The 55,822-nt window shown below is 66.9% G+C and carries 50 protein-coding genes, 1 tRNA gene and 2 pseudogenes (2 of these 53 cut by a window edge); 15 read left to right on the top strand and 38 right to left on the bottom strand.

Annotated elements, in window-relative coordinates; all coding sequences use genetic code 11:
- The 10 genes from AC3A6M_RS05215 to AC3A6M_RS05170 all read right to left on the bottom strand — a co-directional run.
- Positions 1-296 carry the beginning of a response regulator gene (locus tag AC3A6M_RS05215; RefSeq protein WP_141837548.1) on the bottom strand. It extends 337 nt beyond the left edge of the window, so the window shows 296 of its 633 coding nt (coding positions 1-296); it begins with the start codon at positions 294-296; its stop codon lies off the left edge, out of view.
- A gap of 170 nt (positions 297-466) precedes the next feature.
- Positions 467-880: a MerR family transcriptional regulator gene (locus AC3A6M_RS05210; protein ID WP_487851657.1), complete on the bottom strand. Its 414-nt coding sequence runs from the start codon at positions 878-880 to the stop codon at positions 467-469.
- A gap of 6 nt (positions 881-886) precedes the next feature.
- Positions 887-1,255 carry an integration host factor subunit alpha gene (locus tag AC3A6M_RS05205; RefSeq protein ID WP_487851739.1) on the bottom strand — a complete coding sequence of 123 codons (369 nt, stop codon included), beginning with the start codon at positions 1,253-1,255 and terminating at the stop codon, positions 887-889.
- Positions 1,256-1,371: 116 nt separating this feature from the next.
- Positions 1,372-3,798, bottom strand: a complete 2,427-nt coding sequence (gene pheT / locus AC3A6M_RS05200; RefSeq protein ID WP_487851656.1) for a phenylalanine--tRNA ligase subunit beta — start codon at positions 3,796-3,798, stop codon at positions 1,372-1,374.
- Positions 3,799-3,831: 33 nt separating this feature from the next.
- Positions 3,832-4,848, bottom strand: a complete 1,017-nt coding sequence (gene pheS, locus AC3A6M_RS05195; protein WP_487851655.1) for a phenylalanine--tRNA ligase subunit alpha — start codon at positions 4,846-4,848, stop codon at positions 3,832-3,834.
- 135 nt (positions 4,849-4,983) lie between these two features.
- Positions 4,984-5,343, bottom strand: a complete 360-nt coding sequence (gene rplT / locus AC3A6M_RS05190) for a 50S ribosomal protein L20 (RefSeq protein ID WP_047826396.1) — start codon at positions 5,341-5,343, stop codon at positions 4,984-4,986.
- Positions 5,344-5,368: 25 nt separating this feature from the next.
- Positions 5,369-5,569, bottom strand: coding sequence for a 50S ribosomal protein L35 (gene rpmI, locus AC3A6M_RS05185; RefSeq protein ID WP_036228503.1), 201 nt, complete (start codon positions 5,567-5,569; stop codon positions 5,369-5,371).
- A gap of 350 nt (positions 5,570-5,919) precedes the next feature.
- Positions 5,920-6,444, bottom strand: a complete 525-nt coding sequence (gene infC, locus AC3A6M_RS05180) for a translation initiation factor IF-3 (RefSeq protein WP_487851738.1) — start codon at positions 6,442-6,444, stop codon at positions 5,920-5,922.
- Positions 6,445-6,497: 53 nt separating this feature from the next.
- The gene (thrS, locus tag AC3A6M_RS05175) at positions 6,498-8,408 is read right to left on the bottom strand and encodes a threonine--tRNA ligase (RefSeq protein ID WP_487851654.1); all 1,911 of its coding nucleotides are present in this window, start codon (positions 8,406-8,408) and stop codon (positions 6,498-6,500) included.
- Between the two features lie 246 nt (positions 8,409-8,654).
- Positions 8,655-8,731: transfer RNA gene (locus tag AC3A6M_RS05170), tRNA-Val, on the bottom strand.
- A 102-nt stretch (positions 8,732-8,833) separates the two neighbouring features.
- Here AC3A6M_RS05170 and AC3A6M_RS05165 point away from each other — a divergent pair.
- The 3 genes from AC3A6M_RS05165 to AC3A6M_RS05155 all read left to right on the top strand — a co-directional run bounded on the left by AC3A6M_RS05165 (position 8,834) and on the right by AC3A6M_RS05155 (position 11,310).
- Positions 8,834-9,751 carry a cation diffusion facilitator family transporter gene (locus tag AC3A6M_RS05165; protein WP_487851653.1) on the top strand — a complete coding sequence of 306 codons (918 nt, stop codon included), beginning with the start codon at positions 8,834-8,836 and terminating at the stop codon, positions 9,749-9,751.
- An 81-nt stretch (positions 9,752-9,832) separates the two neighbouring features.
- A complete protein-coding gene (locus AC3A6M_RS05160) occupies positions 9,833-10,819 on the top strand; it encodes an NAD(P)/FAD-dependent oxidoreductase (RefSeq protein WP_487851652.1) in 987 nt (328 codons plus the stop codon).
- Between the two features lie 101 nt (positions 10,820-10,920).
- A complete protein-coding gene (locus AC3A6M_RS05155; RefSeq protein ID WP_487851651.1) occupies positions 10,921-11,310 on the top strand; it encodes a hypothetical protein in 390 nt (129 codons plus the stop codon).
- A 15-nt stretch (positions 11,311-11,325) separates the two neighbouring features.
- On the opposite strand, the gene AC3A6M_RS05150 is transcribed toward AC3A6M_RS05155, so the two are convergent.
- From AC3A6M_RS05150 to AC3A6M_RS05125, 6 genes are read right to left on the bottom strand one after another with little or no spacing between them, the layout of a single operon-like run.
- On the bottom strand, positions 11,326-11,970 hold the full coding sequence (locus tag AC3A6M_RS05150) for a hypothetical protein (protein ID WP_487851650.1): 645 nt from the start codon (positions 11,968-11,970) through the stop codon (positions 11,326-11,328).
- On the bottom strand, positions 11,967-12,911 hold the full coding sequence (locus tag AC3A6M_RS05145; RefSeq protein WP_487851649.1) for an MlaD family protein: 945 nt from the start codon (positions 12,909-12,911) through the stop codon (positions 11,967-11,969). The genes AC3A6M_RS05150 and AC3A6M_RS05145 overlap by 4 nt, the downstream gene beginning before the upstream one ends.
- A gap of 14 nt (positions 12,912-12,925) precedes the next feature.
- Entirely contained in the window at positions 12,926-13,732 is an 807-nt protein-coding gene (locus tag AC3A6M_RS05140; RefSeq protein WP_487851648.1) for an MlaE family ABC transporter permease, read from the bottom strand.
- Between the two features lie 56 nt (positions 13,733-13,788).
- Positions 13,789-16,035 carry a RelA/SpoT family protein gene (locus tag AC3A6M_RS05135; protein ID WP_487851647.1) on the bottom strand — a complete coding sequence of 749 codons (2,247 nt, stop codon included), beginning with the start codon at positions 16,033-16,035 and terminating at the stop codon, positions 13,789-13,791.
- Between the two features lie 9 nt (positions 16,036-16,044).
- Positions 16,045-16,395, bottom strand: coding sequence for a RidA family protein (locus AC3A6M_RS05130; RefSeq protein ID WP_487851646.1), 351 nt, complete (start codon positions 16,393-16,395; stop codon positions 16,045-16,047).
- Between the two features lie 12 nt (positions 16,396-16,407).
- Entirely contained in the window at positions 16,408-17,295 is an 888-nt protein-coding gene (locus AC3A6M_RS05125; RefSeq protein ID WP_487851645.1) for an alpha/beta fold hydrolase, read from the bottom strand.
- Between the two features lie 134 nt (positions 17,296-17,429).
- Between AC3A6M_RS05125 and AC3A6M_RS05120 the strand changes: the two genes are divergently transcribed.
- The 5 genes from AC3A6M_RS05120 (at position 17,430) to AC3A6M_RS05100 (ending at position 22,539) form a co-directional block, all read left to right on the top strand.
- A complete protein-coding gene (locus AC3A6M_RS05120) occupies positions 17,430-18,224 on the top strand; it encodes a 3-hydroxybutyrate dehydrogenase (protein ID WP_487851644.1) in 795 nt (264 codons plus the stop codon).
- A gap of 25 nt (positions 18,225-18,249) precedes the next feature.
- Positions 18,250-18,630: a hypothetical protein gene (locus AC3A6M_RS05115; RefSeq protein ID WP_487851643.1), complete on the top strand. Its 381-nt coding sequence runs from the start codon at positions 18,250-18,252 to the stop codon at positions 18,628-18,630.
- A 57-nt stretch (positions 18,631-18,687) separates the two neighbouring features.
- Positions 18,688-20,001, top strand: coding sequence for a metal-dependent hydrolase family protein (locus AC3A6M_RS05110; protein ID WP_487851642.1), 1,314 nt, complete (start codon positions 18,688-18,690; stop codon positions 19,999-20,001).
- A 136-nt stretch (positions 20,002-20,137) separates the two neighbouring features.
- Positions 20,138-21,442: a dicarboxylate/amino acid:cation symporter gene (locus AC3A6M_RS05105; RefSeq protein WP_487851737.1), complete on the top strand. Its 1,305-nt coding sequence runs from the start codon at positions 20,138-20,140 to the stop codon at positions 21,440-21,442.
- A 131-nt stretch (positions 21,443-21,573) separates the two neighbouring features.
- Entirely contained in the window at positions 21,574-22,539 is a 966-nt protein-coding gene (locus tag AC3A6M_RS05100; protein ID WP_487851641.1) for an HDOD domain-containing protein, read from the top strand.
- 40 nt (positions 22,540-22,579) lie between these two features.
- On the opposite strand, the pseudogene AC3A6M_RS05095 reads toward AC3A6M_RS05100, so the two are convergent.
- The 3 genes and pseudogenes from AC3A6M_RS05095 to AC3A6M_RS05085 form a co-directional block, all read right to left on the bottom strand.
- Positions 22,580-22,966: pseudogene (locus tag AC3A6M_RS05095) on the bottom strand (ATP-binding cassette domain-containing protein); the annotation flags it as partial.
- 99 nt (positions 22,967-23,065) lie between these two features.
- Complete coding sequence (locus AC3A6M_RS05090) at positions 23,066-23,869, bottom strand: SIMPL domain-containing protein (RefSeq protein WP_487851640.1); 804 nt, start codon at positions 23,867-23,869, stop codon at positions 23,066-23,068.
- 25 nt (positions 23,870-23,894) lie between these two features.
- Entirely contained in the window at positions 23,895-26,261 is a 2,367-nt protein-coding gene (locus tag AC3A6M_RS05085) for an ABC transporter permease (protein ID WP_487851639.1), read from the bottom strand.
- Between the two features lie 149 nt (positions 26,262-26,410).
- Here AC3A6M_RS05085 and AC3A6M_RS05080 point away from each other — a divergent pair, with 149 nt between their 5' ends.
- Together AC3A6M_RS05080 and AC3A6M_RS05075 are read left to right on the top strand one after the other, a co-directional pair.
- A complete protein-coding gene (locus AC3A6M_RS05080) occupies positions 26,411-26,797 on the top strand; it encodes a BlaI/MecI/CopY family transcriptional regulator (protein ID WP_487851638.1) in 387 nt (128 codons plus the stop codon).
- Entirely contained in the window at positions 26,794-28,068 is a 1,275-nt protein-coding gene (locus AC3A6M_RS05075) for a TonB family protein (RefSeq protein WP_487851637.1), read from the top strand. The genes AC3A6M_RS05080 and AC3A6M_RS05075 overlap by 4 nt, the downstream gene beginning before the upstream one ends.
- Positions 28,069-28,138: 70 nt before the next feature.
- Here the strand turns inward: AC3A6M_RS05075 and AC3A6M_RS05070 are convergent, their stop codons facing one another.
- Positions 28,139-28,789, bottom strand: coding sequence for a CoA transferase subunit B (locus tag AC3A6M_RS05070; protein ID WP_487851636.1), 651 nt, complete (start codon positions 28,787-28,789; stop codon positions 28,139-28,141).
- Positions 28,790-28,806: 17 nt separating this feature from the next.
- The gene (locus tag AC3A6M_RS05065; RefSeq protein ID WP_487851635.1) at positions 28,807-29,505 is read right to left on the bottom strand and encodes a CoA transferase subunit A; all 699 of its coding nucleotides are present in this window, start codon (positions 29,503-29,505) and stop codon (positions 28,807-28,809) included.
- Between the two features lie 155 nt (positions 29,506-29,660).
- Between AC3A6M_RS05065 and AC3A6M_RS05060 the strand changes: the two genes are divergently transcribed.
- Positions 29,661-30,191 carry a LuxR C-terminal-related transcriptional regulator gene (locus tag AC3A6M_RS05060; protein WP_487851634.1) on the top strand — a complete coding sequence of 177 codons (531 nt, stop codon included), beginning with the start codon at positions 29,661-29,663 and terminating at the stop codon, positions 30,189-30,191.
- Here the strand turns inward: AC3A6M_RS05060 and AC3A6M_RS05055 are convergent.
- From AC3A6M_RS05055 to AC3A6M_RS05045, 3 genes are read right to left on the bottom strand one after another with little or no spacing between them, the layout of a single operon-like run.
- Positions 30,181-30,600, bottom strand: a complete 420-nt coding sequence (locus AC3A6M_RS05055) for an acyl-CoA thioesterase (protein ID WP_487851633.1) — start codon at positions 30,598-30,600, stop codon at positions 30,181-30,183. The two genes, AC3A6M_RS05060 and AC3A6M_RS05055, sit on opposite strands and share 11 nt — an antisense overlap.
- 39 nt (positions 30,601-30,639) lie before the next feature.
- Positions 30,640-31,395, bottom strand: coding sequence for an alpha/beta fold hydrolase (locus tag AC3A6M_RS05050; protein ID WP_487851632.1), 756 nt, complete (start codon positions 31,393-31,395; stop codon positions 30,640-30,642).
- Positions 31,392-32,168, bottom strand: coding sequence for an SDR family oxidoreductase (locus AC3A6M_RS05045; RefSeq protein ID WP_487851631.1), 777 nt, complete (start codon positions 32,166-32,168; stop codon positions 31,392-31,394). The genes AC3A6M_RS05050 and AC3A6M_RS05045 overlap by 4 nt, the downstream gene beginning before the upstream one ends.
- 187 nt (positions 32,169-32,355) lie before the next feature.
- On the opposite strand from AC3A6M_RS05045, the gene AC3A6M_RS05040 reads away from it, so the two are divergent.
- Positions 32,356-34,032: an electron transfer flavoprotein-ubiquinone oxidoreductase gene (locus AC3A6M_RS05040; protein WP_487851630.1), complete on the top strand. Its 1,677-nt coding sequence runs from the start codon at positions 32,356-32,358 to the stop codon at positions 34,030-34,032.
- A 136-nt stretch (positions 34,033-34,168) separates the two neighbouring features.
- Here AC3A6M_RS05040 and AC3A6M_RS05035 read toward each other — a convergent pair.
- From AC3A6M_RS05035 to AC3A6M_RS05000, 8 genes and pseudogenes are all read right to left on the bottom strand, one after another.
- Positions 34,169-34,261: pseudogene (locus tag AC3A6M_RS05035) on the bottom strand (diguanylate cyclase); the annotation flags it as partial.
- Positions 34,262-34,306: 45 nt separating this feature from the next.
- Complete coding sequence (locus tag AC3A6M_RS05030; RefSeq protein WP_487851629.1) at positions 34,307-34,975, bottom strand: amino acid ABC transporter permease; 669 nt, start codon at positions 34,973-34,975, stop codon at positions 34,307-34,309.
- A gap of 19 nt (positions 34,976-34,994) precedes the next feature.
- A complete protein-coding gene (locus AC3A6M_RS05025) occupies positions 34,995-35,804 on the bottom strand; it encodes a transporter substrate-binding domain-containing protein (protein ID WP_487851628.1) in 810 nt (269 codons plus the stop codon).
- A gap of 78 nt (positions 35,805-35,882) precedes the next feature.
- Positions 35,883-36,296 (bottom strand): hypothetical protein, encoded by a 414-nt coding sequence (locus AC3A6M_RS05020; RefSeq protein WP_487851627.1) that lies wholly within the window; start codon positions 36,294-36,296, stop codon positions 35,883-35,885.
- 86 nt (positions 36,297-36,382) lie between these two features.
- Positions 36,383-36,871, bottom strand: coding sequence for a metallophosphoesterase family protein (locus AC3A6M_RS05015; protein ID WP_487851626.1), 489 nt, complete (start codon positions 36,869-36,871; stop codon positions 36,383-36,385).
- Complete coding sequence (locus AC3A6M_RS05010; protein ID WP_487851625.1) at positions 36,868-37,149, bottom strand: DUF378 domain-containing protein; 282 nt, start codon at positions 37,147-37,149, stop codon at positions 36,868-36,870. Before AC3A6M_RS05010 ends, AC3A6M_RS05015 begins: the two co-directional genes overlap by 4 nt.
- A 114-nt stretch (positions 37,150-37,263) precedes the next feature.
- Complete coding sequence (locus AC3A6M_RS05005; protein WP_487851624.1) at positions 37,264-37,929, bottom strand: YcbK family protein; 666 nt, start codon at positions 37,927-37,929, stop codon at positions 37,264-37,266.
- A 98-nt stretch (positions 37,930-38,027) separates the two neighbouring features.
- Positions 38,028-38,546 carry a GNAT family N-acetyltransferase gene (locus AC3A6M_RS05000; protein ID WP_487851623.1) on the bottom strand — a complete coding sequence of 173 codons (519 nt, stop codon included), beginning with the start codon at positions 38,544-38,546 and terminating at the stop codon, positions 38,028-38,030.
- A 217-nt stretch (positions 38,547-38,763) separates the two neighbouring features.
- Between AC3A6M_RS05000 and AC3A6M_RS04995 the strand changes: the two genes are divergently transcribed.
- Positions 38,764-39,783: a sulfate ABC transporter substrate-binding protein gene (locus AC3A6M_RS04995; RefSeq protein ID WP_487851622.1), complete on the top strand. Its 1,020-nt coding sequence runs from the start codon at positions 38,764-38,766 to the stop codon at positions 39,781-39,783.
- Between the two features lie 278 nt (positions 39,784-40,061).
- Positions 40,062-41,006, top strand: a complete 945-nt coding sequence (locus AC3A6M_RS04990; RefSeq protein WP_487851621.1) for a serine hydrolase — start codon at positions 40,062-40,064, stop codon at positions 41,004-41,006.
- Between the two features lie 84 nt (positions 41,007-41,090).
- On the opposite strand, the gene AC3A6M_RS04985 is transcribed toward AC3A6M_RS04990, so the two are convergent.
- Positions 41,091-42,167 (bottom strand): tartrate dehydrogenase, encoded by a 1,077-nt coding sequence (locus tag AC3A6M_RS04985; protein WP_487851620.1) that lies wholly within the window; start codon positions 42,165-42,167, stop codon positions 41,091-41,093.
- A 103-nt stretch (positions 42,168-42,270) separates the two neighbouring features.
- On the opposite strand from AC3A6M_RS04985, the gene AC3A6M_RS04980 reads away from it, so the two are divergent.
- Positions 42,271-43,170: a LysR family transcriptional regulator gene (locus AC3A6M_RS04980; protein WP_487851619.1), complete on the top strand. Its 900-nt coding sequence runs from the start codon at positions 42,271-42,273 to the stop codon at positions 43,168-43,170.
- An 18-nt stretch (positions 43,171-43,188) separates the two neighbouring features.
- Here AC3A6M_RS04980 and motA read toward each other — a convergent pair whose 3' ends face one another.
- From motA to AC3A6M_RS04955, 5 genes are all read right to left on the bottom strand, one after another.
- Positions 43,189-44,049 (bottom strand): flagellar motor stator protein MotA, encoded by an 861-nt coding sequence (gene motA / locus AC3A6M_RS04975; protein WP_487851618.1) that lies wholly within the window; start codon positions 44,047-44,049, stop codon positions 43,189-43,191.
- A 191-nt stretch (positions 44,050-44,240) separates the two neighbouring features.
- Positions 44,241-46,223 (bottom strand): exodeoxyribonuclease V subunit alpha, encoded by a 1,983-nt coding sequence (recD, locus tag AC3A6M_RS04970; protein ID WP_487851617.1) that lies wholly within the window; start codon positions 46,221-46,223, stop codon positions 44,241-44,243.
- The gene (recB, locus tag AC3A6M_RS04965; protein WP_487851616.1) at positions 46,216-49,902 is read right to left on the bottom strand and encodes an exodeoxyribonuclease V subunit beta; all 3,687 of its coding nucleotides are present in this window, start codon (positions 49,900-49,902) and stop codon (positions 46,216-46,218) included. The genes recD and recB overlap by 8 nt, the downstream gene beginning before the upstream one ends.
- Positions 49,899-53,324: an exodeoxyribonuclease V subunit gamma gene (recC, locus tag AC3A6M_RS04960; RefSeq protein ID WP_487851615.1), complete on the bottom strand. Its 3,426-nt coding sequence runs from the start codon at positions 53,322-53,324 to the stop codon at positions 49,899-49,901. The genes recB and recC overlap by 4 nt, the downstream gene beginning before the upstream one ends.
- Before the next feature lie 72 nt (positions 53,325-53,396).
- Positions 53,397-55,822 carry the 3' portion of a CHASE domain-containing protein gene (locus tag AC3A6M_RS04955; protein WP_487851614.1) on the bottom strand. 640 nt of this gene lie beyond the right edge of the window, so 2,426 of the gene's 3,066 nt are visible here — the last part of the coding sequence; its start codon lies beyond the right edge, outside the window — the gene reads right to left on this strand; its stop codon occupies positions 53,397-53,399.

Here is a 55,822-nt window from a genome sequence, read left to right as displayed (position 1 = left end):
TTCGCACCCATCTTGAACAGGTTGAGCGCGTACTGCTGGGCCGGATAACCCGACAGGATCAGCACCGGCAGGTTCGGCTGGCCCTGGCGGATGGTGCGCAGGATATCGATGCCGCTCTGGTCGGGCATCGCAATATCCAATAGCAGCACATCGCAAATCTCGCGACGTGCGATGTCGAGGGCTTCACGCCCGGTCGCGCCTTCGGCGACGACTTCGAAGTCGCCCGACGACGAAAAAATCTGCTTGAAACCTGCTCGAACTATCTGGTGATCGTCACAAATGGCAACGCGTATCATTGTCTTCCCTTAGATTTTTCCTGAGGCAGGAAAGAGCCGAGGCTGACACCCCACGCCCGGAACAAGCATGCGTTTGAGTCAGCAAAATAAGCAAGTGACATTCTAGCACCTCCTAGGTGCAGAACAACAGAGCACGAATGCTTGAGTCCGACTTACGAACGATGACCGGATCAGGCTGCCGGCGGTCCGTGCTTCAGGATGGCGAGGATGGCATGCAATTCCTCGCGCAACAGCTCCGGCGCGATGGTCGGTTCCGGCGGCGGGAGTGGCACCGGCGGGACGGCCTCGGCCTCCTCGATGTGGGCGCCGCGACCGTCGAGGCGGTTGCGGGCGCCGCTGATCGTGAAGCCCTGCTCATACAACAGCTCACGAATCCGGCGGATCAACAGCACTTCGTGGTGCTGGTAATAGCGGCGGTTTCCTCGGCGTTTGACCGGCTTTAGCTGGGTAAATTCCTGTTCCCAGTAGCGCAGCACATGCGGCTTGACTCCGCACAATTCACTGACTTCCCCGATCGTGAAATAACGCTTGGCCGGAATCGGCGGCAATACGGTCAGTTCCATCTTGTTGGGTCGGTCGTTCATGGCTTATCAGGCTGCACGCGCCAGAGACGAATTGCCGGAGCCGGCCGGATTGGCCTCCTCGACCATGCTCTTGAGCTTCTGGCTGGCGTGGAAAGTCACGACGCGGCGCGCCGTGATGGGAATCTCTTCCCCGGTTTTCGGATTGCGGCCAGGACGCTGCGGCTTGTCGCGCAACTGGAAATTGCCGAAGCCGGACAGCTTGACCGCCTCGCCGCGCTCGAGCGCGTTGCGGATCTCGTCGAAGAAGGTCTCGACCATGTCCTTGGCTTCGCGCTTGTTCAGGCCCACCTGCTCGAACAGCAGCTCGGCCAGCTCCGCCTTGGTCAGGGTCGGCAACTCCTTTTCCGCCGCTTGCCGTACCCGGTGGGCGGCCAGCGCTTCCTCGAGTACGACCGAGTCTAAGTCGTTGTTGTTAATTTTGAAGCCCTACCTTCATTGTTTTGGATGGGGACCCGGGTTTGCCGGGCCCCTGTTAGGCACGCAGGCCTGATTCAAGCGCGCAGTTTGGCGCCGTGTTTTTGTTGCGCCGCTTGAGCGAGCGCGGCCATGATAGCCTCGACCGCATCGTCCTGCAGCGTCGATTGAGTATCTTGCAAGCCAAAGCGGAAAGCAAGACTTTTTTCATCCTGCTCCAAACCTTTGCCGCGATATTCATCAAATAAAACAACGGCTTGCACGATTTTACCATGCGCGTTCGACGCCAGCTCCGCCTTGAAAGCATCGACCAGCGCCTGGGCCGGGACGTCCTGTTTCACCACCAGCGCGAGGTCGCGGGTGGCGCCCGGGAACTTCGAGATCTCGGTGTAGCGCGGCACGATCCGCTCGCGCAGGGCCTCGGCATCCACCTCGAACAGCACTGGCGCCTGCGGCAGGTCGTACTTCTGCAGCCAGCGCGGATGCAGCTCGCCGATGAAGCCGATGACCTTGCCGTCCAGTTCAACGGATGCGGAACGGCCCGGGTGCAGGGCCGGATGCTCGAACCTGGCGAAGCGCAGGCTGCGCGGCGCGAACAGCGCTTCCAGGTCGGCCTTGACGTCGAAGTAGTCGACCGCACGGGTCGGCAGGCCCCATTGTTCGTCGGAAGCCGGGCCGTAGGCCATGGCGGCGACGCGCTTGGGCTGGTCGAAGCCGGCGATCGACAGCGGGCCGTCCGTAGCCGCCGGATTGCGGTGGAACACCGCGCCGATTTCGAATACGCGCACGCGGCCCGCCTTGCGGTTGACGTTGTAGCGCACGTTCGCGACCAGGCTGCCGATCAGGTTCGAGCGCATCACGCTCATCTGGCTGGCGATCGGGTTCTGCAGGCGGATCGGATACTGGTTGCCGGCAAAGTCGGCTTCCCATTGGCTTTCCACGAAGCTCATGTTGACCACTTCCTGGTAGCCGAGGTCGGCCAGCTGGTGCCGGATCGCGAACAGCGAGCGCGTGTTTTCCGGCTCGATCAGCATGGCGGACGGCGCGCTAGGGGGGAGCGCCGGGATGTTCTCGAAGCCATACACGCGCGCCACTTCCTCGATCAGGTCTTCCTCGATCTCGATGTCGAAGCGGTAGGACGGCGACGTCACCGTGAAGCGGCCCGGCTCGCGCGTGAACGGCAGGCCCAGGCGGGTGAAGATGTCGGCCACGGTGTCGTCGCCGATCGCCACGCCGATCACCTTCTGCGCGCGTTCCGTGCGGAGCAGGACGGGCTGGCGCTGCGGCAGGTTGACGACCTGGTCGTCGACCGGACCGACCTTGGTCTCCGGGGTGCCGCAGATCTCGACGATCAGCGCGGTGATGCGCTCGATGCGCTCGACGGTGGCGGCAAAGTCGACGCCGCGCTCGAAGCGGTGCGCGGCATCGGTCGAGAAGTTGTAGCGGCGCGCGCGGCCCTGGATGGCGCCCGGCCACCAGAATGCGGCTTCCAGGTAGATATCCGCGGTGTCCAGGGTCACGGCGGTGGAATCGCCGCCCATGATGCCGGCCAGCGATTCGATTTCCTTTTCGTCGGCGATCACGCCGACCCACTCGTCGACCTCGACGGTGTTGCCGTTCAGGAGCTTCAGCGATTCGCCTTTCCTGCCCCAGCGCACGTCGATGCTGCCGTGGATCTTCGCCAGGTCGAACACGTGCGAAGGCTGGCCGGTTTCCAGCATCACGTAGTTGGAGATGTCGACCAGGGCCGACACCGAGCGCTGGCCGCTGCGTTCCAGGCGGCGCTTCATCCATTCCGGGGTCGCCGCCTTTGCGTTCAGGCCACGGATCACGCGGCCGGTGAAGCGGCCGCACAGGTCTGGCGCCGACACTTTCGCGGGCAGGATCTCGTCGGTGGTGACGGGGACGATGCGCTGGGCCGGCAGGCTGAGCATTGATCCGGTCAGGGCCGAGACTTCACGCGCCACGCCCAGCACCGACAGGCAGTCCGCCTTGTTCGGGGTCAGCTTGATGGTGAACTTCTGGTCGTTCAGGGCCAGGTAGTCGCGGATGTTCTGGCCGACCGGCGCGTCTTCCGGCAGCTCCATCAGGCCGCTGCCCTCTTCCGAGATCTTCAGTTCCTTGGCCGAGCACAGCATGCCTTGCGACTCGACGCCGCGCAGCTTGCCGACCTTGATTTCGAAGGGCTTGCCATCCGCGCCCGGCGGCAGCACGGCGCCGGCCTTGGCGCAGATCGCCTTCATGCCCGCGCGCACGTTCGGGGCGCCGCAGACGATGTTCAGCAGCGTGCCGGTGCCGACATCGACCTGGCAGACGTTCAGGCGGTCGGCGTTCGGGTGCTTGGCCACTTCCTTGACTTCGGCGACCACGACGTTCGAGAACGGCGGCGCGACCGCATCCACCTCTTCGACTTCGAGGCCGGACATGGTGAGCAGGTGGGCCAGTTCGTCCGAATTCATCTTCGGATCGACCATGGAACGGAGCCAGTTTTCGGAGAATTGCATAATCTTTTGCCTTGTTGGTTCGCGTTGTTCTTTTTAGTTGAACTGCTTCAGGAAGCGCAGGTCGCCTTCATAAAAGAGGCGCAGGTCGTTGATCCCGTAGCGCAGCATGGTCAGGCGCTCGAGGCCGGAGCCGAACGCGAAGCCGATGAATTTTTCCGGATCGAGGCCGAAATTGCGCACAACGGTCGGGTGCACCTGGCCGGCGCCCGAGACTTCCAGCCAGCGGCCTTTCAGCGGACCGGAGCCGAAGGCGATGTCGATCTCGGCCGACGGTTCGGTGAACGGGAAGTAGGACGGACGGAAGCGCACTTGCAGGTCGTCGGTCTCGAAGAAGGCCTTCACGAAGTTCAGGTACACGCCCTTGAGGTCGGCAAAGCTGATGTCCTCGCCGATCCACAGGCCTTCGACCTGGTGGAACATCGGCGAGTGGGTGGCGTCGCTGTCGACGCGATAGGTGCGGCCCGGCGCGATGACCTTGATCGGCGGCGTGTGGGTGCGGGCGTAGCGCACCTGCATCGGGCTGGTGTGGGTACGCAGCAGCAGCGGCTTGCCGGTGTTGTCCTCGCCCTCGATGTAGAAGGTATCCTGCATCGAACGCGCCGGGTGGTTTTCCGGGCTGTTCAGCGCGGTGAAGTTGGTCCAGTCGGTCTCGATTTCCGGGCCGTCGGCCACGTCGAAACCGATCGAGCGGAAAATCTGTTCGACCCGTTCCCAGGTCCGCATGACCGGGTGGATGCCGCCCACCGAGCGGCCGCGGCCCGGCAGGGTGACGTCGATGGCTTCCAGGTTCAGGCGCGCCATCAGCTGGGCGTTCGCCAGATCCTCGCGGCGGGCCGTCAACGCCTGTTCGATTTTTTCTTTGGCGGCGTTGATCAGGGCGCCCTGGGCCTTGCGCTGTTCCGGGTCGAGCTTGCCGAGGCCCTTCATCAGTTCGGTCACCTGGCCGGTCTTGCCCAGGTATTTCGCTTTTGCGTTTTCCAGCGCGGCTGCGTCTTGTGCGGCGCCAAAGTCGGACTGGGCGGAGACGACGAGTTCTTCCAGCGAGTTCATGCTTGTTCTTTTCCTGTTTTGATGGCGGGGAACGCCAGAATCAAAAACGGGGCATCGGTCCTTCAACCTTTGCCCCGTCCTTTTTGCGCCAGCGGCTTTCACCGCGGCGCTGTACAACTGTTTGCTGAACTGAGATTAGGCAGCCAGCTTGGTCTTGACGGTGTTCACGATAGCGGCAAATGCCGGCTTGTCGTTCACAGCCATGTCGGCCAGGACTTTACGGTCCAGTTCAATCGCGGCTTTCTTCAGGCCGTTCATGAATGCGCTGTAGGTCATGCCGTGCGAACGCGAAGCCGCGTTGATACGGGTGATCCACAGTGCGCGGAAAACGCGCTTCTTGTTGCGGCGGTCGCGGTATGCGTACTGGCCAGCGCGCATGACTGCTTGCTTGGCAATACGGAATACTTTGCTGCGGCGGCCACGATAGCCTTTGGCAAGTTCAAGAACCTTCTTGTGACGGGCACGTGCAGTAACCCCACGTTTTACTCGAGGCATAGTAGCTCCTTAGTGTGATGTGAGATTAAACGGCCGACGGCATCATGCGGTAGACGCTCTGGACGTCCGACGCATTGATGTTGCGGGTGCCACGCAGTTGGCGCTTGTTCTTGGTGGTCTTCTTGGTCAGGATGTGACGCTTGAACGCCATACCCGATTTAACGGTACCACCCGGGCGCACGCGAAAACGCTTTTTCGCGGAGCTTTTGGTTTTCATTTTCGGCATAGTCTTCTGCCCTTTTAAAGGCAGCCTCATATGTAACAGGATTGCAGGTGGCAGCAACGCTGCTCTTGGATGCCTGCTTTCACTTGTTTCTGCAGCAGAAGCGAGTCCACTACAGTCTTGCATTCCCGCATCAAGCGATACGAGAACCGCAGATTCTATCACAGGTTTACGTGTTGGTGGGCATGGGATGCCCACCCTACGGCATGACAATGTAGGGTGGGCACCACGTGCCCACGCAGCGCAATCGACAAACAGAATAGGCCAAGCCCGGGCCGCAGGCGAACCCGAGGCCCGGGCCTGGCCCGGCTAGACTGTCACGGCGAGAACGAAGCCGCGAAGCTGACGAAGAATTATTTCTTCTTCTTCGGCGCGACGACCATGATCATCTGGCGGCCTTCCAGCTTCGGGAACTGCTCGACCTGGCCGTAGGGCTCGAGGTCGCCGCGCAGGCGTTCCAGCATACGGGCGCCGATGTCCTGGTGGGCCATCTCACGGCCGCGGAAACGCAGCGTGATCTTGGTCTTGTCGCCCTCTTCCAGGAACTTGATCAGGTTGCGCAGCTTGATGCTGTAGTCACCCTCGTCCGTACCCGGACGGAACTTGATTTCCTTGACCTGGATGATCTTCTGCTTCAGCTTCGCTTCGTGCGCTTTCTTCTGCTCCGAATACTTGAACTTGCCGTAGTCCATCAGGCGGCAGACCGGGGGATTCGCGTTCGGCGCGATTTCCACCAGGTCCACGTTCGCTTCTTCAGCCAGACGAAACGCTTCGGCCAGGCTCACAATGCCCAGCGGCTCGTTGTCCACCCCGTTCAGACGCATTTCAGGATGGTTGATTTCGCCATTGATGCGATGTGACGACTTGTCAGTAGCTATGGTGTTTCCTTTAAAAGTTGATTAGATCGGGCCGTCTCAAGGCGCAAGATGACTCACTTCGCCTTGGTTGCTACCTCTCCTTGGAGGCGTTCCAGCAGCGCGTCGACGGACATGACGCCCAGGTCGACATTGCCGCGCGCGCGAACAGCCACAGTGTTGGCATCCCGCTCTTTATCGCCGACAACTAAGATGTACGGCAGTTTTTGGACGGAATGCTCCCGGATTTTATAGGTAATCTTCTCGTTCCGCAAATCAGCGTGAACACGCAGGCCCGCGGCTTTCAGGCGCGCCTCCACTTCTTTCACATAGGAAGCTTGCGCATCAGAAATGTTCAGAATTGCAACCTGGACCGGCGCCAGCCACAGCGGCAGCGCACCCGCATAGTTCTCGATCAGGATGCCGATGAAGCGCTCCATCGAGCCCACGATGGCACGGTGCAGCATCACCGGCACCTTGCGGGTATTGTCTTCGGCGACATATTCGGCGCCGAGACGGCCCGGCATCGAGAAGTCGACCTGCATGGTGCCGACCTGCCACGGACGGCCGAGGCTGTCCTTCAGGTGGTACTCGATCTTCGGGCCGTAGAACGCGCCCTCGCCCGGCAGCTCGGTCCACTCCACGCCGCAGCCGCGCAGGGCCGAACGCAGGGCTTCCTCGGCCTGGTCCCACACCTCGTCGGAGCCGATGCGGTTTTCCGGACGCAGGGCGATCTTGACGTCGATGTTGTCGAAGCCGAAGTCCTCGTACACCTTCATCGCCTGGGCGTGGAAGGCGACCACTTCCGGCGCGATCTGCTCTTCGGTGCAGAACACGTGGCCGTCGTCCTGGGTAAAGCCGCGTACGCGCATCAGGCCGTGCAGCGCGCCCGACGACTCGTTGCGGTGGCACTGGCCGAACTCGCCGTAGCGCAGCGGGAGGTCGCGGTAGGAGCGCAGGCCGGCGTTATAGATCTGCACGTGGCCCGGGCAGTTCATCGGCTTGAGCGCGTAGGTGCGGTTTTCCGACTCGGTCGTGAACATGTTTTCACGATAGTTATCCCAGTGGCCGGTCTTCTGCCACAGGGTGACGTCGATGATCTGCGGCGCCTTCACCTCGTTGTAGCCGGTGGACTGGTAGGTCTTGCGCATGTACTGCTCGACCTGCTGCCAGATGGTCCAGCCCTTCGGGTGCCAGAAGATCAGGCCCGGGGCTTCGTCCTGGAAGTGGAACAAGTCCAATTGCTTGCCGAGTTTACGATGATCGCGCTTCTCGGCCTCTTCCAGCATGTGCAGGTACTGTTCCTGCTCTTCCTTTTTGGCCCAGGCGGTGCCGTAGACACGCTGCAGCATCTCGTTCTTCGAATCGCCGCGCCAGTAGGCGCCGGCCAGCTTCATCAGCTTGAACACCTTCAGCTTGCCGGTCGACGGCACGTGCGGGCCGCGGCACAGGTCGGTGAAGCCGCCTTCCGAATACAGCGACACGTCCTCGTTGGCCGGGATCGAGGCGATGATCTCGGCCTTGTAGTGTTCGCCGATCGATTTGAAATAGGCCACGGCCTCGTCGCGCGGCAGCACCTTGCGGGTCACCGGCTCGTCCTTCTTGGCCAGTTCAAGCATCTTCTTCTCGATCGCGGCCAGGTCGTCCGGGGTGAACGGGCGCTTGTACGAGAAGTCGTAGTAGAAGCCGTTCTCGATGACGGGGCCGATGGTGACCTGGGCTTCCGGGAACAGCTCCTTGACCGCATACGCCAGCAGGTGCGCGGTCGAGTGGCGGATCACGTCCAGGCCTTCCGGGTCCTTGTCGGTGACGATGGCGAGGTCGGCATCGTCCTCGATCAGGAAGGAGGTATCGACCACCTTGCCGTTGACCTTGCCGGCCAGGGCGGCCTTGGCCAGGCTCGGGGCGATGCTCGAGGCCACCTGGGCCACGGTCACGGGGCCTTCGAATTGACGGCTGGAGCCGTCCGGAAGTCGCACATTCAGCATCTTGATCTCCTGTCGGCGCCAGTCGCGCCCGCTACGATTGAAATTGAAAAAAATGAAACCGGAAAAATTTGGACGAAAAAAAAACGCGCACCAGGCGCGTTTTCATTTAGTGTCGTCGAGCTTTTAACAGACAAAAGCACACCATACCGCGTCTAGCGATTCCCCCACAACATCGTTGTAGTTCGCGGTGTCATAACCGTCGGTGCCTTTCTCGCTCTTACTGAAGAGTTTTACTGCAGAGTATTCTGGTGGGCGGTGCAGAATTCGAATCTGCGACCCCTTGGATGTCGACCAAGTATTCTAACCAGCTGAACTAACCGCCCGTGTCCGACTATTATAGGGCCTCGGCCGCAGTTGTGCAAGGCAGCACAATTGGCCTCACCCGCCGTGTATACTCCCGGACTGCCCATCATTCCACATCGACCATGTCCGACCATTCCGCCTCCTCCGCCCACCTGCACGCCCACCTCGACGGCGACGCCCGCCACGGCCACGTCATCGAAGGCCGCAGCCAGGCCGCGATGGGACTGGCGCTGGGCCTGACCCTGCTGTTCGCGCTGATCGAAGCCGTGACCGGCTGGTTCTCGAATTCACTGGCCCTGATCTCCGACGCCGGCCACATGGTCACCGACGCCGCCGCCCTCGGCCTGGCGCTGATGGCCCAGCTGATCGCGCGCCGTCCGCCCTCGGCGCGCCATTCCTTCGGTTTCGTGCGCGCCGAGGCCCTCGCCGCCTTCGTGAACAGCCTGGCGATGCTGCTGCTGGTCGGCTGGATCGTCTACGAGGCGGCGCAGCGCCTGCTCAAGCCCGAGGCCGTGCAGGGCGGCACCGTGTTCGTGGTCGCCGCGATCGGCGCCTGCATCAACATCCTGGTGGCCTGGGTGCTGTCGCGCGGCGAGCAAAGCATCAATACCCGCGCCGCGCTGGTGAACGTGCTGGGCGACCTGCTCGGCTCCGTGGCCGCGATCGCCGCCGGCGCCATCATCCACTTCACGGGCTGGGTGCGGATCGACCCGATCCTGTCGATCTTCGTGTCGCTGCTGATCCTGAAGTCGACCGTCGGCGTGCTGCGCGAGTCCTACCACTTCCTGATGGAAGGCGTGCCGCACCAGATCGACTACCTGGGCGTGGGCGCCGACCTGGCCCTGGTTCCGGGCGTGCTGTCGGTGCACGACCTGCACGTGTGGGACATGTCGCCGGGCGAGCCGGCCCTGATCGGCCACCTCGAGATCGCCAACATGGACGCCTGGCCCGAGGTGCTGCGCGCCGTGAAGGAGATGCTGCTCGAGAAGCACGGCATCGACCACGTGACCCTGCAGCCGGAGCCTCACCACCACCACTGATCAGCGTGTCAGCGGCTTCCGACCCGGCCACGGGCCGCGCGCCGATAGGCTGCGCCCCATCGGTATGCCGATAATCGGCACATGCCTATTCCCATTCCCGACCAAGTCGTCGACACCCTCATCGTCGGCGCCGGCCCCGCCGGCCTGACCGCCGCCATCTACCTGCGCCGCTTCACGCGCTCGGTCGCCCTGGTCGACAAGGGCAACAGCCGGCTGCGCCTGATCCCCGTCTCGCACAACTATCCGGGCTTTCCGGAAGGGGTGCCGGGCCATGTGCTGCTGGGCAACCTGACAGTCCAGCTGGAGCGCTACGGCGGCGCGGTGATGCCGGGCGAGATCGTCGACCTGCGCCTCGAGGACGGCCTGTTCGTCGCTGACTACGCCGCGGAGGACGCGCCCGATGGAGACCTCGTGCAGATCCGCGCCCACACCGTGCTGCTGGCCACCGGCGTGGCCGATGCCGGCCTGCCGATCGAGAACTGGCGCGAGGCGATCGCCTTCGGCTCGCTGCGCCTGTGCCCCGTGTGCGACGGCTTCGACGTGATGGACAAGCGCATCGCGGTCGCCACCGCCGACACCAATCCGGTCGGCCACGCGCTGTTCATGCGCACCTTCAGCAGCGACGTGACCCTGTTCGAACGCGGCTCGCCATCGATGCTGGACGACGACGACCGGCGCCGCCTGCAGGCCGCCGGAGTGCGCCTGATCGAGTCGCCGCTGCTCGCCGTGAGCATGGATGCGTCGATGAAGCCGGTCCTGCACACCGAGGATGGCGAGGACCATTCGGCCGACGTGTTCTATCCGATGCTGGGCGAAAAGGCGCGCTCGAACCTGGCGGCCAAGCTGGGCGCCCGCACCGCCCAGTGCGACGAACTGGTGGTGGACGAGCACCAGGCCACCAGCGTGCCGGGACTGTATGCGATCGGCGACGTCACCGTCGGCCTGAACCAGATCGCGGTGGCGACCGGCGGCGCGGCGCGCGCGGCGGTGCGCATCCACAACCAGTTGCCGCCGGCGCTGCGGCAGGCGCCCGCGCGGCCGGCGCAGGCGGGATGGACGCCAGCCTGAGCGCACGGTAAGCCGCACGCCACCGCCTGCCGCGCGCAAACCGGGCCCGGCGCTGAAGTATGATGTCCTTCCGCGTGATACCGATGCTCGGGAGCGATTCCATGGTTTGGAAGCTGCGTCGTAGAAACCTTGTTTCACAGCACATTGAAGTCGCGCTGGTCTACAGGGACATGCTGGGCGTCGAGGAAGCCATCGCCTACCTCGAGCGGGCCCGGGTTCCCCGGGAAATCACCGAGCGCGTCCTGCTGACGGACCGCAGGCGCGCCGCCGCCGGCGCACCGGCCTGGCCGGCACAGGCGCCCTACCCCGGCTGCAGAAGAAGGAACCATGTGCACGACGCCATCGTCGAGGCCGCGCTGAAGATCGAGCAGAAGCTCGGCACGCACATGGCGCTTGCCCTGCTCAGGGACGAACAGGTGCCGGAATCGGTGGCGGCGCGGGTCCTTTCCCGGGAGCCGGGCCAGCTGCGCGCCAGGAAAGCCGCGCCCTGAGGCCGGCCCACCCGATCACCCCTCCGATGCCAGCGCGATCCGGCGCCGGATCTGCTGCACGGCCGCGCTGTCGCCGGCCGCCTGCGCGCGCCTTTCCTGCACGCCCAGCCAGGCCAGCAGCGGCCTGCGCCAGCCCTGGCCGGAGGCCGTATCGACCGCAACCGCGATGTCGGCCGGTGCGATCTTCCCCGCCTTCATGAGCGCGCCGGCGGCCACCAGGCGCGCCAGCGGGTCCTGCACGCCGGCCAGGGTCCCGCCCGAGACCACCGCGCGGTGCTGCTCCGGCAACAGGGCCGCATCCAGGCCTTGCCACTGTCCCTGCAGGTAGGCGGCGTAGGCCTGCTGGGCCGGGGTCGCATCGCCCGCCAGCGCGGCATAGCCGGGGCAGTCGTAGTCGAGGGCGGCGACGCGCGCAGCGCAGCGCACCAGCTCGGCCTGGGCCACGCGGTCGAAGCGTCCGGTGCTGGCGGTCTCGCGGCGCGCGCGCGCGAACTCGGCGTCGGCGGCGGCCGTGTCGCCGTGCAGCCAGGCGTCGGTGTAGCCGTCCAGCGCGCCATGCGCATTCGCCTGCCAGTCCGGCGGCTGGGGCTTGCTGGCGCAGCCGGCCAGCGCCAGCGCCAGTGCCATCGTCATCGTCAATAGCGGTGCGGTCTTTTTCATGGCAGCTTGATCTCCTCGTCGCGCTTGAACGGCCACTTGCGGTTGATCTCGTCGACCAGCCGGTTCACCTTGCGCAGGCTGGCGTCGACTTCGCCGCGCAGCCGGCCCAGGTCCTGGGTCGCCACCTTGGCGTTGGCGCCTACCGCCTGCGCTTCGACCAGCACCGCATCGACCTTCTGCAGGGTCGTGCGGGCGTCCGCCAGCATGCCGTTCAGCTCCCGCACCGCGGCCTGGGTATCGTCCATCACGCCGTTCTTGCCGAACACGCGCCGGTCGGTCTTGGCGAGGATGGCGTCCACGCGCTGCAGGGTCTGCAGCAGCTTCTTCGCCTCCTCGTCGCCGCCCAGGGCCGTGCCCAGCACGCCGTACTTCCCGGTCAGGCGGCCGCTGAAGGTCGCGGCGTTGGCCAGCGTGGTGCCGATCGCGGAATCCGGCCGCGTCATGTTTTCGAGGTTTTCGAGCAGCGTGCGGGCGGTCGACATCAGGCGCGGGATCTCGGCGGCGGCGTCGCCGCGCAGCACCGGGCGGCTGGCCTTGTCGGGCAGCGGCGGATCGGTGAGGATGCCGCTGTAGGCGCGCAGGCGGGTCTGGCCGACCACGCTGCTTTCGAGCGTGAACACGCTGGTGGTGCGCAGCCATCTGGCGTCGGTCTTCGGGATGTCGACCAGGATGTTGACCTTGCCGTCCTTGCCGAGATCGACCTGGCGCACGCGCCCGATCGGAAAGCCGGCGAAGGTCATGTCCATGCCCGGGATCACGCCCTCGGAGTCGTCGGCCACCAGCACCAGCTGCTGGGTGGGCTCGAACACGCCGCGCGCGTACATCACGTAGACGAAGAAGGCGACGATCAGGGCGGCGATCGCGATCAGCAGGATCACCGCCTTCGCTTCCACGTGTTTCGGCTCGTCGGGTGAATTTACGGGAATGTTGGGATCGGCCATGCGCGGTCCTTGTTTCAGATGTATTTGACGGCCAGCGAACTGGCCTCGATCAGCAGCAGCACGAACAGCAGGCGCAGGGCGCCCGGCTGGACGTTCGAACGGTGGCGGCGCCGGTGGCGCAGCATGTCGAGGATCGCGGCGCTCGGGATCACCGCCACGGCCAGCCCGAACAGCACGGTCTTGAACACGAAGCCCAGGGTCACGACCGGATTGAACACGCGCCCCACCGTGCGGGTGTAGTCGCCCAGTCCCCACGGCGACAGGCCGTACACGTTCAGGTAGGCCAGCACCAGCACGATCACGCTGCTGACCATGGCCAGGCTGAGCACCGAGAAGGCGTTGGCGATCACCTGCGGCACCAGGTCGCGGCGCACGCGGCGCAAGGTGGCATCGGCGGCATCGCCGGGTGCGACTCCGGTGGCCGCCAGTCCCATGGCATTGGCGTCGAAGGCCATGCCGGCGCGCAGGGCCGCGAACATCGCGGCCGACAGCGGGATCAGTTCCAGCACCAGCACCCGCACCATCATCTCCAGCGCGAAGCCGGACAGGCCGTAGCTCTGCGCCGTCACCAGCACGATGCGGATGATGACGAGGCTGATCAGGGCCGTCAGCAAGGTGAACCAGGGCAGCACCGCCCAGGTGCTGGCATAGATGTAGGTCGACGTCGCCAGCCGGTTGGCGCGGTGCCAGGTCGAGGGCGACATCGCCATCACAAGCGCGACGGCGCCCAGGTGCAGCATGGCCCACCAGCTGGCGGCATAGCGCCCGATGCGGGCGCCCCAGGCGCGCGGTTTCAGATAAAGAAGCGAGGAGATTGGCATATTGGCATGATACAGATTTTGCGGGGTCTTACCCCAGCCGTATCATTTCCGGTCCGTCAGGTCCTGCGCGCTTCCTGCACGCCCGACACCTCGCCGATCGCCGCCAGCGCCTTCTGCAGCTGCCCGGTCGCCCCGATCTCCGCCGTGAACACCATCCGCGCCAGGCCCCTGGTGGTCTGGGTGTTCACGCCGATCACGTTGATCTTCTCGCGCGCCAGCACCTCGGAGATGTCGCGCAGCAGGCCCTGGCGGTCGGCGGCGAGGATGAAGATGTCGATCGGGTAGACCGTGTCCTTGTCGGCGCGGCCCCACTCGGTCTCGATCACGCGCTCCGGCGCCTTGGACGCCATCTCGCCGAAGTTCTTGCAGCTGGCGCGGTGGATCGACACGCCCTTGCCGCGCGTGACGAAACCGACGATCGGGTCTGGCGGCGCAGGCTTGCAGCACTTGGCCAGCATGGTCAGCATGCCCTCGGTACCGACCACCAGCACGCCCGACTTGGCGCCCTGCTCCACGCTGGACGCGCGGCTCTTGTTGACCACCGCCGCGTCTTCCTGCTGCGGCGCGGCCTCGCCTTGGTCGTGCAGGGCCGCTTCGACGTGGCGCAGGCTGAACTTCTCCTTGCCGACCGCGATGAATAGGTCGTCCACTTTGGCGAAGCCGAGCTTGTGCGCGAGCAGCTCCAGGTTGACCGCGGTCTTGCCCTCGCGCTGCAGCGATTTTTCGACCAGCGCGCGGCCATGCGCCAGGGTCTCGGCCAGCTCCTGGGCGTGGAACCAGGCGCGGATCTTGGCGCGGGTCCGGCTCGACACCGTGTAGCCGGGACTGAGCCAGTCGCGCGACGGGCCGGCGCTGCCCGGCGCGCCCTTGGCGGTGATGATCTCGCAGGTCTGGCCGTTCTTCAGCGGCGTGTTCAGCGGCACCATCACGCCATCGATCTTGGCGCCGCGGCAGCGCTGCCCGACCTCGCTGTGCAGGTGGTAGGCGAAGTCGATCGGGGTCGCCCCCTGCGGCAGTTCGAGCACGCGCGCCTGCGGGGTCAGCACGAAGATACGGTCGTCGAGGGTGGTCGACTTCAGCTTCTCGACCCACTCGCGCTGCAGCTCTTCCTGGCCGGCGACGGTATCGGCGACGACGTCGCTCTTCCAGGCCAGCAGCTGGCGCAGCCAGGCGATCTTCTCGTCGTACTGCTGGCTCTTGAAGTTGGAGCCGCCCTCCTCCTTGTAGCGCCAGTGCGCGGCCACGCCGTACTCGGCGAAGTTGTGCATCTGCTGGGTGCGGATCTGCACCTCGAGCGGACGCCCGTCCTCGGCGGTGACCACCGTGTGCAGCGACTGGTAGCCGTTCGGCTTCGGGCGCGAGATGTAGTCGTCGAATTCCTTCGGGATCGGGGTCCAGATGTTGTGGACCAGGCCCAGCACCGTGTAGCAGGTCTTCACGTCCGGCACGATCACGCGGAAGGCGCGCACGTCGTACAGCTCCGAGAAGTCGAGCTCCTTGCCGCGCATCTTCTTCCAGATGCTGTAGATGTGCTTCGGGCGGCCGCTGACCTCGGCCTTGATGCCGGCCGCCGCCAGTTCCTTCTGCAGGCGCTCGATCGACGATGCGACGAAGCTCTCGCGCAGCATGCGCTTCTCTTCGAGCATCTTGGCGATGCGCTTGTACGTCTCCGGCTCGATCATGCGGAAGGCCAGGTCTTCCAGCTCCCACTTGAGCTGGAAGATGCCTAGGCGGTTCGCCAGCGGCGCATACAGGTCCAGCACTTCGCGCCCGTAGTTGTGGGTCATTTCGTCGAAGCGCTTGTGCTCCGCGAAATAGCGCAGGGTGGTGACGCAGGAAGCCAGGCGCACCAGCACCACCCGCATGTCGGTGGCCATCGCCAGCAGCATCTTGCGCAGGGTTTCCACCTGCGCCATCGCCTGCTGGGCGGCGTTCTTGCCGCGCCCCACCGGCGCCTGCGCCGCCGTAAGGTCGCGCAGGCGGATCAGCTGGTGCACGCCGTGCACCATGTCGGCGACTTCCCTGCCGAAGCGCTCTTCGAGCTTTTCGGCGATCAGCGGTTCGACCAGGCACAGTTCGAACAGCAGGCCGGCGATGCGCGTTTCGGCATCGCTGCGCAGCAGGGCGAGCGTGACCGCCGCCCCGAGCGAGAACTCGAACGCGCTCTGGCCCGACGAGGCCAGGCGCTCGCCATAGGCGTCGGCGGCGAAATCCAGCGCCGCCTGCACCCGTGCGCGGTCATCCGGCCCGAGGCCGTGGACGAGCTGGGTCGTGGCGTCGCCGAGCGCGGCAATCGATACCATGGGGCTTTCTTAAGCCTGCGCGGCGACGATCACGATCTCGACCAGGCAGGCGGGATTCGCCAGCTTCGCTTCGACGGTGGCGCGCGGCGGGGTGTGGCCCGGCACGACCCAGGCGTCCCAGACTTCGTTCATGCCCGCGAAATACTTCATGTCGGAGATGTAGATCTGGCAGCTCAGGATCTGCGCCTTGCTGCTGCCGGCTTCGTTCAGCAGGCGGTCGACGTGGCCCAGCACCTCGCGGGTCTGGCCGATGATGTCCTGGGTGGTGTCCTCGGCGATCTGGCCGGCCAGGTAGACGGTGCCGTTGTGGATGGCGATCTCGGACAGGCGCTTGCCGACGTGCAGACGTTTGACTTCCATGTTCTTTCTTCCCTAACTTTGTTGGTTTAATAAAAAATCGCGCACGATGGCGATCTGGGGTGCATGCATCAGCGTCGGCGCGTGGCCGACACCGGGAATTTCAGCCAGTCGCGGCTTCGGGCCGCGGCGCGTCATCTCTTCCGCCGTCGCGCGCGACAGCAGGTCGGACAGCTCGCCGCGGATCAGCAGCGTCGGGCAGCGGATCGCATCGAAGGCGGCCCACAGCGCGGCCTGGTCCTGCTGCGCGCGCTCGGGCGTGATCGCGGCGAAGGGCTTGGCCAGGCCGAGATCGTAATGGCGCACCCACTGGCCGCCGGGCTCCTGGACCAGCACGTCGCTGGCCAGCTTGCGCCATTCGTCGTCGCTGTGCGGGCCGAACGAGGCCGACACTTCCTTCACGAAGCGCGCGCCGGTCTCGAAATCGGGAAAGCGCACGTCCTGGCCGATGTACTCGCCGATGCGGGCCATCGCGGCCGGGTCCAGCACCGGCCCGATATCGTTCAGCACCAGGCGGCGGATCGGGCTGTTCTCGAACGACGCCAGGATCATGCCGATCAGGCCGCCCATCGAGGTGCCGACCCAGTGCACCGCCTCGTCTTCGCCATTCGCTGTCACGCGTGCGATCAGTGTCACCATGTCGGCCACGTATTGCGGGACCACGTACAGGCTCGGGTCGCGCAGCCGCTCGGAGCGGCCGCGGCCGGCCACGTCCGGACAGACCACGCGGTACTCGGCGCTCAGGGCCCGGGCCAGCGCGTCGAAATCGTCGGCCACCCGGGTCACGCCGTGCACGCAGACGAGCACGCGCGGGTTGGCGGGGTCGCCCCACTCCTTGTAGGCCATGCGGTGCAGGCCGGCAGGCGAACTGCACTGCACGCTCTTCAGCCTGAATTCGCCCATGGCTTTCCCCTCTTCCTCGTGGTGTCTTGAACGGCCGCCAACATTTTAACCGGCGATCCGATTAGAATTCTACCAAGTCCCGGCGGAATAGACCGGCACGGCATTCGATCACCCTTTTTTGAGATGAGAACCCAATGAAATCCACCATGCTAAGCGGCAAGACCGCCCTCGTCACCGGCTCGACCTCGGGCATCGGCCTCGGCATCGCCCGCGCGCTGGCCGAACAGGGCGCGAACATCGTGTTCAACGGCTTCGGCGACGCCCAGCAGATCGAGAAGCTGTACACCGACATCGGCCAGGAATTCGGCGTGCGCACCGCTTACCACAACGCCGACATGTCCAGGCCCGACCAGATCGAGGCCATGATGGCCTTCGCCACCGAAAAGTTCGGCGCGGTCGATATCCTCGTCAACAACGCCGGCATCCAGCACGTCGCCAACGTCGACGAGTTCCCGACCGAGAAGTGGGACGCGATCATCGCCATCAACCTGACCTCGGCCTTCCACACCACCCGCCTGGCCCTGCCGGCCATGAAGCAGAAGAACTGGGGCCGCATCATCAACCTGGCCTCGGTGCACGGCCTGGTCGGGTCAAGCGGCAAGTCGGCCTATGTCGCCGCCAAGCATGGCCTGGTCGGCTTCACCAAGGTCACCGCGCTGGAAAACGCCCACACCGGCGTCACCTGCAACGCGATCTGCCCGGGCTGGGTCCTGACCCCGCTGGTGCAGAAGCAGGTCGACGACCGCGCCGCCCGCGAAGGCATCCCGAACGAGCAGGCCAAGAAAGCCCTGCTGGCCGAGAAGCAGCCGTCCGGCGAATTCGTCACGCCCGAAGAGCTGGGCGCGCTGGCCGTGTTCTTCTGCTCGCCGGCCGCCGACCAGGTGCGCGGCGTGGCCTGGAACATGGACGGCGGCTGGGCCGCGCAATAAGCCCGTCGCGACAGCAAGGACCACCATGACCCAGCGCCTCGACGAACGGGAATTGCAGGACGCCTGCCTGGACCTGGCCCGGGTCGTGCTGGCCGCCGGCCAGCCCCAGGTCTCGAACGACATCCTCGAGACCCTGGCCGACCGCTTCCACCGCGAAGTCGTCGACTTCGCGCCCGGCATCGCCCGCGCCGGCCGCGACCCGAACCTGCTGAGCCGCGCGGTGTACTACCTGATCGACGCGCACGCCCTGCCCCTGATGGGCACCGACATGGAATGGTTCCGCCAGGCGCTGGTGTGCCTGGTCGAGCTGGCCGTGCCGGGCATCGCCCTGTCCGGGAAAGGCGGGGCTTTCCTGCGCGATGTGCAGCTGGGGCTCGAGCAGTCGCTGGGGGATCTGGAGGGTTGACCAGCGCTCCGCTATGATGGCGTCTTTCCGTTCAATAAAGACAAGAGGAAGACACCCATGCGGATCCGCACCAGGCAGCTCGCCCTTTCCATCGTCACCGTCCTGGCCGCGCTCACTGGAGCACGGCACCAGGCCCAGGCTGCGCCGCAACTCCCCGATCCGCGCCCGGTCCTGATCACGGCGGACAAGGTCTGGACCGGCGACGGCGCGCCGCACCCCGGCTGGAGCGTGCTGGTGGCCCAGGGCCGCATCCAGGCCGTCGGCCCAGCGGACAGGATGACGGTGCCGGCCGACGCCGAGCGCATCAGCCTGCCCGGCAAGACCCTGGTTCCCGGCCTGATCGACCTGCACTCGCACGTGCTGCTGCACCCGTATAACGAAACGACCTGGGACGACCAGGTGATCAAGGAAGCCCCGGCCTACCGCATCGCGCTGGCCGTGCGCCACGCGGCCGATACCCTGCAGGCCGGCTTCACCACCCTGCGCGACCTCGGCACCGAAGGCGTCGACTATGCCGACGTCGGCATCAAGCGCGCCATCGAGGAAGGCCAGGTGCCGGGGCCGCGCCTGCTGGTCGCCACCCGCGCCATCGTCGCCACCGCCAGCTACGGCCCGGCCGAGCGCAGCTACCGCCCGGACATGGAGATCCCCTACGGCGCCCAGCAGGCCACCGGCGTCGACGAGGCGACCAGGGCGGTGCGCGAGCAGGCTTCGCACGGCGCCGACTGGATCAAGTTCTACGCCGACTACCGCACCGGCATCGACGGCAGCACCCGTCCCACCTTCACGCTGGAAGAGATGAAGGCGATGGTGGCGGCGGCCCACGTCACCGGCCGCAAGGTGGCGGCCCACGCCAGCAGCGACGACGCGATCCGCCTGGCCGTGCTGGCCGGGGTCGACAGCATCGAGCACGGCTATGGCGCCAGCGAAGCCACCTTCAGGCTGATGCTGGAACGCCATACCGCCTATGTGCCGACCCTGACGGCGCCGGAAGCGATCGGCGAATATTTCCAGAAACATGTGCGCGGCGGCGCGCCGACTCCCGGCATGCAGGAAGCGGCGCGCGCCTTCAGGCTGGCGCACAGGATGGGCGTCCTGATCGGCAACGGCAGCGACGTCGGCGTGTTCACCCACGGCACCAACGAGCGCGAGCTGGAGTGGATGGTGCGCCTGGGCATGACGCCGACCGAAGCCCTGCGCGCGGCCACCACGGTTGCCGCCGGCATCCTCGGCAGGAAAGACCTCGGTGCGCTGCAGGCCGGCAACCTGGCCGACGTGGTCGCGGTCGAGGGCGACCCGACCGCCGACATCGCCGCGCTGCGCAAGGTGGGCTTCGTGATGAAGGGCGGCACCGTCTATCGACGCCAATGAGCGGCGCCCTCGGGTGCGCCCCTGACATTCAGAAAGCGTAGGATGGTTATGCGCGTGGGCGTTGCGGTTTTCCACAATAGCTGGCGCAGATATTTTCAGTAATGATGACGGCACTATCATTAGCGCATGAAGCCCGATCATGAAAAAACCATTCTATAAAGTACTGTACATCCAGGTGCTGTTTGCGATTATCGTCGGCGTCCTGCTGGGCATCTACGATCCCGGCCTGGCCACCGCGATGAAGCCGCTGGGAGACGGCTTCGTCAAGCTCATCAAGATGATCATCGCACCAGTGATCTTCTGCACCGTGGTCGCCGGTATCGCCGGCATGCAGGACATGAAAAAGGTCGGCCGCGTCGGCGGCAAGGCCCTGCTCTACTTCGAGGTCGTGTCGACCTTCGCACTGGCGATCGGCCTGCTGGTCGCCAACCTGATCAAACCGGGCGCCGGCTTCAACGTCAACCCGGCCACCATCGACACCCACTCGATCGCCCAGTACACCGACAAGACCAAGGCGCTGACCACGACCGACTTCCTGATGAACATCATCCCGAATACCTTCGTGGATGCGTTCGCCAAGGGCGAGATCCTGCAGGTACTGCTGATCGCGATCCTGTGCGGCTTCGCGCTGTCGATGATGGGCGAGCGCGGCCGTCCGATCACCCGCGGCATCGAAGCGCTGTCGCACATGATCTTCGGCGTCGTGAACATCATCATGAAGGCCGCCCCGATCGGCGCCTTCGGCGCGATGGCCTTCACGATCGGCAAATACGGCGTCAAGTCGCTGGTGCCGCTGGCCTCGCTGGTCGGTTCCTTCTACCTGACCTGCTTCCTGTTCGTCGCGCTGGTGCTGGGCACCATCGCCCGCCTGACCGGTTTCTCGATCTTCCGCTTCCTCTCCTACATCAAGGAAGAGCTGCTGATCGTGCTGGGCACCAGCTCGTCGGAAAGCGCGCTGCCGGCCATCATGCGCAAGCTTGAAAAGCTGGGCTGCCCGAAATCGGTGGTGGGCCTGGTGGTCCCGACCGGCTACTCGTTCAACCTGGACGGCACCAACATCTACATGACGATGGCGGCCCTGTTCGTGGCCCAGGCCACCAACACCGACCTGACCCTGACCCAGGAACTGACCATCCTGCTGGTGGCCATGCTGACCTCGAAGGGCGCGTCCGGCATCACCGGCGCCGGCTTCATCACCCTGGCGGCGACGCTGGCCGTGGTGCCGACCATCCCGGTGGCGGGCATGACCCTGATCCTGGGCATCGACAAGTTCATGAGCGAATGCCGCGCCCTGACCAACATCATCGGCAACGGCGTCGCCACGATCGTCGTGTCGAAGTGGGAAGGCGAGCTCGACAAAGAGCGCCTGGCCGCCGAGCTGAAGCATCCGAGCGTGGACCAGGGTACGCTGCGCGAGGAAGTCGCGCACGAGACCGCCTAAGCGCCAGGTATAGCCATCCTCGTTCAGACGCCGGGTTCGCCCGGCGTTTTTTTTGCCGACGTCGCTACAATGGCGTTCCGTCCGTCCGGGTATGCGTATAGAATTGCCGCACAGAAATATCGCTCATTCCTATGAAAAACTGGATTAACCGCCTGCGCGGCGGCCCGGACAGCGCGCCTCCTGCCGCCGCTCCGGCCGATGCCGCCGACGGGCAGGCCGCCGGCCTGGCCGCCGAGATCGACGCGACCTATTACCGCTGGCTGACCGCATCGCACGGCTACGCGGCGCCGGCCGAGGTCGAAGCCCGCATCCTCGACGAGGTCCGCCAGCTCGCCGCACAACCCGGCGAGGCCGCCGGCCTGGTGCCGCGCGTGCCCGAAGCGATTCCCAAACTGCTGTCCAGCCTGAACGACGAGGACGCCCCGGTATCCGACCTGGCGCGCCAGGTGGCGCAGGACGTGGTGCTGGTGGCGGAAGTGATCCGCGAAGCCAACAGCGCCTATTACCGCCCGATCTCCCCCGTCAAGAACGTCGAGGCCGCCATCATGATGCTCGGCCAGAACGGCCTGCGCATGCTGCTGGCGCGCATCGCCTTCCGTCCCCTCATCAACATGCAGGCCGACGGCTTCGCACGCCATGCCGCGCCCCAGGTCTGGACCCAGTCGGTCAGCTGCGCGCTGGCGGCCAGCCTGATGGCGCCGGGCCTGAGCACCGGCGTGTTCGAGGCTTACCTGGCAGGCCTGATGCAGAACGTGGGCCTGGTGGTGGCCTTCCGCCTGGCCGACCGCGTCTGCGAAAACGGCAGGATTCCCGGCTCGAGCGCCTTCGGCGTCCAGCTGTTCGCAGGCAGCCGCCGGCTGTCGTCGGCCATCTCGGCGCACTGGCACTTTCCCGAAGAAGTCGCCGCGGCCATCGTCCATGCCGGCCAGCCGGGAGCCGACCAGCTGGCCGAAGCCCTGGCGCTGGGCGACCGCATCGCCAAGTTGCGCCAACTGATCGACGCCAGCGTGCTGGCCGAGGACGATGCCCTGGTCACGGATGGGCTCGACAACTTCCAGCGCCGCTGCCTGGGCAAGCTGGCCAAGCTGGAGGCATAGCGACAGCATCGCCGTCTCCGCCTGGGCGGGCGCGAGGCCGCTAGGGCGCCTGCGCCATCCTTTGCTGCAGCAGCCACAGCTGGGCATACGCCCCTTCGCCGCGCAACAGTTCCGCATGGGTCCCACGCTCGACGACGCGCCCGTTTTCCATGACGATGATGGCATCGGCGTTCACGATGGTGGACAGGCGGTGCGCGATGACCAGGGTGGTGCGGTTGCGCGCCAGCCGTTCCAGTTCGCGCGTGATCGCGTGTTCCGATACCGAATCCAGGGCCGAGGTCGCCTCGTCGAAGATCAGGATGGCAGGGTTGCGCAGGATCGCGCGGGCGATGCCGATGCGCTGTCTTTCGCCGCCCGAGAACATCACGCCGCGCTCGCCGACGGGGCTGTCGTAGCCCTCGGGCAGGCCGGAAACCAGCTCGTGCAGCTGCCATGGCCCCGGTCCGTGTCGATAGTCCTTGGACCGGCAGCGGCGGATTTGGGTCGCCGCGCGCGCCTGAGCCGCCTCAAGCGCGGGCTGGCGGGATCATGGTTTCCCTGTCGCGCGGCCCCTGGACGGCGCCGCATTCTCGAGCCGGAACACGATGTCGACCGACTGGCGCAGCTTGAGCGCCTGCACCATCAGGAAGGTCTCGCGGTCGATGTCCTCGGCACGCTGGTTGCTTGGCCCGCGGCCGGAGCGGCGCTCGGCGCGGAACTCGTCACGCTCCAGGCCCATGGCGGTGCCCAGTTTCTTCAGGGCGTCCGGGGTCGCCGCCATCATCGGTCCCAGGCGCCGTCCGCCGGCCCCGGCCATGATGTCGGCGCGGCGGCGCGCGTCCGCGATGGCCGCCGCCACCATCTCGTCATTGACCTGGTCCATGGTGCTGAGATCGAAATCGGCGGCAAAGCTGTCAAGGTTGGGCTTGCCCAGCAGGCCGCCGCCCAGCGCCGGCCAGTTGGCGATATTGCGCAGCCGGATGTGCACGTCGCAACTCAGTTCGTACACCGGCGCGCCATCGGCCGCGCGCTCCTTGCGCACGCCCTGGCGCACCTCGCGCACCTGCATGTCGTCCGGATCGATGCTCAGCTTCTGCATCAGTTCCCTCACCTCCGCCATCCGCGCATCGATGACGGCGCGCGCGGCGGCCGGATCGGCGTCGGCCGCGACGATCTGGAAGTCGAGCGTGGCGATATCCGGCAGCTCGATCCGGAACGTGCTGCCGCTCACGTGCACGAAGGGATAGTCGGGGATGGTCGACGCGGCCGCGGGGCCGGTGGGCAGGCTCAGCGCGGCGACGGCCATCAGGCAGGCGGTCAGGACAGGCAGCAGGGGGTTCAGCTTCAGCATGGAGTCTCCATCGGTAAGAAAATCGTCAATCGCGCAGGGCCTGCGCCGGCGACACCCGCATCGCCGCCACCGCCTGGCGCACGCAGCCGGCCAGCGCGACCGCGCCGACGCCGGCGCAGGCGATGACCAGCGGCCAGCGTCCCATCGGCGCGCGCTCGACGAAAGGCGCCAGGTAGCGTTCGGTCCACAGCCAGGCCGGCGCCAGCGCCACCAGGGCGCCCAGCAGCAGCAGACCCAGCCATTCGCGCGCCACCAGCAGGCCGATGTGGCGCGGCGTGGCGCCATGCAGCTTGCGCAGCACGAATTCGCGGGCGCGGCGGCGGATCGTGTAGCTCGACAGGACGTAGATGCCGAAGCAGGCCAGCGCGGTCGCGACCACGCTCGCCAGCGCCAACAGCCTGGCCTGGCGCAGGTCTTCGCTGTAGTTGCGGGCGAATACCGAGGACGCGGTCTCGATGTCCGGCACGTCGTTCGGGAAGTGGCGCGCCCACAGGGCTTCGATGGCCGCGCGCGCTTCGGCGATGTCGCCGCGGGTGCGCACCGTCAGCACGCCCTGCTCCTCGTTCAGCCGGTAGATGATGGCTTCCGGTCTCTCGCGCAGCGAGTTGTAGCGCAGGTCGGGGGCGATGCCGATGACGCGGCTGTCGCCGTCGACGACCTGGCCGACCGCGGCCTCGGGCGAGGCGAAGCCGAGCGCCAGTGCGGCGCGCGCGTTCAGCACCACGCCGTCTTCGCCCTGGCGCGAGAACAGCTTGCCGGCCAGCGGGCGCAGGCCGAACACATCGAAGAAATTCGCACCAACGTCCTTCAGCTCGAGCGGCACCGATTCCGCACCGGGGCGCCGGATCATGATCACGGCCTTGTTGCCGTCGCGCCCGACCGCATCCTGCATGACGGCCACGCCGGCGACCCCGGGCAGGCGCGCCAGCTCGGCCCGGAAGGCGTGGGCGGCCGCCGAGCCGGGTTCGCCGGGCAACTCGATCACCAGCTGCGGACGCGGGTCGAAGCCCGGATCGGCATGGCTGGCGTAGCTCGCCTGCCACCACACGGCCAGGCTGGCGGCCACCAGCCCGATCGCGGCGGCGAACTGGGCCACCGTCAGCACGCGGCGCATGCGCTGCCCCTCGGCCGTCTCGCCGGTGCGCCCGCCGAGGGCCACGCTGGCCGGGACGCGCGCCGCCAGCCATGCCGGATACAGCCCGGACAGCAAACCCGTGCCAAGCCCGATGGCGGCGAGGATGGCCCAGCCGGCCGGCCCGTACGACGACGCCAGCGGCCGCCCGACCAGTTCGGAAAACAGCGGCAGGGTTAGCCAGGCCAGCACGGCGCCGATGAGGGTCGAGCCTGCCCCGACCAGCAGGGACTCGGCGAGGAAAGCCCGCGCCAGGCCGGCGCCGGAGATCCCCAGGGTCTTGCGCACCGCGATCTCGCGCCGCCGCGCGGCGGTGCGCACGGCGGCCAGGTTCACGTAATTCGTGGCCGCCAGCACCAGGATCAGGACGCCGAGGCCGGCCAGGCCGGCGACCGCCGCCGGGCTGCCGTAACGCTTGCCGCCCCGGCTGGACAGCAGGTCGGGATCGAAATACACCTTCGACAACGGGGTCACGGCGATGCTGGTATAGGGTTTGGGGCGGCCGGCGACCAGCGCCCCACTGAAGACGCTGTCGCGCTGGACCGCGACGGCCTGTTCCAGCGTCCGCTGCAGCACGGCGGTGTCGGGATCCGCTGCGGTGCGCAGGTAAAGCCGGGCGCGGCGCGACCAGGCTTCGCGCTCGCTGGCCGGCGGCTTGTCCCAGCTGTGACGGCCTTCGCCGAGCAGCAGGCCGAATTCCGGGCTGGTGTTCTCCGGCATGTCGGCAAGCACCGCGCGCACCACGAAGGGATCGCCGTCGATCGAGGCCACCTTGCCGAGCGCATCGGCGGTCCCGAACAGGCGCAGGGCTTCACTGCGGCTGACCACCAGTGCGTCCGGACGCGCCAGCGCCGCGTCGGCATCGCCGGACAGCGCCTTGACGCCGAAGAAGCGCAGGTAATTCGGGGCCGCCACCGCCAGATCCACTTGCCGCAGCCGTTCGCCCACGCGCAGCGCGAGCCGGAAAGGCCTGGCGCTGGTGGCATCGCGAACCAGCCCGGCGTCCAGCGCAACCTTGATCAAGGGCGGCGGCGCGCTTTCGCCCCAGTCCGGGCGCGGCAGCAGGTTGCGGCGCTCCTTGACCACGTAGATCCGGTTCGCATCGGGAATCGCGTCGTTGTGGGTCCAGGCATAGCGCACCAGCCCGAACAGCAGGAAGCAGGCGGCCAGCGCCACCGCCAGGCCGAGCACGGCAACGGCCGAATACATCGGCTCCCTGGCCAGCAGGCGCCAGGCAAGGCGCAGGTTTCGCAGCGACATCGGCACCCCTTCCGGAAGTAGACATTGATGTCTATGCTAGGTCCATGCCGGGTGTTTCCGCAATAGCAGTTCGATAAATATTTCGGTAGACAGCACCATCTAGAACAGCTAGTCTACGCGTGCGTATAGTCTGTTTTCGAGGATGCATCATGGCCAAGTCCCCCGCCCCTTCCAAGCCGACCCCGGCTGAACTCGACCTCTTGCAGGTGCTGTGGCCGATGGGCTCCGGCACCGCCCGCCAGGTGCACGACGAAATCCTCAAAACGCGCCCGGACGTGACCTATGCGACCGTGCTGCGCCTGATGCAGATCATGCATGCCAAGGGTTTGCTGATCCGCGACGAGACCGAACGGTCTCACGTGTATGCGCCGGCCCATGCCCAGGAATCGCTGCAGACCAACCTGCTGAAAGACCTGATGCAGCGCGCCTTTTCCGGCTCGGCCAAGGCGCTGGTGCTGGCCGCCCTGAAGACCGGCATCTCGAAGAAGGAGCGCGAAGAGATCGAAGCACTGCTGAAGATCGAGGACAAGCAATGAGCGCCCAGGCCCTGGTTGCCGCAATCGGCTGGACCCTGGTCCATTTCGTGTGGCAAGGCGCCCTGCTCGGCTGCGCCGTTGCCGTGCTGCTCACACTGCTCCGGAACGCGCGTCCCGAGACCCGCTACGCGGTCGCCTGCGTCGGCCTGCTGCTGTGCCTGGCCTGGCCGGCGATCGACCTGGCCCTGCTGCTGCACGCCGGCGCCGGCGCCGAAGGCGGCAGGCTGCTGCCGGCAGGCGCCACGGCGCAAGGGCCGACTGCGGCCGCCGGCGGCCTGCTGCCCTGGCTGCAGGACAAGCTGGGCTGGATCGTCGCCCTGTGGGCAGCCTGCGCCGGCGCGCTGGGCCTGCGCATGGCGGCTGGCCTGCTGTGGATCGGCCGCGCGGCCCGCATCCAGGCCTGCGATGCGGCCTGGCAGGCCCGCCTGTCGCGCCTGGCCGAGCGTTGCGGCCTGGGGCGCGAAGTGCGGCTGCGCGTGGTCGACGGCCTGGCCAGCCCGGTCACGGCCGGCTGGTGGCGCCCCGTGGTGCTGGTGCCGGCCAGCCTGGTGGCGGGCATGCCGCCGCAGCTGCTCGAAGCCCTGCTGGCGCACGAGCTGGGCCACGTGCGGCGCCACGACTACCTCGTCAACCTGCTGCAGAACGTGATCGAGACCCTGCTGTTCTACCATCCGGCCGTGTGGTGGCTGTCGCGTCGCATCCGCGCCGAACGCGAGCAGATCGCCGACGACTTCGCCGCCCGCCACCTCGGCGAGCCGCGCCGCCTGGCATTGGCGCTGTCGGAGCTGGAAAAGCTGCAGTTCTCCAGCCATCACCTGGCCCAGGCCGCGAACGGCGGCGACCTGATGGCGCGCATCCGCCGCCTGCTGCGCCCGGACGTGCAGGCCCTGAACTGGAAGGCCGCGATCCCGGTGCTGGGCCTGGCCGTGGTCTGCGCCGCCAGCGCGCATGCGCCTGCGGTCCAATCGGAGGCCACCCAATCCGCACGGGGCGCCACCCGCCCCGCAATCCTGAACTTCAAGACCTGCCGCAAGCCGCATTATCCGAAGGCCGACCTTGCCGCCGGCCACCAGGGCACGGTCACGATCGCCTTCATGGTCGATGAACAGGGCCGGATCGCCGACTCGTCGATCGCGAAAACGAGCGGCTACGCCAGCATGGACGAGGCCGCACGTGGCGCCCTGGCGCTGTGCAGCTTCCAGCCGGCGCTTGAAGACGGCAAGCCGGTCCGGCAACTGACCAAGGTCCAGTACGTCTGGACGCTGCAATAAGCGGAAATGAAAAAGCCGCCATGACGGCGGCCGAAGCCGCTTGCTGGCGGCCCCGTTCTTACGGGCGGGTTCAGACGCCCGACACGTCCAGCTCGGCCGTGGTCGCGGCCACCACCTGCTCCCTGGTGACGCCCGGCGCCAGCTCGACCAGCTTCAGGCCGCTGTCGGTGACGTCGATCACGCCCAGGTCGGTGATGATGCGGTCGACCACGCCCACGCCGGTCAGCGGCAGGTCGCACTTCTTGAGGATCTTGTGGCTGACCGAGCCGTCCTTGGCGGTGGCGACGTGCTCCATCAGCACCACCACGCGCTTGACGCCGGCCACCAGGTCCATCGCGCCGCCCATGCCCTTCACCATCTTGCCCGGGATCATCCAGTTGGCCAGGTCCCCCTTTTCCGAGACCTGCATCGCGCCCAGGATCGCCAGGTTGATCTTGCCGCCGCGGATCATGCCAAAGGAATCGGCCGAGCTGAAGTAGGCCGAGCCCGGCAGCGCCGTCACGGTCTGCTTGCCGGCGTTGATCAGGTCGGCGTCCACTTCGGCTTCCGTCGGGAACGGGCCAATGCCCAGCAGCCCGTTTTCGGACTGCAGGAACACTTCGACATCCTGCGGGACGTAGTTCGCCACCAGGGTCGGCAGGCCGATACCCAGGTTCACGTAGAAGCCGTCCTGCAGTTCCTTCGCCGCGCGCGCGGCCATTTCATCACGAATCCATGCCATTTGTCTGTCTCCTGGTCTTAGGCTGCGCGCACGGTGCGCTGTTCGATGCGCTTTTCCGGCGTCGGGTTATGAACGATGCGGTGCACGAAGATGCTCGGCAGGTGCACCTGGTCCGGATCGATCTCGCCGGTCTCGACCAGTTGTTCGACTTCCACGATGCAGATCTTGCCCGCGGTGGCGACGTTCGGGTTGAAGTTGCGCGCGGTCTTGCGGAACACCAGGTTGCCGGCGCGGTCGGCTTTCCAGGCCTTGACCAGCGCGACGTCCGGGTTCAGCGCACGCTCCATCACGTACATCTCGCCGTCGAATTCGCGGGTCTCCTTGCCTTCGGCGACGATGGTGCCGTAGCCGGTCTTGGTGAAGAAGGCCGGGATGCCGGCGCCGCCGGCGCGCAGCTTCTCGGCCAGCGTGCCCTGCGGCGTGAATTCCAGTTCGAGCTCGCCGGCCAGGTACTGGCGCGCGAACTCCTTGTTTTCGCCGACGTAGGACGCGATCATCTTCCTGATCTGGCGCGTGGCCAGCAGCTGGCCGAGGCCGAAGTCGTCGACGCCGGCATTGTTCGAGATGGCCGTCAGGTTCTTGACGCCGGAATCGCGCAGCGCCGCGATCAGCGCTTCCGGAATGCCGCACAGGCCGAAGCCGCCCACGGCGATGGTCTGGCCGTCCTTGACGACCCCTTCGAGTGCGGACCGCGCATCTGGATAAACTTTATTCATACCCGTCCCTTTAGTAAGTGATCTGTACAGCAGAGTAGAATTCGAGAATAAAATAGCGCCCTGCAAAGCACAATACCGTAGAACTACCGGCAAGCACCGGTGGTGGAGACTTCGACTTGCATCAGACCACAGCATCATACGCCATCGATTACGAGATGATTTTCCAGCACGCGCCGGTTGGCATGTGCATCTCGGTCAACCGCATCATCCAGGCATGCAACCAGGCGCTGGCGTCGATGTTCGGCTACGACTGCGCCCAGCTCAACGGCAAGTCCTTCGAGATCCTGTATCCGACCCAGGACGAGTTCCTGCGCACCGGCGACCGCATCGTCCCCATCATGAACACCCGCGGCCGCTACTCCGACGAGCGCATCATGCGCCGCGCGGACGGCGAACTGTTCTGGTGCCACGTGACGGGGCGCGCGCTCGACCCCTCGGCGCCGCTGGGCGCGGGGGTCTGGACCTTCGAGGACGTGAGCGAGAAACGCCCGGTGACGGCCGCGCTCACGCCGCGCGAGCGCGAGATCGCCGCCTTGTTGGTAGAGGGAAAGACCAGCAAGGTGATCGCGCGCGAGACCGACCTGTCGCCGCGCACGGTGGAGATGCACCGGGCCAAGCTGATGAAGAAGTTTTCGGCGTCGACTTCTTCGGAACTGGTGCACAAGCTGGTGGGCGTTACGCGCTAGGCAGCACGCTCCTGAGGTGCTCCGGCAGCGGCACCGACTTCTCCTTCTGGAAATCGATCCACACGACCTTGCCGCCGCCTTCCGCATAGACGACATCGGCCTTGCCGTCGGCATCCACCAGGCTGATCTCGTGCGTGACTTCGAAGCTGGAACGGCCCGGCGCGCCGGCGTAGGTGCGCACTTCGATCTCGCCCGGGTATTTCAGCTGCTTGTGGAAGGTGCAGTAGGCGGTGACGATGACCGGCCCCTCGCCCTGCATGTCGAACCCGCCGGCGGCCTCTTCGAGAAAACAGATGCGGCCGCTTTCCATGTAGCGGAAATAGACGGTGTTGTTGACGTGGCCCAGCACGTCCATGTCGCCCCAGCGGATCGGCTGGCGCATCACGTGGACTAACTTCTTGTTGCTCATTATTGCCTGCTTCGTTGAAAAAGCAGGCATTGTAGTCCCTCAGCCGGGAGCGTGGCGGCGTACGATGTCTCCAACAATGCCGCAGAAGGCCGCCGGGTCCTCGAGCATCATCATGTGCCCGGCCTTCGGCTGGACCAGGCTCCCGCAGGCCAGCGCCAGCACCCACTCGGGAATGTCCCAGCCGGCGGCCGACAGTTCGCCGCCCACCAGGTAGAGCGGCACGCCGGTCCCGAGCACGCGCCGCACGCCCTCGAGGTAGGCCGGCTGGCCGGTCACGTCGACCACCGAACGCGCCATCGCCTGGATCGTTTCCAGGGGCTGGTTCGACAGGATGTCCCTGGCCCAGGCGATGCGCAGGTCGCTGGCCTCGATGCCGCTCCGTTCCAGCCAGGCGGCCGGATCGTCCTCCATGGCGCCGTATTCCGCGGCCCAGTCCGCCTCCGGCATGGCGGCGATGCGCGAACACCAGAACGCATCCTTGAGCGTGAAATTGCCTTCCACGCTGACCAGGCCCGCCACCAGCCCGGGCGCCTGCTGAGCGGCCAGCATCATCACCGCCCCGCCGACGCTGTGGCCGAGCAGCCAGGCCGGCCGCCCGACTTCCTCGCGCAGCACGCGCGCGATCTCGGCGGCCTGGGCGTGCAGGCCGATGCCTTCATCGATGCTGCGCCTGCTGCCGTAGCCGAGCAGGTCGGGCGTGCGCACGTCGAGCTCCGGCAGCAGGGCCTGCGGATCGTAGTAGCTGCTGGAACCCAGCAGGCCGTGGACCAGGACCAGCGCGGGGCGGACGGTCATTGCGCCGTCATGCCATCGTCGGCCGTGATGATGGTGCCGTTGATGAAGTGGGCCTCTTCGGCGGCCAGCAGCAGGAGCAGGCCGTCGAGGTCTTCCGGCTTGCCGATGCGGCGGCGCGGCAGCATCTCGATCAGCTTGCGGCCCTGCTCGGTCTCGAAATAATCCTCGTTCATCTCGGTCGCGATGTAGCCGGGACAGATGGCGTTGACGTTGATGCCGTAGCGGCCCCATTCGACCGCCATCGCCTTGGTCATCTGCACCACGCCGGCCTTGCTCATGCAGTACACGCCGATCTGCGGCAGCACGCGCAGGCCCGCCACCGAGGCGATGTTGACGATGCGGTGCTGCTTCTTCGGGTCGCCCTTGGCGCGCTGGATCATGCGCTTGGCGCACTGCTGGGCCATGAAGAAGGCGCCCCGCAGGTTGGTGTCCATGATGTAGTTGTAGTCGTCCTCGGTGACGTCCAGCAGGCGCTGGGTGGTCGACACGCCGGAATTGTTCACCAGGATATCGATCGGCCCGGCCTCGGTCTCCGCGTGGGCGATCGCCGACTTGATGCTGGCGAGGTCGGTGACGTCCAGCGCCACCACGTGCGCGGCGCCGCCATCCGCCTCGATCTCGGCGCGCAGCTCCTTCAGGCGCTCGACGCGGCGCGAGGCCAGCACCACCTGCGCCCCGGCCCCGGCCAGGGCCTTCGCGAAGCGCGCGCCCAAACCGCTGGACGCGCCGGTCACCATGGCGATCTTGCCTTCGAAATTCACTTCAATGCCCACTTTTCGCTCCCGTTTCCGATCTCACCAAACTATATTCTGTTGCGAGACCATAATGATTACATACTTCACCAAATTCGCCGCGTTTAGATTGCCGTATCTAATATCTGCCCTACAATAGCCCCCTGCGTTGCAATCATGAGCAAAAAAGTGCACACTCGTGCTTAAATTTTTCACACACCTATAAGACATGACTCAGCCCAACTCCCTTATCGAACAATACGGTCCGCGCGAAGCGATGGAATACGACGTCGTCATCGTCGGCGGCGGCCCTGCCGGCCTGGCGGCAAGTATCCGGCTGAAGCAGCTGGCGGCGGAACAGGGCCGCGACGTGTCCGTCTGCGTGCTCGAGAAGGGCGGCGAGCTGGGCGCGCACATCCTGTCGGGCGCGGTGATGGATCCGCGCGCGCTGGACGAACTCTTCCCGAACTGGAAGGAACAGGGCGCACCGCTGAACACCCCGGTCACCGAGGATCGCGTGCTGTTCCTGACCGAGACCAAGTCGTATGCGACCCCGTCCTTCATGGTGCCGAAAGCCCTGACCAACCACGGCAACTACGTGATCTCGCTCGGCAACGTGGTGCGCTGGCTGGGCCAGCAGGCGGAAAGCCTGGGCGTCGAGATCTTCCCCGGCTTCCCGGCCGCCGAGATCCTGTACAATGACGACGGCTCGGTCAAGGGCGTCGCCACCGGCAACATGGGCGTGAACCGCGAAGGCGAACCGACCGACGCGTTCCAGCTGGGGATGGAACTGCACGCCAAGTACACGCTGTTCGCGGAAGGTTCGCGCGGCCACCTCGGCAAGCAGCTGATCGCCAGGTACGACCTGGGCAAGGGCAAGGATCCGCAGACCTACGGCATCGGCATCAAGGAGCTGTGGGAGATCGACCCGGCCAAGCACCAGCCCGGCCTGGTGATCCACACCGCCGGCTGGCCGCTGCCGTCGGATACGTATGGCGGTTCGTTCCTGTACCACCTGGAGAACAACCAGGTCGCGGTCGGCTTCGTGGTCGGCCTGGCCTACCAGAACCCCTACCTGTCGCCGTACGAGGAATTCCAGCGTTATAAAACCCATCCGGCGATCCGCCACTTCTTCGAAGGCGGCAAGCGCATCTCCTACGGCGCGCGCGCGATCACCGCGGGCGGCCTGCAGTCGCTGCCGAAGACCGTGTTCCCGGGCGGCGCCCTGGTCGGCGACGATGCCGGCTTCCTGAACGTCAGCCGCATCAAGGGCAGCCACGCCGCCATCAAGACCGGCATGCTGGCCGCGGACGCCGCCTTTGCCGCGCTGGGCGAAGGCCGCCAGCACGATGAGCTGAACAGCTATCCGGTGTCCTTCGAACAGTCCTGGCTGCACGAGGAACTGCACGTGGCGCGCAACTTCAAGCCGTGGATGAGCAAGGGCCTGTACCTGGGCACGCTGATGACCGGCATCGACCAGATCCTGTTCAAGGGCAAGGCGCCGTGGACCTTGCACCACCAGCATGCCGACCATGAATGCCTGCGCCCGGCCTCGGATTTCAAGCCCATCGTCTATCCGAAGCCGGACGGCAAGCTGACCTTCGACCGCCTGTCCTCGGTGTTCATCTCGAACACCAACCACGCGGAAGACCAGCCGGTGCACCTGACCCTGAAGAACCCGAACGTGCCGGTCGAGATCAACCTGGCCAAGTACGCCGGTCCGGAACAGCGCTACTGCCCGGCCGGGGTGTACGAGTTCGTGAAGACCGACGAAGGCAAGGACCGCCTGCAGATCAACGCGCAGAACTGCGTGCACTGCAAGACCTGCGACATCAAGGATCCGACCCAGAACATCGTCTGGGTCACGCCGGAAGGCGGCGGCGGGCCGAACTACCCGAACATGTAATGCGATGGAGTCGTGGGCACGCGGTGCCCACGCCTGACGTCCGCGCTCAGCGGACCGCAACCCGCAAGGCCAGCGCCTCCAGTTCGGCCGCCGTCATCGGGTGCCCGAACATATACCCCTGCGCGTAATCGCAGCCGGCATCGACCAGCAGGGCGTCGCCGGCCGCATGGCCGAGGCGGTCGTTGACTTCCTTGAAGTGGTCGAGGTCGATGTACAGCAGCGCCGCCGGCACGTGCATGTCCTTGTCCATCTCACCCCGCGATGAGGCTGATGTTTAATGTTGATGGGCACGATTCAGGCGCCGCTCGGCCCGGCGCTGCAGCCCCTCGAAGAACAGGCTCAAACCCCAATAGATGATGGCCGCTGCGACGTAGAGCGGCAATGGACGGAACGTGACGGAGATCAGCTCTTTGGTAACGAGCATCAGCTCGGTCATCGTGATCACGGACACCAGCGAGGTGTCCTTGATCAGGCTGATCAGGGTATTGCTCATCGACGGCACCGCGACCCGCAGCGCCTGCGGCAGGACCACGTAGCGCAGGGTCTGGCCCCAGCCGAGCCCCAGGCTGAAGGCGGCGCGCCACTGGCCCTGGGCGACGGAGAGAATCGCGCCGCGCAGGCTTTCCGACAGATAGGCGCCGGCGTTCAGCGACAGGGTCAGCACCCCGGCCGCGAGCGGCGTGAATTCGATGCCGATGCTCGGCAGGCCGTAATAGACGACGAACAGCTGCACCAGCAGCGGCGTGCCGCGGAACATGCTGACGTAGAGCGCCGCCGGCCAGCGCAGCGGCGCCCAGGGCGCGACCCGCATCAGCGCGGCCGGCAGGCCCAGCACCAGGCCGCCGACCATGGCGGACAGGGCCAGCATCAGGGTATAGCCGGCGCCGCGCAGCATGAGCGGCGCGGACTCGCGCAGCAAGTCCAGCAGGTCCTGGAATTCCATGCCCCCGCTCAGTCCCGGTTCACTGCGGCGCGCGGGTGGCGTCGACGCCGAACCACTTCATCGAGGCGGCTTTCAGGCTGCCGTCGGCGCGCACTGCCTCGAGCGCCTTGTCGACCGCGGCGCGGAATTTCGGATTGCCCTTCTGGAAGGCGATGCCGGTGCGCTCGACCGCGCCCACGCGCGCCCCCGCGCGGATCGGCAGCTGCGAGGACTTCAGCAGGTAGGCCACCATCAGGCTGTCGTTGAGGGCGGCGTCGACCCGCCCGAACGCCAGGTCCTGCAGGTTTTCCGGCGCCGCCGGATAGCTCTTCACCTCGATCCCGGGCACGGCCTTGGCCTGCTGCTCGAACACGCTGCCCTGCCCGACCCCGACCTTCTTGCCTTTCAGGTCTTCCAGCTTGTTGTACTCGATGCGCTCGTTGCGGCGCACGATCAGCTGCGGGGTCGAATAGGTATAGGCGGTGGAGAAATCGAAGGCCTGCTCGCGCCTGGGCGTGATGTTCACCTGGCTGATGATGACGTCGTACTTGCCGGCGCCCAGGCCGGACAGGATGGCGGTCCATTCGGTGGTCACGAATTCGGGCTTCAGGCCCAGTTTCGCCGTCACCAGCCTGGCGACGTCGACGTCGTAGCCGGTCAGCTGGCCGGTCTTCGGGTCCTTGAAGTTGAATGGCGGGTAGGTCCCCTCGAGGGCGATGCGCAAGGTGCCGCGCGCCTTGGCCGTATCGAGCAGGTCGGCGGCGTGGGCGGGCAGCGCGAGCGTGGCGCAGAGCGCGGCGGCGCCAGCCAATAACGTCCTGCGGAAATTATTCGGGGAACCCTTTTGCATCGCCTCGCACTCCAATCAAGCAGTAGAGCCTGATTTATATCCGAAATGCGATGATGCGAAAAGGGAATTATTCGCCTATCAATATAGCCTGCGGCTATGCTTGAAATGGTGGCCGGTGACGATCAGGGTGCTCTCGACCAGGGTCGACAGGCCCAGCAGCAGCTGCACCAGCTTGTCGTCCGGCAGGACCCAGACCTGCCCGGCCGGCTGTTCGGCCCCGGTGGCGGCCATGATCAGGGGCGCGATCCAGCCGGCATCCGGCTCGACGTCGAGCAGGACGGCGTCGCCGGTGGTCTGCAGATAGACGTCGCCGCCCGGCGCCAGGCTGAAGCGCACGCCGACACCGGTTTCCTGCGGCCCGATCATTTCCTGCATGGTGCGGTTGTGCGCATCGATCCAGAGCTCGACGTCCTGCGGGGTTTCCAGCGGGGTCCAGGGCACCGGACGGAAACGGGGGCGCTCGGCGCTGTCCTTGGTCGAATCTTGGCTCATGGGGGGCTCGGTAGTGTGATGGTTGGGATGCGGACGGCGCGTATGCTACGGCATGGACGACCGGCCGTGCAAGCTGCCGCGTGGCGCTAGGCCGCGAGGGTGACTAGCCTGGCCTCGACCCGTCCGTCTTCGACCAGCAGTTCGCCGGCCGCGATCGGCAGGCTGAAGCGGCGGCGCCCGGCGCTGCCCGGGTTCACGTACAGCACGCCGCCGCGCTCCGCGCAGGCCGGCTTGTGCGAATGGCCGGACACCACCACCCGCACGCCCGCCGCGCCCGGGTCGATGTCGAGTTCCTTCAGATCGTGGATGACGTAGATGGCGGCCCCGCCAAGCTCCAGGCGCGCGCTGCCGGGAATCGGGCTTGCCCAGGCCGCGGTATCGTTATTCCCGCGCACCACGGTCAGCGGCGCGATGGCGGCCAGGCGTTCGAGGATCTCCGGGCCGCCGATGTCGCCGCCATGCACGATGTGGTCGCTGCCGGCCAGGAAATCCAGCGCTTCCGGACGCAGCAGGCCGTGCGTATCCGAGATGAGTCCGATCCGCACGGCCCGCCGCGTGTCGTTCGCCGGGCTCAAGCGGACTGCCGGTGACGGCCCAGCTTCATCGCGGTCCAGATCGAATACAGGGCGGCGATGCCGACCACCACATAGACCAGGCGGGTGGCCGGGCTGCCGGCGCCGAACAGGCTGGCGACGACGTCGACGTCGAACAGGCCGACCATGGCCCAGTTCAGGCCGCCGATGATCAGCAGGGCCATGGCGATATAGTCGATCGCCGACATCGCCGGGTGCCCTTCGCGCACGGAAGCCCGCCGCTCGGGCAGGTGCCGCCGTTCCATGGTGGGTGCGTTCATGGTTGCCATCATGTCCTCCTTCGGAAAGGTTGATCCGAAATCCACGATAGCAAAAATGCGCGGGGGCGTGCGCCGTCTATCCGGGCGGGAATCAGCGCCTGCAGGGGCCGGCGCTCAGCCTTTCCAGGTACGGTTCAAGCCGGTATCCGCGTGGATCCAGCCGCCTTTCGGCCCGGAGCGGTAATAGAAGCCGACCCCGCCCTGGCGGAAACTGCGCACCAGTCCGCCCAGCACTTCCTCGGTGAGACCGGCGATGCGGATGTCGGCCGCCTTGCCGGACATGTGCAGGGACTGGCGCGCGGCCGGCACGCCCTGTTCGATCAGGCGGTTGTTGGATGCCGGAGTGCGGTAGCCGGACAGGATTTCCAGCGGCTTGTCGAGGCCGTAGCGCTCGACGAAGGCCTGGGCGGCCCACAGGGTCTCCAGCAGCTTGGGGTCGATCGCCATGCTGGCCTTGCCGTTCACGTCGCGCAGCATGTGGCACAGTTCCTGGTAGGCCGAGTCGATCACCTCGCCATCCTTCCAGTACAGCACCCTGGCCCGCTCGCCGCTGGCGGGGCGGATCACGGACAGGGTGCGCGGCTTGACCCAGAAGTCGAGGTCGACCACCTGGGCGTCGAACAGGTCGGGCGGCGGGGCGATGTCGATGCTGGGTGCGTCCGCCGCGGCGGACGCGTTGCGGGTGCTGCGCTCGGCCGCCTGGCCGATCAGCGGCGTCGCGACCAGGCCGAGTGCGGTGAGGCGCAAGCCGTGCTGGAGGAAATCTCTGCGGGAAGCCATAACAAACTCATCATTGGAACTTCCTTACTATATCGCAACGGACAAAAGTAAAAAAGATGAGTTCGCGAAACGGCGGAATGTGACGTTTATTTGCCCGCTTATTTGCCGCTGCAGTTGCAGAAACGCTTGCCCGCCGGCACTTCCACGGTGTTCAGCTGCTTCCAGAGGAAATCGCATTCCAGTCCGAAGCAGGCCTTGTCCTTGCCCGCATTCACATAGCCGAGCCGCTCGAAGAAGGCGCTGGCGGAAGCCGGGCTGTGCATGTGCAGCTTGGCGACATCCCAGGCCCGGGCCTGGGCTTCGACGGCGCGCATCATGGCGCTGCCGATACCATTGCGCCACTGCCCCGGCATCACGTAGCACAGGGCCAGCTTGCCGGCCCGGGTCAGCAGCGCCAGCCCGGCCAGTTGCTGTCCGTCGAGCGCGACCACGGCGTAGTTGCTGGTCGAGGAAAACCAGGTGCCGACGTTGTGCGGCGTCTTGTTGCCCAGCCAGGGCTGGAGGATCTCGGCCCGCCGCTCGTGGTCGGCCGCGCAGCCTTCTTCGATCGAGCGGCGCAGCAACTCGCACGCCGCTGGTGCGTCATCCGGTGTTGCCTGGCGAATGTCAATACCCATGTACTTCCGACGTGAAAAACGATCTGGTGGATCTGGTTCCAAAAAGCCGCGGTTCGGCAGGCCGGACTATAACCCAAAGCCGCCGATCCTGCTGCCGAGGCATGCGCCGGGGCGAAGCGTCTAAGCATATGATAAAAATGTACTTCTGTTCCGTTATTTCTTCGTGGATGATGATCCCGCTCCCACACGTTTCCAAAAGAAAGAAGGAAGAACAACAATGGTCCGTACCCACTCCCCGCTGCGCCGCCACCTGCTGGCGCTCACCCTGGCGCTGGGCAGCGCCGTTTTCCCGTTCGCCTCGCAGGCGGCCCCGGTCGAGCTGCTGAACGTCTCCTACGACGTCGCACGCGAACTGTACAAGGACGTGAATCCGGCCTTCACCGCCGAATGGAAGAAGAACACCGGCGAAGACATCACCATCAAGCAGTCGCACGGCGGCTCGAGCAAGCAGGCGCGCGCCGTCGCCGACGGTCTCGAAGCCTCGGTGGTGACGATGAACCAGGCCAACGACATCGACATGCTGGCCGACCGCGGCCTGGTCGCCAAGGACTGGGCCAGGAAATTCCCGAACAATGCGGCGCCCTACTACTCGACCATGGTGTTCCTGGTGCGCAAGGGCAACCCGAAAGGCATCCATGACTGGGCCGACCTGGCCAAGCCGGGCGTCAAGGTCGTGATCCCGAACCCGAAGACCGCCGGCAACGGCCGCTACACCTACCTGGCCGCCTGGGGCTCGGTCATCAAAAAGGGCGGCAATGAAGCCCAGGCGCGCGAACTGGTCGGCAAGATCTTCAAGAACGTGCCGGTGCTGGACGCCGGCGGCCGCGCCGCCACCACCACCTTCACCCAGCGCCAGATCGGCGATGCCCTGGTCACCTTCGAGAACGAGGTGAACCTGGTGCGCGCCGAGTTCGGCGACAATTTCGAGGTGGTCTATCCTTCGATTTCCGTGCTGGCCGAATCGCCGGTGGCGGTGGTCGACAAGGTGGTCGACCGCAAGGGCGTGCGCAAGCAGGCCACCGCCTACCTGAACTTCCTGTACTCGGAAACCGGCCAGCAGATCGGCGCCAAGCATTACATGCGCGTGCGTAATGACAAAGTCATGAAACAGTTCGCCGCGAATTACAAGCCGATCCAGCTGTTCACGGTGGACGATGTATTCGGCGGTTGGCGCGCCGCGCAGAAACGCCATTTCGACGATGGCGGTGAATTCGACAAGATCTATCAATCCAAGTAATGAATAATGCTGTATATGCATACAGGATTAATAAGCGGAATATAAAGCCGAGTCGTATTTAAGAGATTTCTTTAAGATAATTCGCTAAATTTCCGTTCACAAAGAAGGCCTCGCGACAACGCGCGGCCTTTTTTCTTGTAGAATCTTGCTGTTGGTTTCGATTTCTTGGGAAACCATTAAAAAAGTTCCCATGTAGCTCGACGCTACTGGTCTGACTGAACGATTTGATGCTCCGCCGCCGTCCGGCGCCCGACCATTAACCGTACCTAATCACACACATGATCAAAAAATTCCTCGCTGCCGTGCTGATGACGATTTCCAGCGCGGCTGCCCTCGCCGTGCCTTTCGGATCGCAATCGGTGCTGGTCGTCGAAGATGACACCGGCAAGGTCCTGTTCGAAAAGAACTCGGCCGCCGTCGTGCCCATCGCATCGCTGACCAAACTGATGACCGCCATGGTCGTGCTCGATGCCCACCAGGACATGAACGAGCCGATCGAGATCGAAAAGCAGGACGTCGACATGCTCAAGCACAGCACCTCGCGCGTGCCGGTCGGTGCGACCATCCCGCGCCGCGACGTGCTGCAGCTGGCCCTGATGTCGTCGGATAACCGCGCCGCGGCTGCGCTGGGCCGCACCTATCCGGGCGGCATGGAAGCCTTCCGCGCGGCCGTCAAGCGCAAGATCGCCGCACTGGGCATGACCCAGACCGTGATCGAGGAGCCGACCGGCCTGAGCCCGCATAACCAGTCGTCCGCGACCGACCTGGTCAAGATGGCGACCGCCGCCGCGAACTATCCGGAAATCACCCGCATCACCACCTCGTCGAAGGACCTGATCAACATCAAGGGCCGCGAGGTCGAGTACCACAACACCAACCGCCTGGTCGGCGCCAAGGGCTGGGACATCGGCCTGTCGAAGACCGGCTACACCCAGGAAGCGGGCCGCTGCCTGATCATGCGCATCAAGGCCGCCGGCAAGAACGCGACCCTGGTGCTGCTGAACGCCGGCGCCTCGTCGGTGCGCATCCTGGATGCCCTGAACATCCGCCGCCACGTGCTGGGCGACGACGCCCCGGTGGCGACCGCCAGGGCGCCGCGCGTGCGCGCCGCGGTCGGCGGTCCGCGCATCAAGGCTTCCGTCGGCGGCAGCCGCGTGAAGGCGTCGGCCAGCCGCGGCCGCTACAAGCACGCGCCGGTGTCGCGCCATCGCCGTCACCACTGATCCGGCCGCGCACACAACCAGGTAATTGAATGGAAAAGGCCGCAACGGGAAACCGCTGCGGCCTTTGTCATTGCTGGAGAGGCATCAGATCGCGGCGGCGATCGCCTTGCCGCATTCCGTGGTGTTCGCGGTGCCGCCCAGGTCCGGGGTCTTCGGCCCTTCCGCCAGCACCTTCTCGATCGCCTTCATGATGGCGTCGCTGGCGGCCTGGTAGGTGGCGTCGCCATTGCCGAGGAAGTCGAGCATCATCGCGCCGGACCAGATCATGCCGATCGGATTGGCGATGTTCTTGCCGAAGATGTCGGGCGCCGAACCGTGCACCGGTTCGAACAGCGAGGGGAAGTTGCGCTCCGGGTTCAGGTTGGCCGACGGCGCGATGCCGATCGTGCCGGTGCAGGCCGGGCCCAGGTCGGACAGGATGTCGCCGAACAGGTTGGACGCCACCACGACGTCGAAGCGTTCCGGCGACAGCACGAAGCGCGCGCACAGGATGTCGATATGGTACTTGTCCCATTTGACGTCGGCATACGACTTGCCCATCTCTTCGACCCGCTGGTCCCAGTACGGCATGCTGATCGAGATGCCGTTCGACTTGGTGGCCGAGGTCAGGTGCTTCTTCGGACGGCTTTGGGCCAGGTCGAAGGCGTACTTCAGGATCCGGTCGGTGCCCTTGCGCGTGAATACCGACTCCTGCAGCACGAATTCGCGGTCGGTGCCTTCGAACATCTTGCCGCCCACCGACGAGTACTCGCCTTCGGTGTTTTCGCGCACGACGTAAAAGTCGATATCGCCGGGCTTGCGGTTGGCCAGCGGACTGGGCACGCCGGGCATCAGGCGCACCGGGCGCAGGTTGACGTACTGGTCGAAGTCGCGGCGGAACTTCAGCAGCGAGCCCCACAGCGAGATATGGTCGGGCACCAGGTGCGGCATGCCGACCGCGCCGAAGTAGATGGCGTCGAAGCCTTCGAGCTGCTGGCGCCAGTCGTCCGGCATCATCTGGCCATGCTTCAGGTAGTAGTCGCAGTTGGCCCACTCGAAGGTGGTGAACTCGATGCCGAGGCCGAAGCGCTTGATGACGGCTTCGAGCGTGCGCATGCCTTCCGGCATCACCTCGTTGCCGATGCCGTCGCCGGCGATGACTGCGATTTTGTGTTTTTTCATGGCGGTAGACCTTCTGTGAAGAAATGTTGACGGTACAAGCACATCTTACCGAATACGGACCGGCATATAATCACCAGATTCGTAAATCGAAAGAACACGAAACGTGAACAATAAAACGCCGCTGCTGGAAGACCTCAGGCTGTTCAGCGCCGTCGTGCGCAAGCAGAGCTTTGCCGCGACGGCGCTCGAGCTCGGGGTGTCGAATGCCTACGTCAGCAAGCGCATCGCGGTGCTGGAACAGACCCTCGGGGTGCGCCTGCTGCACCGGACCACCCGCAAGGTGGCCCTGACCGATCATGGCACGGTCGTCCACCAGTGGGCGCAGCGTATCCAGGAAGACGTCGACCAGCTCGGGGAAGCGATTTCGCAAAAGGGCAGCGCCCCGCGCGGGCTGCTGCGCCTGTGCACCAGTTCGGGCTTCGGCCGCAACCGGGTCGCCCCGGCGATCTCGAAGCTGGCGCAGGCCTATCCGGAGCTCGAAGTGCAGCTCGAACTGCTGGACCGGCCGGTCGACCTGGTCGCCGAGGGCTTCCACCTCGACATCCGCGTCGGCCAGGTACAGGAGCCGCACCTGATCGCGCGCCGCATCGCGACCAATGAACGCGTGCTGTGCGCGGCGCCGGCCTACCTGGAACAGCACGGCACGCCGCGCCGGCTGGCCGAGCTGGCGCAGCACCGCTGCATCGCGATCCGCGAGCGCGACCAGGACGTGGGACGCTGGAAGCTGAGCGGGCCGGCCGGCGAGGAGGCGGTGCGCGTGAAGGGGCCGCTGTCGACCAATAACGGCGAGCTGGTGCACCAGTGGGCGATCGACGGCCACGGCATCATCCTGCGTTCGATCTGGGATGTCGGCCGCAGCCTGGCCGAAGGCAGCCTGGTGCGGGTGCTGCCGGAATACCACCAGCAGGCCGACGTGTGGGCCATCTACCCCGCCCGCCTGGGAAGCTCCGCGAACGTGCGGGTGTGCGTGCAGTTCCTGGAAGCGTGGCTGGCGGGCTTGTGATGCCGTTGCCGCGCCGGCTCAGCGCGACTTCAGCTGCCGCACATGCCCTTCCAGCTCGGCGAAGGTCGGACGCTCGGTGGCCGAGATCACCTTGCGTCCGAATTCGACCGCGATGGTCGGCGCGTAGCCGTTCATGCTGGCCAGCAGGGTCACTTTCACGCACTGCAGGGCCTTGACCACTTCCTGGTGGCGGCGGTGCAGCAGGCTGGCCAGCGGCGCCACGAAGCCGTAGGACAGCAGGATGCCGAGGAAGGTGCCGACCAGGGCGGCCGCGATCAGGCTGCCCAGTTCCGCCGGCGGACGCCCGATCGCGCCCATCGTGTGCACCACGCCCATCACCGCGGCGACGATGCCGAAGGCCGGCATGCCATCGGCCAGCTTGTGGATCGCCTGCACCGGGATGTCCGAGTCTTCCTGGTAGGTCTCGATCTCGTTGTCCATCAGGTTCTCGAGCTGGTAGGCGTTCATGGTGCCGGACACCAGCAGGCGCAAATAGTCGGTGATGAAGTCGAGCAGGTGCTCGTCCATCAGCACAAGGCGGTACCTGCCGAAGATCGCGCTCTCGTAGGGCGCATCGATGTCGTCCTCGAGCGACATCAGGCCTTCGCGGCGCACCTTGGTGAGCAGGTCGAACATCAGCGCCATCAGCGCCATGTACAGCTCCCGCGTGTAGCGCGAGCCGTGGAACAGCATCGGGATGCTGTGCCAGGTCAGCGAGATCGCCTTGCGGTCGTTGCCGATCACGAAAGCACCCAGCGCGCCGCCGAAAATCATCAGCAATTCATACGGCTGGAACAGCGCGGCCAGGTGCCCGTCCTGCAGCACGAAGCCGCCGAACACGGCCAGCAGGACGACGACGGCACCGACGATGATCAGCATGGGTTCACTCCTTAATTTCCATGCGGCAACTTTAACATTGTTGCCACATGGAAAGCAAAGCCTGACCGTCGTCCCCGCGCAGGCGGGGACCCAAGTCTGGGTGACTCTGGCCAGGAAAAAGGCCGGTGGTGCGCTTTGAACTTGGGTTCCCGCCTTCGCGGGAACGACGGTTATTTTCGCGGGAGCGACAGCTAGCGTTCGACCATCCCCCGCAAGCCGCTGGCCCGGTGCGTCCGCTTCTGGATTGCCTCGCCCAGCACATTCGGCACCGGCGTCAGCAGGGTAAATTCGCGGCTGGCCCGGGTGATGCCGGTGTAGACCAGCTCGCGCGCCAGCACCGCCCCGCCCTCCTTCGGCAGCGCCAGCACCGTGTGCGCGAATTCCGAGCCCTGCGATTTGTGGACCGTCATCGCGTAGGCCGTCTCCACATGGCGCAGGCGGGTGGCCAGCACGCTGCGCACCTTGTCGCCTTCCAGGAAGTACACGCGCAGCGAGCCGGGGCGGACCGGGTCGGCCAGGGTCAGGCCGATGTCGCCGTTGAACACATTGGTCGCGTAGTCGTTGCGGGTCACCATGACCGGGCGGCCGACATACCAGTCTCCGGTGCGGCGGATCAGGCCGACGTCGCCGAGGCGCTGCTCGATCGCCGCGTTCAGGCCCTCGACGCCCCACTCTCCCTCGCGGACCGCGCACAGGATGCGGAAGGCTTCGAAGCGCTGCAGCACGGCGCGCACCCAGTCTTCGTGGGCGCCCGCGTCCGGGGGCTCCGCCAGCAGCCGCAGGTAGGGACGATAGCCCTCCAGCGCCAGCCCGATCGCGTGCTGCTGCTGGGCGTGCTCGATCCAGCGCAGGCCGTGCGCGCCCTCGACGTCCTGCGCGCCCCTGGCCCGCAGCACCGCGGCCGCGGCATCGACGTCGCCGGCGTTGACGGCCAGCGCCAGTTGGCCGATCGGGCCGCCGAAGCGGCGGCTGTGGCGCAGCATCACGGTCTGCTGGGCCAGCGCGCCGCCCGCATGCACGTAGGCCGGCGGGATCTCCTCGGCGGCGGCCTCGCGCACGTAGGCGACGGTCGCTTCGTCGTAGTTGCCGCTCTGCGCGTCGTGGCACAGGTCGCCCAGCACGGCGCCCGCCTCCACCGAGGCCAGCTGGTCCTTGTCGCCCAGCAGGATGAGCGTCGCGCCAGGCGGCAGCGCGTCCAGCAGCGAGGCCATCATCTCCAGGTGCACCATCGACGCTTCGTCGACGATCAGGACGTCGACGTCGAGCGGATTGCCGCGGTGGTGGGCGAAGGCGCGGCTGTCGGGGCGTGCGCCCAGCAGGCTGTGCAGGGTGCGGGCGGCGCCCATGCGCGCGGTCAGCTCGCGCAGCGGCAGCCGGTCGCCGACCCGTTCCGCCAGCTCGTTCAGGGCCTTGTCGATCGACTGCTTCAGGCGCGCGGCCGCCTTGCCGGTCGGCGCGGCCAGGGCGATGCGCTGGCGGGCCGCGTCCGGCGCGGTCGCGAACAGCAGCGCCAGCAGGCGCGCCACGGTATATGTCTTGCCGGTGCCGGGGCCGCCGGTGATGATCGCCACCTTTCCGCGCAGGGCGATCGCACAGGCCAGCTTCTGCCAGTCCGGCTTGTCGGCGGCGCGCTGCGCGGCGAACAGCAGCTCCAGCCAGGCGCGCACCGCGGGCGCATCGACCTCGCGCCGTTCGCGCGCGCGCGCGCGCACGCTGGTCGCGACCACCGTCTCGTCGCGCCAGTAGCGGCGCAGGTACAGACGCGCATCGTCGGCGCCGCCGTCCAGCACCAGCGGCTGGCCGTAATCGAGCTGGCCGACCTGCCACACCTGCTCGCAGCCGGCCAGTTGGGCCATCCAGCCCTTGGCGTTCTTCGGCAGCGGCTTGATGGCGGCGGCCAGTTCCTTCCACTCCTCTTCGGGCAGGCCGAGCAGCGCGGCCGCATCCTCGGCCAGGTCGGCCAGCAGCAGGCAGCTGTGGCCGCGCCCCTCGAGTTCGGACAGGACCAGCGAGGCCAGCAGCAGCGGCGCCGGGGTCGGTCCGAGCGAGGCCATGAAGCGGGCGAAGGCGCCGGACAGGCGGCGCAGTTCGCCGGCCTCGGTCAGGCGTTCCACTTCGAACCAGAAGATGTCGATCCTGTCCGGATCGACCGACGCGGTTTCTTTGTCATTCATGTGCGAGCAGCCCATCGAGTCCATCGAGCAGGACCATGTCCGGCTCGATCAGGTAGCAGCCGCGCGTGAACTCGTTGCCGATCCCGCGCAGGAACAGGAACACGGCGCCGCCCAGTTGTTCGCGCGGGTCGTAACGCTCGCCCAGGCGCGCGCGCAGCAGGCGGTGCAGCGCCAGCAGGTAGATCGCGCCCTGGATGTCGTAGCGGTGCCCGGCCATCGCGGCCGCCATCGCCGGCTCGGTATAGGCGGCGTCGCCGTGGCCCAGCGCGTTCGATTTGTAGTCCAGCACCCAGTAGCGGCCCTGGCACTCGAACACCAGGTCCGTGAAACCCTTCAGCATGCCGTGCAGCTGGCGCTCCGGCAGCGTCGGGCGCGGCACGTCGCCCAGCAGGCGCTGGCGGCACAGGCGGTCCAGCGCGCCCACGTCCAGGGCGCGGCTGGGAAACCAGAACTCCATCTCCGGCACCACTTCCTCGAGGTCGGACAGCGCGCAGCCGACCGGCGGCAAGGGCAGCGTCACGAGCGCGTCCAGCCAGGCCATGGCGTCGTCCACGCGGTTGCCCCAGCCGGCGCGTTTGATGCGCTGGTGCAGGCGGACGATGAAGTCATCCTCGTCGATGCGGGAAAAGCCTTCCTGCGCCATCCATTCCAGCTGCTCGTGCAAAAAGTTGCCGGGGGTTGCACCGCGCGGGAAACGGTGCCAGGGCGCGTCGTCGGCCTTTGGCACTTCGACCGTGCCCGGCTCTTCCTCTTCCAGCAGGTTCTCTTCCTGCGGCCGCGTCGGCGCCGCCACCGTGTGCCGGGTCAGCGAGGTGAACGAGCCGACCGCCCAGTTGCGCTCGAACTGGCCGGCGAAGGCCGGCGCCTCGACCAGCTCGGGGCGCACGTCGGCGCGGGCCAGCTGCGTGCAGCCCTCGGGCGCGTCGAGCGTGTGCAGCTCGATCGCATCCAGCCCGCCGCGCAGCTGTTCCCAGCGCTCGCGCATGGCGCCGGCCTCGATCGGCTCGCCGCCGGTCAGCAGGTAGCCCAGCGCCGATTCGTGCAGCCGGTTCTCGCCCTTGCGGCCGGCCGCCACCGCCGCCACGCCCAGCCACAGGAAGTGGCGCGCGCGCGTCAGCGCCACGTACAGCAGGCGCAGGTCTTCCTCCAGGCGCGCCCGGTCGACGGCTTGCAGGGCCTCGTCGCCCAGCGCCAGGTCGATGCGGCGCGCGCCATCCTCGTGCACGTATTCGAAGAAGGCGCGGTTGCGGCGGTCGGTCTTGCGCGCGGTGACGGCGAACGGCAGGTAGACCAGCGGGTACTCCAGGCCCTTCGACTTGTGCACCGTCACCACCTTGACCAGCTCGGCGTCGGATTCCAGGCGCAGCACTCTTTCGTCGCCGCCCTCGCCCAGTCCCTCGATCTGCTCGGCGAACCAGCGGATCAGGGCCTGTTCGCCATCCAGTTCGCGGCTGGCTTCCTGCAGCAGCTCGGCCAGGTGCAGCAGGTTGGTCAGGCGCCGCTCGCCGCCGGAGGCAGCCAGCAGCTTGGCCGGCAGGCCCAGCTCGTGGATGAAGCGGCGCAGCATCGCCAGCACGCCCTGGCGCTGCCAGGTCTGGTGCAGTCCCTTCAATTGCTCGACCCGCTCTTCCCAGGCCAGTTCGTCGCTCGACAGGCGCGCCAGCTGGGTCAGCGGCAGCGCGCAGGTGGCGGTGGCGAAGGCGGTGCGCGCCAGCATCCCGTCGAGCGGACTGGCGACCGCCTGCAGCCAGCGGAGCACGTCGACCGCTTCCTGGCTTTCGACCACCGAGTCCTGGTCGGACAGGTAGACGCTCGCGACCTTCCGCTGCACCAGCGCGCGCCGGATCGCCGAAGCTTCGCGGCGGTCGCGCACCAGCACCGCGATATCGGCCGGCATCAGGCGCTTGAAGCCGCCGTCGCCGCTGTTGCCAACACTGCGGAAGCCCACCTTCGGGTCGTTCAGCAGGGTGACGATGTGCTCGGCGCAGTGGTGGGCGAAGAAATCGCGGTAGTCCTCGGTGCGCAGGTCGTCGCGCTCGGTACTGGCGACCGCCAGCGCCTGGCAAGGCCCGTCCACGCCGACCAGTTCCTGGGCGCGCCCGGCCGCCTCGACCGGTTCGAAGGGCAGCGGATTCTCGCCCTCCTTGCGGAAGCGGAAGGCGCCGGCCGCATAGCCCGGATGGGCATGGTCGCCCTCGGCGTAGGCGAACAGGCGGTTGACGGCGTCGACCAGCTGCCGGGTCGAGCGGTAGTTGGTGCCGAGCTGGTAGTGGCGCCCCGCGGTGGCGCGCCGCGCCGACAGGTAGCTGTGGATGTCGGCGCCGCGGAAGCCGTAGATCGACTGCTTCGGATCGCCGATCAGGAACAGGCCGTGGGCCGGATCGTTGTCGGCCACGCGGTACAGCAGGTCGAAGATGCGGTACTGGTCGGGCGAGGTGTCCTGGAATTCGTCGACCATCGCGACCGGGAACTGGTCGAGGATGCGGCGGCGCAATGCTTCGCCGTTCGCGCCTTCCAGCGCGGCCTTCAGGCGCGCCAGCATGTCCGCAAAGCCGAACTGGCGGTTGCGGCGCTTCAGGTCGATCATGCGGCGCGCGATGTTGCAGGCAGCGTGGCGCAGCAGCGCGTGCGCCATCGGCTCGATCCCGTCGAGCGCCTCCTTGAGCCCTGCGGTGTGTTCGAAGCACTCCGGCACCTCCGCGCTGAAACCCTTGGCGTACGCATCGGCGATGCCGTCCGGGGTCAGGCGGCGCCAGGCCGTGTCGCCGAGGTCGGGCAGCACGCGCACCGGGTCCATGGCCCAGGCGCGCAAGGCCTCGAACCATTTCACCAGCGAGTCGGGTTTCATCTTGGTGCCGTTGAAGCACTTCGGATTGGCCGCCCTGTGCGACCCGATCCAGGCTTCCATCGCATCCGCGCGCTCGCGCCAGCCTTCCTTCAGGCGCGCCAGCCTGGCCTGCTGGGCGCGTTCGACGCCGGCGATCACGGCGCCCAGCGGCGCCATGTCGTTCGGCCTGCCGTCCTCGTCGACGCAGTCGGGGCCGAGCAGCTCGGCCCGCCGCACCAGCTCGCGCACCGCGCCCTTCAGCGCCGCGACGTCGCTCCACACGCCGAGCAGCGACTTCAGCGCGTGGCCGTTCAGCGGATACACGTGCTGGCGCCAGTAGTCGTTGGCGGCGTCCTCGAACAGGGCGCGCTCGTCGCTGACCAGTTCCTCGTCGAACAGGCTGCCGCTGTCGAAGGCGTGCTCGCGCAGCATGCGCTGGCACCAGGCGTCGATGGTGAACACCGCCGCCTCGTCCATGGTCTCGGCGGCCAGCACCAGGCGGTGCGCCGCGACCAGGCGCGCGGCCTCGTCCTCGTAGCCCTCGGCCAGCGCCTCGAGGTAAGGATCGTCGGCCTCGGCCTCGCCGCGGAAATAGGCGGCCGCCTGCACCAGGCGCTCGCGCACCCGGTTCGACAATTCGCGCGTGGCGGCGCGGGTAAAGGTCATCACCAGGATCTCCGGCGGCAGCAGCGGACGGACGAAACCGTTCTCTTCGCCGCCGGCGTTGCCGTGCCCGAGCACCAGGCGCAGGTACAGCGCGGCGATGGTCCAGGTCTTGCCGGTACCGGCGCTGGCCTCGATCAGGCGCGAACCGTGCAGCGGGAAAGTCAGGGGCTGGAGCAGCTCGCTCATGCTGGCTGGTCTCCTTCCTCGCCGAATTTCGTCACGCTCACGCTGTCGCGCAGCCAGGCGGCCAGCGGGCCGTACAGGGCCTCGGCGGTGCGCGGCCAGTCGCCGGAGGCGCGCAGCACGGCGAATTCCGGCCACAGGCGGGCCAGGCAGGGGTCGTCGACTTCGCCGTTGATCTCGAACCCGCCGTCGTACACTTCGCGCGGGTCGTCGCCCGCCAGGTGGGCCAGCGCGGTCTTGCAGGCCACCGCAAGCGGACGGTCCAGGTTGGCGCGCCACAGCGCCACCAAATTCCCGAGCACGGCATGCGCGGCTTCCGCATCCAGCGGCGCCATGCGGATGGTCGCATCGCGCGCCACCAGGTAGCCGGTGATGCTGGCGCCGCTCGCCGCCGCGGCCAGCTGGCGCAGCCAGGGGCCGATCAGCTTGTCGCCGCGCGGCGCGCCCTTCCGGTCGAGAACCTTGGACGAGATCTGCATCAGCCACACGGTGTCGCCGTCCTTGCTGCGCAGCTTGTCGATCCAGTCATCCAGCAGTACGCCGTTCAGGTCGAGGCTGACCGCCAGCTTGGGCGCCGGCGCCGGATAGCGCGCGCCCAGCGCGAGCCAGCTGCGCCGCACCGGCACCAGGTCGTCGACCAGTTGCTGCTGCCACTGCCGGCCCAGCAGGCCGATCGGCAGCCGGCCCTCGCGCACCAGGCGCCGGGCGCGCGCGTCGAGCACCTGCCGCACCTCGTCCTGCGGCTCCGGTGCGGCGCTGTCCGGGTTGCTGCCTTCATCCAGCAGCGCATCTTCGAGGAAGTAGCGTTCGAGGGCGTCCAGCGAGAACGGTTCCTCGTCCTCGCCCACCACCTCGTTGCTGCCGAAGTTCACGCCCAGGCGGCGCCGGAAGAAGTAGCGCGCCGGCTGGCGCAGGAACGAAACCAGTTCGCCCAGCTTGAGGCGGTAGTCGGGGTCCAGCTCGTAGGGCGGCAGCGCATCGTCTGCCCCCGCGTCTTCGCCCGCCCCGTCGGCCTGCCGGTCGCGGTGCGCGGAACGCCATTCGCCGGCATAGGTCAGCAGGCCGCCGCGTTCGAAGTAGCGGCGCGAGAACGGTTGCAGCGCATGCACCGTGGTGCGCTCATCGAGGTCCAGGTCCCAGCCCGCCTTCAGGTAGTCGCGCAGCTGCGAGACCAGCACCGAGGACGGCTGCTCGGTGTTGTCGCGCACGTTGCGCCCGACCCAGCTCACGTACAGCTTCTCGCGCGCGGCCAGCAGCGCTTCCAGCATCAGGTAGCGGTCGTCGTCGCGGCGCGAGCGGTCGCCCGGGCGCTGCATGCCCGGCAGCGCCAGCAGGTCGAAGTCCGACTGGTGGCCGCGGCGCGGGAAGTCGCCGTCGTTCATGCCCAGCAGGCAAACCACCTTGAACGGCACGGCGCGCATCGGCATCAGGGTGCAGAAAGTCACGCCGCCGGACACGAACTGGTGGTTCAGGGCCGGCTGGTCGAGTTCCGACAGCCAGGCTTCGCGCATCACGCCGAGCGGCACCGGCTCGTCGAACAGCGCGTTCTCGCAGATCTCCAGCCAGCACTGCAGCGCTTCCTCGAGCTGGTTCAGCATCATCCGGTCTTCGTCGTCGCGCGCGTGGAAGAAGCGCGCCATCAGGGCGCGGGCGCGCTCGCCCCACTCGGCCGGCCGCAGCACCGCGTCGAGCTGTTCACGCCAGGCCAGCAGGCTTTCCACCAGTTCGGCCAGGGCGCCGGCCAGGGCCGCGTCCAGGCCGCCGACTTCCGCGTAGGGTTCGATATCGCCGAAGCTGGGGCCGGCGCCGGTGGCGTACCCCAACAACATGCGCCGGATCCCGAACAGCCAGGAATTCTGTTCGCCGGCCGAGCCCAGGCCGAGGCCCGCGCGGTGGTGCTGGTCCAGGCCCCAGCGCACGCTGGCGCCCTCGATCCAGCGGCCCAGGATCGGCAAATCGTCTTCTTCCAGGCCGAACCGGCTGGCCACCGCCGGCACGTCCAGCAGGTCGCGCACCTCGCTCTGGCGGCAGCGCTGCTGCGGCAGGCGCAGCAGCCATTCCATCGCCACCAGCAGCGGATTCACGCTGCGGTCCTTGACGTCGCCGATCTCGAAGGGGATGTAGCGCGGGTCGCTGCGCCTGTGCTGGTCGAACACCGCGTGCACGGCCGCCGAGAAGGTGTCGATGTCGGGCACCATGACCACCACGTCGCGCGGACGCAGCCCGCTGTCCTGCGCGAACCACGACAGCAACTGGTCGTGCAGCACCTCGACCTCGCGCTGGGCGCTGTGGGCGATGTGGAATTCGATCGAGCGGTCGTCCGGCTCCGGCGGCACGTGCGGGTGCTCGGACAGCGGCAGCAGGTCGCGCACCGCCGCCTGCACCTGCGACAGCAGGGTTTCCCCTTCTCCCTCGTTGAACAGGTCGACCCGCAGATTGCCGAACTTCGCGCCCTGGCCGCCGTCGAATTCGTCCAGCATGCGCACGAAGTCGCGGCCCTGGCGCCCCCAGCTGGCCAGCAGCGGGTGGCTGTGGGCGTGCAGTTCCTCGACCGGCACCTCGGCCAGGTTGCTGCCGTTGCGCGACTGCTGGCGGCGGTAAGCGGCGGTCAGCAGCTCGCGGCCCTCGATGATGTCGCCCCAGTAGAACTGGCAGGGGTTCGGCACCGCCAGCAGCACCTGGGTATGGCGCGACAGGCCGGCCATCGCCTCGATGGTCTGGTAAGGCAGGGTCGACATCCCGAACAGCACCACGCGGCGCGGCAGGCGCTGGGCCGGCTGGCGGTCTTCCTCGACCGCGGCCATGAACTGCTGGTGGATGGTGGCGCGCCCGGACCAGCGGCGCTCCGGCGGCAGGCTCTCGTGGATCTCGCGCCAGAGCTGGGCCTGCCAGCACTGGTCGGGCGCCAGCGGAACGGGGTCGCCGCCGGGCCGGCGCAGCTGGTCGCTGCCTTCGGCCCAGTCGGTCAGCCAGTCGGCGCGGTAGACCTGGTACTGGTCGTAGAGGTCGGACAGGCGCTCGGCCAGCTGCAGGCGGCGCTCGGGGTCGCCGTCCAGCAGGAAGTGGCGCAGCGGCGCGAAGGTTTCCTTGGCCAGCACTTCGGGCAGCAGGCGCATCAGGCGCCAAGTGAGCGCATCCTTGTCGAAGGGCGAACGCTTGGGCACCCGTTCCGGGCCCAGCATGCCGCGGTAGGCCTCCCACAGGAAGCGCGCCGGCAGCGCCACCCGGGTCGCCGCGCACACGCCCAGCTCCTCGGCCAGCGCGATCTTCAGCCATTCGGCCACGCCGTTCGACTGCACGAGGACGATTTCTTCTTCGAGCGGGCCGAGCGGATTGGCGCGCAGCCAGTCGAAGACGGCGGCGCGCAACAGTTCCATCTGGTTGCCGTGCAGGATGAGGAGGCCGGGGGAGATCGGGGAGCGCATGGTGGAAGACTTCAGGTAGACCCCCGCAGGATACTACCAAGGACACTCCGCGAACAAGACAATGGATGGGTTTTACACCTTTTGATCCTGCTGGCGCGCCCCAAGTTCGGCGGCGATGTGGCGTTCCAGCCGCGCCAGCAGCGCGCGCAGCCGTGCCGCCAGTGCGCGCGCCTGGGCGACGGACTCCCGTTCGCGCTGGCCTTCGAGGTCGGCGCAAACGTCGCCGAAGCCCATCGCCCCCACCGTGCGCGCCGACGACTTGATGCGGTGGGCCACGGCCGCGGCGCGCCCGACGTCGCCGGCCGCCAGCGCGCGGTCGATTTCCTGCAGTCCTTCGCGCGCCGTCTCCAGGAACATGAAGGCATATTTACGCATCTTGTCCGGATTCCCGCCGAAGGTGTCGGACAGCACGTCCAGGTCGAGCAGCGCCGGCGTGTGCGCGGGCGCCGCCGGCGCTTGCGCCACCGCCGGCCGCTGCACGTTGCGCCCGAGCGCGCGGGCGACGGTCGCCACCAGGGCTTCGGGCGCCACCGGCTTGGTCACGAATTCGTCCATCCCGGCCGCCAGGCAGCGCGCCTGGTCTTCGAGGCCGGCGTTGGCGGTCATCGCGATCACGCGCGCGTCCTTCAGCCGGACGTCGGCGCGGATCCGGCGCGCGGCCTCGAAGCCATCCATCACCGGCATCTGCACGTCCATCAATACGCAGCCGAACGGCGCGTCCGGTTCGCGCGCGCGCATCAGGACCAGGGCTTCCGCGCCGTTGCCGGCCACGACCACGCTGGCGCCGGCGTCCTCCAGCAGCTCGCGCGCGACCTGCTGGTTGAAGGCATTGTCCTCGACCAGCAGGATCGCACTTCCGGCCAGCGCGCCCGGGGGGCAAGGCGAGCCGGCGCAAGGCGCGGCCGGGGCCGGCGCCGGGACCCGCCGCGCCGCCGGCGCCGCGTCGGCCGGGTTGCCGAGGCGCGCCGTGAACCAGAAGGTGCTGCCCTCGCCCGGCACGCTGTCGACGCCGACCTCGCCGCCCATCAGCTCGGCGAGCTGCTTGCTGATCACCAGCCCGAGCCCGGTGCCGCCGTAGCGCCGCGTGGTCGACGGGTCGGCCTGGTGGAAAGGCGCGAACAGGCGCGGCAGCTCCTCCGGCGCGATGCCGATGCCGCGGTCCTGCACTTCGAAGCGCACCAGGGTGTCGGCGCCGAGGGTGCGCACGGGCTGGGCGCGCACCACGACCGGGCCGTTCTCGGAAAACTTGATCGCGTTCGACGTGAAGTTCAGCAGCACCTGCTCGAGCCGCAGCGGGTCGCCGCGCAGGGGGCGCTGCAGTTCCGGCGCGATCTCGAACTCCAGCGCCAGCCCGCGGCCCGACGCTTCCTCGCCGAGCTGGCTGGCGAGGTTGCGCATCAGGGCATCCAGCGTGAAGTCGAGCAGTTCCAGCTCGATCCGCCCGGCCTCGATCTTGGAAAAGTCGAGGATGTGGTTGATGATGCCCAGCAGGTGCTGGGCCGAGTGGTGGATCTTCTGCAGGTAGTCGCGCTGGCGCGGGTCGGCCGCCTGCTTGAGCGCCAGCCAGGACATGCCGATGATGCTGTTCATCGGCGTGCGGATCTCGTGGCTCATGTTCGACAGGAAGTCGGTCTTGGCCTGGCTGGCGGCGTCGGCGCGGGCCTTCAGCTGGTGCAGGTCGGTGACGTCGGTCGAGACGCACAGCACCGCCACCACCTCGCCTTCGGCGCGCACCGGCACCTTCACGCTCCACAGCTGGCGCACGCTGCCGTCGGCCAGCCGTACCTCGTTCTGCACCGAGCGGCCCTGCCCCGTCTCCAGCACCGGGCGGTCCAGCTCCCACATGGCGTCGGCATGCGCGGCCGGCATCACCTCGCGGTCGCGCCGCCCGATCATCTCCTCGGCGCGCAGGCCGGCCGCCGCCGCCGTCTTCGCGTTCACGTAGCGGAAGCGCCGGTCGCGGTCCTTCATGTCGACATAGGCGTCGACGTTGTCCAGCACCAGGTCGAGCAGCACGCGCTGTTCCACCGCCGCGCGGCGCGACCAGTACAGCTTCAGGAACAGCGCATAGATCAGCAGGGTCGCGCCGAAGCCGGCGGCGAAGGACAGTCGCGGGAACCAGTGCCCGAAGCCGTCGACCAGGTCGGCGCGGCTGGCGACGAAGCGCGCCTTCCAGAGATTGCCCTGGAAGCGCACCGGCATCACGGCCACGAACAGCTCGTCCTGCCGGCCCCGGAGGCGCGCTTCGGTTTTGCCGCCGGCGCTGTCGTACATCAGGGTGTCGGCCGGATCGACCGCCAGCGCTCGCCCGATTGCCGGCTCGGGATCGGGCGCAAAATACACTTGCAGCGCAACCTGGTGGGGTCCCAAGCCGTTCAGTGCGCGCTCCACCAGGGTCGCGATCGAGAAGCCGATCCCGACCGAGCCGATGTAGGCGGCGCGCCGTGCTTCGACGCTGTCCGGCACCGAGCCGCCGCGGTAGACCGGGTAGCGCAGGG

This window comes from Telluria sp. Soil_C_11 (assembly GCF_057657395.1).
This window is presented reverse-complemented; position numbering and strand designations above follow the sequence as displayed.

Bases quoted from the DNA above. Each gene is read 5' to 3' on its own strand.
- AC3A6M_RS04995 (WP_487851622.1), top strand. From the start codon at position 38,764: ATGGTCCGTACCCACTCCCCGCTGCGCCGCCACCTGCTGGCGCTCACC.
- AC3A6M_RS05080 (WP_487851638.1), top strand. From the start codon at position 26,411: ATGGCCAAGTCCCCCGCCCCTTCCAAGCCGACCCCGGCTGAACTCGAC.
- recB (WP_487851616.1), bottom strand. From the start codon at position 49,902: ATGAGCGAGCTGCTCCAGCCCCTGACTTTCCCGCTGCACGGTTCGCGC.
- AC3A6M_RS05150 (WP_487851650.1), bottom strand. From the start codon at position 11,970: ATGAAAAAGACCGCACCGCTATTGACGATGACGATGGCACTGGCGCTG.
- rplT (WP_047826396.1), bottom strand. From the start codon at position 5,343: ATGCCTCGAGTAAAACGTGGGGTTACTGCACGTGCCCGTCACAAGAAG.
- AC3A6M_RS05010 (WP_487851625.1), bottom strand. From the start codon at position 37,149: ATGAACGCACCCACCATGGAACGGCGGCACCTGCCCGAGCGGCGGGCT.
- AC3A6M_RS05135 (WP_487851647.1), bottom strand. From the start codon at position 16,035: ATGGTATCGATTGCCGCGCTCGGCGACGCCACGACCCAGCTCGTCCAC.
- AC3A6M_RS05060 (WP_487851634.1), top strand. From the start codon at position 29,661: ATGATTTTCCAGCACGCGCCGGTTGGCATGTGCATCTCGGTCAACCGC.
- AC3A6M_RS05065 (WP_487851635.1), bottom strand. From the start codon at position 29,505: ATGAATAAAGTTTATCCAGATGCGCGGTCCGCACTCGAAGGGGTCGTC.
- recC (WP_487851615.1), bottom strand. From the start codon at position 53,324: ATGCGCTCCCCGATCTCCCCCGGCCTCCTCATCCTGCACGGCAACCAG.
- motA (WP_487851618.1), bottom strand. From the start codon at position 44,049: ATGCTGATCATCGTCGGTGCCGTCGTCGTCCTGCTGGCCGTGTTCGGC.
- AC3A6M_RS05085 (WP_487851639.1), bottom strand. From the start codon at position 26,261: ATGTCGCTGCGAAACCTGCGCCTTGCCTGGCGCCTGCTGGCCAGGGAG.
- AC3A6M_RS04985 (WP_487851620.1), bottom strand. From the start codon at position 42,167: ATGAAAAAACACAAAATCGCAGTCATCGCCGGCGACGGCATCGGCAAC.
- AC3A6M_RS05050 (WP_487851632.1), bottom strand. From the start codon at position 31,395: ATGACCGTCCGCCCCGCGCTGGTCCTGGTCCACGGCCTGCTGGGTTCC.
- AC3A6M_RS05210 (WP_487851657.1), bottom strand. From the start codon at position 880: ATGAACGACCGACCCAACAAGATGGAACTGACCGTATTGCCGCCGATT.
- AC3A6M_RS05030 (WP_487851629.1), bottom strand. From the start codon at position 34,975: ATGGAATTCCAGGACCTGCTGGACTTGCTGCGCGAGTCCGCGCCGCTC.
- AC3A6M_RS05005 (WP_487851624.1), bottom strand. From the start codon at position 37,929: ATGGCTTCCCGCAGAGATTTCCTCCAGCACGGCTTGCGCCTCACCGCA.
- AC3A6M_RS04990 (WP_487851621.1), top strand. From the start codon at position 40,062: ATGATCAAAAAATTCCTCGCTGCCGTGCTGATGACGATTTCCAGCGCG.
- AC3A6M_RS05130 (WP_487851646.1), bottom strand. From the start codon at position 16,395: ATGGAAGTCAAACGTCTGCACGTCGGCAAGCGCCTGTCCGAGATCGCC.
- AC3A6M_RS05025 (WP_487851628.1), bottom strand. From the start codon at position 35,804: ATGCAAAAGGGTTCCCCGAATAATTTCCGCAGGACGTTATTGGCTGGC.
- AC3A6M_RS05040 (WP_487851630.1), top strand. From the start codon at position 32,356: ATGACTCAGCCCAACTCCCTTATCGAACAATACGGTCCGCGCGAAGCG.
- AC3A6M_RS05160 (WP_487851652.1), top strand. From the start codon at position 9,833: ATGCCTATTCCCATTCCCGACCAAGTCGTCGACACCCTCATCGTCGGC.
- AC3A6M_RS05140 (WP_487851648.1), bottom strand. From the start codon at position 13,732: ATGCCAATCTCCTCGCTTCTTTATCTGAAACCGCGCGCCTGGGGCGCC.
- pheT (WP_487851656.1), bottom strand. From the start codon at position 3,798: ATGCAATTCTCCGAAAACTGGCTCCGTTCCATGGTCGATCCGAAGATG.
- AC3A6M_RS05125 (WP_487851645.1), bottom strand. From the start codon at position 17,295: ATGGGCGAATTCAGGCTGAAGAGCGTGCAGTGCAGTTCGCCTGCCGGC.
- rpmI (WP_036228503.1), bottom strand. From the start codon at position 5,569: ATGCCGAAAATGAAAACCAAAAGCTCCGCGAAAAAGCGTTTTCGCGTG.
- AC3A6M_RS05090 (WP_487851640.1), bottom strand. From the start codon at position 23,869: ATGCTGAAGCTGAACCCCCTGCTGCCTGTCCTGACCGCCTGCCTGATG.
- AC3A6M_RS05100 (WP_487851641.1), top strand. From the start codon at position 21,574: ATGAAAAACTGGATTAACCGCCTGCGCGGCGGCCCGGACAGCGCGCCT.
- AC3A6M_RS05165 (WP_487851653.1), top strand. From the start codon at position 8,834: ATGTCCGACCATTCCGCCTCCTCCGCCCACCTGCACGCCCACCTCGAC.
- AC3A6M_RS05075 (WP_487851637.1), top strand. From the start codon at position 26,794: ATGAGCGCCCAGGCCCTGGTTGCCGCAATCGGCTGGACCCTGGTCCAT.
- AC3A6M_RS05070 (WP_487851636.1), bottom strand. From the start codon at position 28,789: ATGGCATGGATTCGTGATGAAATGGCCGCGCGCGCGGCGAAGGAACTG.
- AC3A6M_RS05055 (WP_487851633.1), bottom strand. From the start codon at position 30,600: ATGAGCAACAAGAAGTTAGTCCACGTGATGCGCCAGCCGATCCGCTGG.
- recD (WP_487851617.1), bottom strand. From the start codon at position 46,223: ATGAATGACAAAGAAACCGCGTCGGTCGATCCGGACAGGATCGACATC.
- AC3A6M_RS05115 (WP_487851643.1), top strand. From the start codon at position 18,250: ATGACCCAGCGCCTCGACGAACGGGAATTGCAGGACGCCTGCCTGGAC.
- AC3A6M_RS05155 (WP_487851651.1), top strand. From the start codon at position 10,921: ATGGTTTGGAAGCTGCGTCGTAGAAACCTTGTTTCACAGCACATTGAA.
- pheS (WP_487851655.1), bottom strand. From the start codon at position 4,848: ATGAACTCGCTGGAAGAACTCGTCGTCTCCGCCCAGTCCGACTTTGGC.
- AC3A6M_RS05120 (WP_487851644.1), top strand. From the start codon at position 17,430: ATGAAATCCACCATGCTAAGCGGCAAGACCGCCCTCGTCACCGGCTCG.
- AC3A6M_RS05000 (WP_487851623.1), bottom strand. From the start codon at position 38,546: ATGGGTATTGACATTCGCCAGGCAACACCGGATGACGCACCAGCGGCG.
- AC3A6M_RS05110 (WP_487851642.1), top strand. From the start codon at position 18,688: ATGCGGATCCGCACCAGGCAGCTCGCCCTTTCCATCGTCACCGTCCTG.
- thrS (WP_487851654.1), bottom strand. From the start codon at position 8,408: ATGCTGAATGTGCGACTTCCGGACGGCTCCAGCCGTCAATTCGAAGGC.
- AC3A6M_RS05145 (WP_487851649.1), bottom strand. From the start codon at position 12,911: ATGGCCGATCCCAACATTCCCGTAAATTCACCCGACGAGCCGAAACAC.
- AC3A6M_RS05020 (WP_487851627.1), bottom strand. From the start codon at position 36,296: ATGAGCCAAGATTCGACCAAGGACAGCGCCGAGCGCCCCCGTTTCCGT.